This is a genomic window from Cellulomonas alba (assembly GCF_030362835.1).
Classification (GTDB): domain Bacteria; phylum Actinomycetota; class Actinomycetes; order Actinomycetales; family Cellulomonadaceae; genus Cellulomonas; species Cellulomonas alba.
This window is the reverse complement of sequence record NZ_JAUCGQ010000001.1, coordinates 858,836-916,506: the sequence shown is the minus strand read 5'-3', so window position 1 is coordinate 916,506 and position 57,671 is coordinate 858,836. Positions and strand designations below refer to the sequence as shown.

At 74.9% G+C, this 57,671-nt stretch carries 47 protein-coding genes (2 of these 47 running past the window's edge); 25 read left to right on the top strand and 22 right to left on the bottom strand.

Features of this window, described 5'->3' with window-relative positions:
• Nucleotides 1-886: the final stretch of a bifunctional nitrate reductase/sulfite reductase flavoprotein subunit alpha gene (locus QRT04_RS04040; RefSeq protein WP_289453691.1), read on the top strand. Its footprint begins 3,443 nt before the window's first position; the window shows 886 of its 4,329 coding nt (coding positions 3,444-4,329); its start codon lies beyond the left edge, outside the window; its stop codon occupies nt 884-886.
• Nucleotides 887-919: 33 nt separating this feature from the next.
• On the opposite strand, the gene QRT04_RS04035 is transcribed toward QRT04_RS04040, so the two are convergent.
• From QRT04_RS04035 to QRT04_RS04025, 3 genes are all read right to left on the bottom strand, one after another.
• Nucleotides 920-2,458: a molybdopterin-dependent oxidoreductase gene (locus tag QRT04_RS04035; protein WP_289455700.1), complete on the bottom strand. Its 1,539-nt coding sequence runs from the start codon at nt 2,456-2,458 to the stop codon at nt 920-922.
• Between the two features lie 129 nt (nt 2,459-2,587).
• The gene (locus QRT04_RS04030; RefSeq protein WP_289453690.1) at nt 2,588-3,034 is read right to left on the bottom strand and encodes an HIT family protein; all 447 of its coding nucleotides are present in this window, start codon (nt 3,032-3,034) and stop codon (nt 2,588-2,590) included.
• 87 nt (nt 3,035-3,121) lie between these two features.
• Nucleotides 3,122-3,670 (bottom strand): DUF1697 domain-containing protein, encoded by a 549-nt coding sequence (locus QRT04_RS04025; protein ID WP_289453689.1) that lies wholly within the window; start codon nt 3,668-3,670, stop codon nt 3,122-3,124.
• 497 nt (nt 3,671-4,167) lie between these two features.
• Between QRT04_RS04025 and nirB the strand changes: the two genes are divergently transcribed.
• The 6 genes from nirB to QRT04_RS03995 all read left to right on the top strand — a co-directional run bounded on the left by nirB (nt 4,168) and on the right by QRT04_RS03995 (nt 11,303).
• Nucleotides 4,168-6,756 (top strand): nitrite reductase large subunit NirB, encoded by a 2,589-nt coding sequence (nirB, locus tag QRT04_RS04020; RefSeq protein WP_289453688.1) that lies wholly within the window; start codon nt 4,168-4,170, stop codon nt 6,754-6,756.
• The gene (gene nirD / locus QRT04_RS04015; RefSeq protein ID WP_289453686.1) at nt 6,753-7,190 is read left to right on the top strand and encodes a nitrite reductase small subunit NirD; all 438 of its coding nucleotides are present in this window, start codon (nt 6,753-6,755) and stop codon (nt 7,188-7,190) included. The genes nirB and nirD overlap by 4 nt, the downstream gene beginning before the upstream one ends.
• Nucleotides 7,187-8,422 carry a uroporphyrinogen-III C-methyltransferase gene (gene cobA / locus QRT04_RS04010; protein WP_289453685.1) on the top strand — a complete coding sequence of 412 codons (1,236 nt, stop codon included), beginning with the start codon at nt 7,187-7,189 and terminating at the stop codon, nt 8,420-8,422. Before nirD ends, cobA begins: the two co-directional genes overlap by 4 nt.
• Before the next feature lie 80 nt (nt 8,423-8,502).
• Nucleotides 8,503-9,621 (top strand): uroporphyrinogen-III synthase, encoded by a 1,119-nt coding sequence (locus QRT04_RS04005; protein ID WP_289453684.1) that lies wholly within the window; start codon nt 8,503-8,505, stop codon nt 9,619-9,621.
• A 68-nt stretch (nt 9,622-9,689) separates the two neighbouring features.
• Nucleotides 9,690-10,469 (top strand): sirohydrochlorin chelatase, encoded by a 780-nt coding sequence (locus QRT04_RS04000; RefSeq protein WP_289455699.1) that lies wholly within the window; start codon nt 9,690-9,692, stop codon nt 10,467-10,469.
• 75 nt (nt 10,470-10,544) lie between these two features.
• Nucleotides 10,545-11,303 carry an alpha/beta fold hydrolase gene (locus tag QRT04_RS03995; protein WP_289453683.1) on the top strand — a complete coding sequence of 253 codons (759 nt, stop codon included), beginning with the start codon at nt 10,545-10,547 and terminating at the stop codon, nt 11,301-11,303.
• 252 nt (nt 11,304-11,555) lie between these two features.
• Here the strand turns inward: QRT04_RS03995 and QRT04_RS03990 are convergent, their stop codons facing one another.
• From QRT04_RS03990 to QRT04_RS03980, 3 genes are all read right to left on the bottom strand, one after another.
• The gene (locus QRT04_RS03990) at nt 11,556-12,140 is read right to left on the bottom strand and encodes an NYN domain-containing protein (RefSeq protein ID WP_289453682.1); all 585 of its coding nucleotides are present in this window, start codon (nt 12,138-12,140) and stop codon (nt 11,556-11,558) included.
• 140 nt (nt 12,141-12,280) lie between these two features.
• Nucleotides 12,281-13,798, bottom strand: a complete 1,518-nt coding sequence (locus QRT04_RS03985) for an endo-1,4-beta-xylanase (RefSeq protein WP_289453681.1) — start codon at nt 13,796-13,798, stop codon at nt 12,281-12,283.
• 156 nt (nt 13,799-13,954) lie between these two features.
• Nucleotides 13,955-15,100, bottom strand: a complete 1,146-nt coding sequence (locus QRT04_RS03980) for an endo-1,4-beta-xylanase (RefSeq protein WP_289453679.1) — start codon at nt 15,098-15,100, stop codon at nt 13,955-13,957.
• A 158-nt stretch (nt 15,101-15,258) separates the two neighbouring features.
• On the opposite strand from QRT04_RS03980, the gene QRT04_RS03975 reads away from it, so the two are divergent.
• Nucleotides 15,259-15,747 carry a MarR family winged helix-turn-helix transcriptional regulator gene (locus QRT04_RS03975; protein WP_289453678.1) on the top strand — a complete coding sequence of 163 codons (489 nt, stop codon included), beginning with the start codon at nt 15,259-15,261 and terminating at the stop codon, nt 15,745-15,747.
• A 167-nt stretch (nt 15,748-15,914) separates the two neighbouring features.
• Nucleotides 15,915-16,412 carry a flavodoxin domain-containing protein gene (locus QRT04_RS03970; RefSeq protein ID WP_289453676.1) on the top strand — a complete coding sequence of 166 codons (498 nt, stop codon included), beginning with the start codon at nt 15,915-15,917 and terminating at the stop codon, nt 16,410-16,412.
• A 47-nt stretch (nt 16,413-16,459) separates the two neighbouring features.
• Here the strand turns inward: QRT04_RS03970 and QRT04_RS03965 are convergent, their stop codons facing one another.
• A complete protein-coding gene (locus QRT04_RS03965; protein ID WP_289453674.1) occupies nt 16,460-17,332 on the bottom strand; it encodes a serine/threonine-protein kinase in 873 nt (290 codons plus the stop codon).
• 248 nt (nt 17,333-17,580) lie between these two features.
• Between QRT04_RS03965 and QRT04_RS03960 the strand changes: the two genes are divergently transcribed.
• The 8 genes from QRT04_RS03960 (at nt 17,581) to QRT04_RS03925 (ending at nt 27,033) form a co-directional block, all read left to right on the top strand.
• Nucleotides 17,581-18,606, top strand: coding sequence for a LacI family DNA-binding transcriptional regulator (locus tag QRT04_RS03960; RefSeq protein ID WP_289453672.1), 1,026 nt, complete (start codon nt 17,581-17,583; stop codon nt 18,604-18,606).
• 675 nt (nt 18,607-19,281) lie between these two features.
• Complete coding sequence (locus tag QRT04_RS03955; protein WP_289453669.1) at nt 19,282-20,922, top strand: glycoside hydrolase family 13 protein; 1,641 nt, start codon at nt 19,282-19,284, stop codon at nt 20,920-20,922.
• A gap of 166 nt (nt 20,923-21,088) precedes the next feature.
• Complete coding sequence (locus tag QRT04_RS03950) at nt 21,089-22,495, top strand: ABC transporter substrate-binding protein (protein ID WP_289453667.1); 1,407 nt, start codon at nt 21,089-21,091, stop codon at nt 22,493-22,495.
• An 83-nt stretch (nt 22,496-22,578) separates the two neighbouring features.
• Nucleotides 22,579-23,538 (top strand): carbohydrate ABC transporter permease, encoded by a 960-nt coding sequence (locus tag QRT04_RS03945; RefSeq protein WP_289453665.1) that lies wholly within the window; start codon nt 22,579-22,581, stop codon nt 23,536-23,538.
• Nucleotides 23,535-24,500: a carbohydrate ABC transporter permease gene (locus tag QRT04_RS03940; RefSeq protein ID WP_407653549.1), complete on the top strand. Its 966-nt coding sequence runs from the start codon at nt 23,535-23,537 to the stop codon at nt 24,498-24,500. Before QRT04_RS03945 ends, QRT04_RS03940 begins: the two co-directional genes overlap by 4 nt.
• A gap of 156 nt (nt 24,501-24,656) precedes the next feature.
• Nucleotides 24,657-25,841, top strand: coding sequence for a ferrochelatase (locus tag QRT04_RS03935; protein ID WP_407653548.1), 1,185 nt, complete (start codon nt 24,657-24,659; stop codon nt 25,839-25,841).
• A gap of 77 nt (nt 25,842-25,918) precedes the next feature.
• A complete protein-coding gene (gene hemQ, locus QRT04_RS03930) occupies nt 25,919-26,611 on the top strand; it encodes a hydrogen peroxide-dependent heme synthase (protein WP_326522450.1) in 693 nt (230 codons plus the stop codon).
• A 65-nt stretch (nt 26,612-26,676) separates the two neighbouring features.
• Nucleotides 26,677-27,033, top strand: a complete 357-nt coding sequence (locus QRT04_RS03925; protein ID WP_289453661.1) for an META domain-containing protein — start codon at nt 26,677-26,679, stop codon at nt 27,031-27,033.
• Nucleotides 27,034-27,057: 24 nt separating this feature from the next.
• Here the strand turns inward: QRT04_RS03925 and QRT04_RS03920 are convergent, their stop codons facing one another.
• Entirely contained in the window at nt 27,058-28,083 is a 1,026-nt protein-coding gene (locus tag QRT04_RS03920) for an LLM class flavin-dependent oxidoreductase (protein ID WP_289453659.1), read from the bottom strand.
• Between the two features lie 115 nt (nt 28,084-28,198).
• Nucleotides 28,199-29,482: a Glu/Leu/Phe/Val family dehydrogenase gene (locus tag QRT04_RS03915; RefSeq protein WP_289455696.1), complete on the bottom strand. Its 1,284-nt coding sequence runs from the start codon at nt 29,480-29,482 to the stop codon at nt 28,199-28,201.
• Nucleotides 29,483-29,830: 348 nt separating this feature from the next.
• Here QRT04_RS03915 and QRT04_RS03910 point away from each other — a divergent pair, with 348 nt between their 5' ends.
• Nucleotides 29,831-33,190: a proline dehydrogenase family protein gene (locus QRT04_RS03910; protein WP_289453655.1), complete on the top strand. Its 3,360-nt coding sequence runs from the start codon at nt 29,831-29,833 to the stop codon at nt 33,188-33,190.
• 48 nt (nt 33,191-33,238) lie between these two features.
• Here the strand turns inward: QRT04_RS03910 and QRT04_RS03905 are convergent, their stop codons facing one another.
• The 5 genes from QRT04_RS03905 to QRT04_RS03885 form a co-directional block, all read right to left on the bottom strand.
• Nucleotides 33,239-34,285: a LacI family DNA-binding transcriptional regulator gene (locus tag QRT04_RS03905; RefSeq protein WP_289453654.1), complete on the bottom strand. Its 1,047-nt coding sequence runs from the start codon at nt 34,283-34,285 to the stop codon at nt 33,239-33,241.
• A gap of 101 nt (nt 34,286-34,386) precedes the next feature.
• Nucleotides 34,387-35,295 carry a carbohydrate ABC transporter permease gene (locus tag QRT04_RS03900; protein WP_289453652.1) on the bottom strand — a complete coding sequence of 303 codons (909 nt, stop codon included), beginning with the start codon at nt 35,293-35,295 and terminating at the stop codon, nt 34,387-34,389.
• Nucleotides 35,292-36,299 (bottom strand): carbohydrate ABC transporter permease, encoded by a 1,008-nt coding sequence (locus QRT04_RS03895; protein ID WP_289453650.1) that lies wholly within the window; start codon nt 36,297-36,299, stop codon nt 35,292-35,294. The genes QRT04_RS03900 and QRT04_RS03895 overlap by 4 nt, the downstream gene beginning before the upstream one ends.
• 101 nt (nt 36,300-36,400) lie before the next feature.
• On the bottom strand, nt 36,401-37,720 hold the full coding sequence (locus tag QRT04_RS03890; protein ID WP_289453648.1) for an ABC transporter substrate-binding protein: 1,320 nt from the start codon (nt 37,718-37,720) through the stop codon (nt 36,401-36,403).
• Nucleotides 37,721-38,005: 285 nt separating this feature from the next.
• Nucleotides 38,006-38,506 (bottom strand): DUF2505 domain-containing protein, encoded by a 501-nt coding sequence (locus tag QRT04_RS03885; RefSeq protein WP_289453646.1) that lies wholly within the window; start codon nt 38,504-38,506, stop codon nt 38,006-38,008.
• 62 nt (nt 38,507-38,568) lie between these two features.
• Between QRT04_RS03885 and QRT04_RS03880 the strand changes: the two genes are divergently transcribed.
• Entirely contained in the window at nt 38,569-40,044 is a 1,476-nt protein-coding gene (locus tag QRT04_RS03880) for a sensor histidine kinase (protein WP_289453645.1), read from the top strand.
• A 186-nt stretch (nt 40,045-40,230) separates the two neighbouring features.
• Here the strand turns inward: QRT04_RS03880 and QRT04_RS03875 are convergent, their stop codons facing one another.
• On the bottom strand, nt 40,231-40,479 hold the full coding sequence (locus tag QRT04_RS03875) for a WhiB family transcriptional regulator (protein ID WP_289453643.1): 249 nt from the start codon (nt 40,477-40,479) through the stop codon (nt 40,231-40,233).
• 292 nt (nt 40,480-40,771) lie between these two features.
• Between QRT04_RS03875 and QRT04_RS03870 the strand changes: the two genes are divergently transcribed.
• Nucleotides 40,772-41,176: a hypothetical protein gene (locus QRT04_RS03870; protein WP_289453641.1), complete on the top strand. Its 405-nt coding sequence runs from the start codon at nt 40,772-40,774 to the stop codon at nt 41,174-41,176.
• Between the two features lie 87 nt (nt 41,177-41,263).
• Here the strand turns inward: QRT04_RS03870 and QRT04_RS03865 are convergent, their stop codons facing one another.
• The 5 genes from QRT04_RS03865 to QRT04_RS03845 all read right to left on the bottom strand — a co-directional run bounded on the left by QRT04_RS03865 (nt 41,264) and on the right by QRT04_RS03845 (nt 51,090).
• Nucleotides 41,264-45,433, bottom strand: coding sequence for an FtsK/SpoIIIE domain-containing protein (locus QRT04_RS03865; protein ID WP_289453639.1), 4,170 nt, complete (start codon nt 45,431-45,433; stop codon nt 41,264-41,266).
• Nucleotides 45,434-45,556: 123 nt separating this feature from the next.
• The gene (locus tag QRT04_RS03860; RefSeq protein WP_289453637.1) at nt 45,557-48,133 is read right to left on the bottom strand and encodes an ABC transporter permease; all 2,577 of its coding nucleotides are present in this window, start codon (nt 48,131-48,133) and stop codon (nt 45,557-45,559) included.
• Complete coding sequence (locus QRT04_RS03855; RefSeq protein ID WP_289453635.1) at nt 48,133-48,924, bottom strand: ABC transporter ATP-binding protein; 792 nt, start codon at nt 48,922-48,924, stop codon at nt 48,133-48,135. The genes QRT04_RS03860 and QRT04_RS03855 overlap by 1 nt, the downstream gene beginning before the upstream one ends.
• A 112-nt stretch (nt 48,925-49,036) precedes the next feature.
• A complete protein-coding gene (locus tag QRT04_RS03850) occupies nt 49,037-49,732 on the bottom strand; it encodes a response regulator (RefSeq protein WP_289453633.1) in 696 nt (231 codons plus the stop codon).
• Nucleotides 49,729-51,090: a sensor histidine kinase gene (locus QRT04_RS03845; RefSeq protein WP_289453631.1), complete on the bottom strand. Its 1,362-nt coding sequence runs from the start codon at nt 51,088-51,090 to the stop codon at nt 49,729-49,731. Before QRT04_RS03845 ends, QRT04_RS03850 begins: the two co-directional genes overlap by 4 nt.
• Nucleotides 51,091-51,294: 204 nt before the next feature.
• Between QRT04_RS03845 and QRT04_RS03840 the strand changes: the two genes are divergently transcribed.
• The 3 genes from QRT04_RS03840 (at nt 51,295) to manA (ending at nt 54,592) form a co-directional block, all read left to right on the top strand.
• Nucleotides 51,295-51,996: a response regulator transcription factor gene (locus QRT04_RS03840; RefSeq protein WP_289453629.1), complete on the top strand. Its 702-nt coding sequence runs from the start codon at nt 51,295-51,297 to the stop codon at nt 51,994-51,996.
• A 9-nt stretch (nt 51,997-52,005) separates the two neighbouring features.
• Complete coding sequence (locus QRT04_RS03835) at nt 52,006-53,331, top strand: ATP-binding protein (protein ID WP_289453627.1); 1,326 nt, start codon at nt 52,006-52,008, stop codon at nt 53,329-53,331.
• Nucleotides 53,332-53,395: 64 nt separating this feature from the next.
• Nucleotides 53,396-54,592: a mannose-6-phosphate isomerase, class I gene (gene manA / locus QRT04_RS03830; protein ID WP_289453625.1), complete on the top strand. Its 1,197-nt coding sequence runs from the start codon at nt 53,396-53,398 to the stop codon at nt 54,590-54,592.
• Between the two features lie 18 nt (nt 54,593-54,610).
• Here the strand turns inward: manA and QRT04_RS03825 are convergent, their stop codons facing one another.
• A complete protein-coding gene (locus QRT04_RS03825; RefSeq protein WP_289453623.1) occupies nt 54,611-55,135 on the bottom strand; it encodes a GtrA family protein in 525 nt (174 codons plus the stop codon).
• 204 nt (nt 55,136-55,339) lie between these two features.
• On the opposite strand from QRT04_RS03825, the gene QRT04_RS03820 reads away from it, so the two are divergent.
• The gene (locus tag QRT04_RS03820; protein WP_289453620.1) at nt 55,340-56,494 is read left to right on the top strand and encodes a 5-(carboxyamino)imidazole ribonucleotide synthase; all 1,155 of its coding nucleotides are present in this window, start codon (nt 55,340-55,342) and stop codon (nt 56,492-56,494) included.
• A 67-nt stretch (nt 56,495-56,561) separates the two neighbouring features.
• Complete coding sequence (purE, locus tag QRT04_RS03815) at nt 56,562-57,098, top strand: 5-(carboxyamino)imidazole ribonucleotide mutase (RefSeq protein ID WP_289453619.1); 537 nt, start codon at nt 56,562-56,564, stop codon at nt 57,096-57,098.
• Here purE and QRT04_RS03810 read toward each other — a convergent pair.
• Nucleotides 57,026-57,671, bottom strand: the 3' portion of a protein-coding gene (locus QRT04_RS03810) for an acyltransferase family protein (RefSeq protein WP_289453617.1). It continues 482 nt past the right edge of the window; 646 of the gene's 1,128 nt are visible here — the last part of the coding sequence; its start codon lies beyond the right edge, outside the window — the gene reads right to left on this strand; the stop codon is at nt 57,026-57,028. The two genes, purE and QRT04_RS03810, sit on opposite strands and share 73 nt — an antisense overlap.

Genomic DNA, 57,671 nt, shown 5'->3' with positions numbered 1-57,671 from the left:
GGCGGACCGCCGCCTGCGCGACGCCCTCACGTACGACCTCGACATCGCCCGCGTCGGCGCCGACGTGCTGGCGCTGCTCGCGGACCGCTCCGGCCACGCCGAGCTGCGCCGCCTGCTACGGCCCGACAACCGCGGCGACCTCGCCCGCTGGACGTGGTGCCGGCAGGCGCTCGACGTCGTCGCGGAGCTCGCACCCGACGTGCCGGCCGCCGACCTGGTCGGAGTGCTCCGCCGGCTGCAGCCGCGCCAGTACTCGATCTCCTCCAGCGCCCTCGTCGCCCCCGACCGCGTGTCGCTGACGATGTCGGTGGTCCGCTACGCGTCGCCCGCGGGCCGGGCGCGGGGCGGCGTGTGCTCGACGTTCCTCGCCGACGCGCCGCTGGGCGCGCAGGTCCCGGTGCACGTGCAGCCCACCGCGCACTTCCGCCCGCCGGCCGCCGACGCGCGCGCCGTGATGATCGGTCCGGGCACGGGCGTCGCGCCGTTCGTCGGGTTCCTCGCCGAGCGCCGCGCCGCAGGCCACACGGGCGCGAGCTGGCTCGTCTTCGGCGAGCAGCACGAGGCGACGGACTTCTACTACCGCGACGACCTCGAGGCGATGCTCGCCGACGGCACGCTGGAGCGCCTCGACACCGCGTTCTCGCGCGACCAGCGCTCCAAGGTCTACGTGCAGGACCGCCTGCGCGAGCAGGGCGCGCGCCTGTGGTCGTGGCTCGAGGACGGGGCGTCGGTGTACGTGTGCGGCGACGCGTCGCGCATGGCGAAGGACGTGGACGCCGCGCTGCGCGAGGTCGTGGCGACGCACGGACGGCTGAGCCGCGACGCGGCCGACGCGTACGTCAAGCGCCTCGCGGCCGACCATCGGTACGTCCGCGACGTGTACTGACCGCGGCCGGGACAGTCGGCGACCGCGTGGACGTCAGCGCACCGTGACGTGCTTGCTCGGGTACCCGGTGGCACCGTCCGGGACGACGTCCGCCTCGGCGCCCGTCTGCGGCCCGTCCGGGTCGAACGCCCGCGCGTAGAGCACGTGGTCGCCGGGCTCCGCGTCCCACTGCCACGACCACTGGCGCCACGAGTCGATCCCGCCCGAGTCGGCCAGGGTCGCGTCCTGCCACGGCCCGTCGTCGACCCGCACCTGCACGCGCGCGACCCCGCGGTGCTGCGCCCAGGCGGTGCCCGCGACCACGACGCGCCCCGCGTCGACCGTGCCGCTCGTCGGCACGTCGATGCGCGACTCCGTCTTGATCGGTCCCTTCGGCGACCACCCGCGATCCGTCCAGTACGCGCTCGCGTCCGCGTACCGCGTCACCTCGAGGTCGGTCACCCACTTGGTCGCCGACACGTACCCGTACAGCCCCGGGACGACCATGCGCACCGGGAACCCGTGCGCCAGCGGCAGCGGCTTGCCGTCCATGCCGACGGCGAGCAGCGCGTCGCGGTCGGGGTCGGTGAGCGCCTCGATCGGCGTCGACGCCGTGAAGCCGTCGTGGCTGGTCGACAGGACCATGTCGGCGTCGGCGTGCGGCCCGGCGCGTGCGAGCAGCTCACGGATCGGCCACCCGAGCCATCTCTGGTTCCCCACGAGGTCGCCGCCGACCGGGTTCGACACGCAGGTCAGCGTCACCCATGCCTCGATCAGCGGCTGCGCGAGCAGCTCGTCCCACGTGATCGTCACCTCACGGTCCACGAGGCCGTGCACGCGCAGCGACCACGCGGCAGGGTCGACCTCCGGCACCACGAGCGCGGTGTCGATCCGGTAGAAGTCCGCGGGCGGCGTCGCCCACGGCCCGAGGTCGGGGACGTCGGGGTGGACGCCCGCCGGGACGGCCGCCGCCGCACGGGCCGGCGCCGGCAGGTGCAGCGTCGCGCGGGCCGCCTCGACGGCGCGCGAGCCGGCGCCGGCGAACCGACCGGCGAGCAGCGCGACCGCGCCGATCGCGCCCGCGACCAGGCTGCCCTGGAGGAACGCGCGCCGGTCGGGCGCGGCGGCGACGGACGCGCCCGTCGGTCGCGCCCCGCGGGGGATCCGGTCGACCAGCGCGCGCAGCGTGATGAGCCCCGCGACCGTGCCCACGATGCTCGGCAGCGGCGCGAGCATCCCGGCGTCCGGCCGTCGCACGGCGGCCAGCGCGGCGAGCGCGCCGAGCAGCACCACGAGCGTCGCGCCCCACCACCAGCGCCTCGTCGCGAGCGCGCCCGCCACCGCGGCGAGACCCGCGAGCACGACGATCTCGCCGACGCGCAACGCCGCCTTGTCGTTCGTGCCGAACGTGCTGGTCGCGAACTCCTTGAGCCAGGCGGGCGTCGCATCGACGAAGGCCGCGCCCACGGCGACGAGCGGGTCGGACGACGAGCCCGTGAAGATCGAGACGAACGCGCCGACGCCCACGGCGACGAGCCCCGCGACGAGCCCGGCGATCGCGCCGAGCCACGCCGAGCGGGGACCGGTGCGCACGGGCGTCGGCAGCTGCTCGCGGGGCGGCGGAGGAGGCGGCGGGCCGACGAGGCCCGGGCCGCTCGTAGTGCTCACGACGGGTTCAACGCGCGGGCCGGGCGATCTGTTCGACGCACGCCGTGCGCGCGCTCACAGCGCGGGCGAGTCGACGCGTGCGGGCACCTGCGCAGCGTGGCCCGCGTCGCGCAGCGCCGCCCGCAGTCGCTCTGCGGCGGCATCCAGCTCGTCCGCGGGCGCGTCGCTCCGCGCGTTCGCGAACGTCAGGCTCGCCTCGTCCCAGGCGGGCAGCACGTGCAGGTGCAGGTGCGGGATCTCGAACCCCGCGACCAGCAGCGCGGCGCGCGGCGCGTCCCACGCCGCCTTCTGCGCCTGCCCGATCGTCTTGGCGACCGACGTCAGGTGCGCGAGCAGCTCGTCGGACGCGTCGGTCAGCTGGTCGACCTCGGCGCGGGGCACTACGAGCGCATGGCCGTCGGTGATGGGCGCAATCGTGGTGAACGCGACGGCCACGTCGTCCGCCCACACGAACCGGCCCGGGATCTCGCCGTCGATGATCTTGGTGAACAGCGTCGCCATGCGCTCACGGTAGCCGCGTCCGCCCGGCGCCCGCCGAGCCGGTCGTCGGGCGCGCTGGGCGTTCGGCTCGAGCTCGATCGACGTCCCTCAGGAGCGCTCGCGTGCCAGGTCGGCCAGCGCGAGCACCGTGCGCCAGTTGCGCGCCGTCCCCGCGCGGCCCGCCGCGCGCGACAGCCGGTCGAGCGTCAGCTTGGACCGGCCCTGGCCGTCGGGGTACCAGGCGTAGGCGTCCGACGCCGCCCAGACGACGAGCTCGTTGCCGTACGCCGACGCGTCGAAGTCCTTGACCGACGACGCCGTGACCTTGCCGTCGAAGCACACGAGCGCGAGGTGCACGGGATCGGACTCCGCCTCCTGGCGGAACGGCACCGCACCGACGAGCACGTCCCACTCGCGCGCCGAGCGCGCGATCACCGGGACGTCGAACCCGAGCTCGTCACCGAGGGCGGCCGACAGCCCCCCGGCGACCTGCGCCGGTGACTCACCCGCGCCGGGCACGAGCACGAGGTTCCCCGAGTTCACGTACGTGACGACCTCGGTGTGGCCGAGCGCGGTCGCGACCGCCTTGAGCTGGGCAGCCTTGACGGTCCGCCCCCCGACGTTCACGGCGCGCAGCAGCGCGATCACGGCCGACATGCCCGCCACCCTGCCAGCCCGCGCCGACGCCCGCGCGCCGCGGCCACGGCCGGCCCGCGCCTCCGGCCGCGCGCCTCCGGCCGCGCGCCTCCGGCCGCGCGCCTCCGGCCGCCGGAGCGCGTGCCCGCGCGGTACGGGCGAGATCGCGCACCAGGAGCGCGCGATCGCACGCCCGGCTTGCCCGATCCCGCCCGGCGCGCCTCCGGCCGCCGGAGCGCGTGCCCGCGCGGTACGGGCGAGATCGCGCACCAGGAGCGCGCGATCGCACGCCCGGCTTGCCCGATCCCGCCCGTGTGCCGAGACCCCGAGCTGAACGCGCCGCGCGGGACGCGGGCTCGCTCGCGCGGGACGCGGCGCACGCTCGCGCGGGACGCGGCGCTCACACCCCCGGCATCGGCGCTGTGCGCGAAAGGTTCCCGCGGGGTAACGGGCCCGCACCCGGCGCCGAAACACGCGCTGCCTAGCGTCGAGCCACCGCAAGGGAAGGAGCGCACCGGATGGGACCCCGTCACCTGGTGGTCGTCGGCGGCGGCATGGTCGCCCAACGGCTGGTGGAAGCGCTGCGCGACCGGGACGCCGCGGGCACGTGGCGCGTCACGGTGCTGGCCGAGGAGCCGCGTCGGCCGTACGACCGCGTCGCGCTGACCACGTACTTCTCGGGCCGCGACCCCGAGGACCTCGCGCTCGGCGACGCCGCGCTGTGGTCCGACCCGCTGGTCACGCTCCGCCGCGGCGAGGCCGTCACGGCCGTCGACCGCGTGGCCCGCACGGTCACGACGGCCACGGGCCGCACCGAGCGGTACGACCACCTCGTGCTCGCGACCGGCTCGTCGGCCTGGGTGCCGCCGATCGAGGGCGCGGACCTCGAGGGCGTCTTCGTCTACCGCACCATCGACGACGTCGCGGCGCTGCGCGGCTACGTCGAGCAGCTCGCGACGACCCGGCCCGTGGTGCGCGGCGCGGTGGTCGGCGGCGGGCTCCTGGGCCTGGAGGCGGCGGGCGCCCTGCAGGCGCTGGGCGCCCGCACCACGGTGCTCCAGGTCGGCACGCACCTGATGTCCGCGCAGGTCGACCTCGGTGGCGGCGAGGCGCTCCGGCGCCTCATCAACGGTCTGGGCGTGGGCGTGCGCGTCAACGCGGCGACCACCCGGATCCGCGCCCACCGGCGTGGCGGCGTCGGTCGCCTCGACCTGGCCGACGGCGGGCGGGTCGACGCCGACGTCGTGGTCGTCGCGGCGGGCGTCCGGCCGCGCGACGAGCTCGCCCGCGACGCGGGACTGGCCACCGGCGAGCGCGGCGGAGTCGTCGTCGACGACACGTGCCTGACGAGCGACCCCGACGTCTCGGCGGTCGGCGAGGTCGCGTGCATCCAGGGCGCGTGCATCGGCCTGGTGGCGCCTGGCTACGCGATGGCGGAGGTGACGGTCGACCGCCTGCTGGGCGGCGCGGCGGTGTTCCCCGGCGCGGACACCGCGACCAAGCTCAAGCTCGCGGGCGTGGACGTCGCGAGCTTCGGCGACGCGTTCGGCGCGACCCCGGGAGCGCTCGAGGTCGTGTGGGCCGACCCGGTCGGCGGCGTCTACAAGAAGCTCGTGCTCTCGGACGACGCGCGCACGCTGCTCGGCGGCGTGCTCGTCGGCGACGCGAGCGCGTACGCGAGCCTGCGGCCGATGCTCGGCCGCGAGCTGCCGGGCGACCCGTCCGCGTACCTCGTCCCCGCCGGTGCAGGCGGCGCGCCCGACCTCGAGCTGCCGGACGACGCGGGCGTGTGCTCGTGCAACAACGTCAGCGCGGGCGCCGTCCGAGCGGCGGTCACCGAGCACGGCTGCACCGACGTCGCGGGCGTCAAGGCGTGCACGCGGGCCGGGACGAGCTGCGGCTCGTGCCTGCCGCTCGTCACGAAGCTGACCGGCACCGAGCTCGCGAAGCTCGGCGTCACCGTGAGCAAGGCGCTGTGCGAGCACTTCGAGCTGTCCCGCGCCCAGCTGTACGACGCCGTCCGCGTCGCGGGTCTCACCACGTTCACCGAGGTCGTCGCGCGGTTCGGCAACGGCGGCCGTGGCTGCGACATCTGCAAGCCTGCGGTCGCCTCGATCCTCGCGACGACCGCGCCGGCGCACGTGCTCGAGGGGGAGCGGGCCGCCCTCCAGGACACGAACGACCACGTCATGGCGAACCTGCAGAAGGACGGCTCGTACTCGGTGGTGCCGCGTATCCCGGGCGGCGAGGTGACCCCCGAGGGGCTGATCGCGATCGGCGCGGTCGCGAAGGACTTCGGCCTGTACACGAAGATCACGGGCGGGCAGCGCATCGACCTGTTCGGCGCGCGCATCGACCAGCTCCCGCTCATCTGGCAGCGGCTCGTCGACGCGGGCTTCGAGTCGGGCCACGCGTACGGCAAGAGCCTGCGGACCGTGAAGTCGTGCGTCGGCTCGACGTGGTGCCGGTACGGCGTGCAGGACTCGGTCGCGCTCGCGGTCCTGCTGGAGCTGCGGTACCGGGGGCTGCGCAGCCCGCACAAGCTCAAGCTCGGCGTCAGCGGCTGCGCGCGCGAGTGCGCGGAGGCCCGTGGCAAGGACGTCGGCGTCATCGCGACGGACAAGGGCTGGAACCTCTACGTGGGCGGCAACGGGGGGTTCACGCCGCGGCACGCGCGCCTGCTGGCGGAGGACCTCGACACCGAGACGCTGATCCGCACGATCGACCGCTTCCTCCTGTACTACGTCCGCACGGCCGATCGGCTGCAGCGCACGGCCCCGTGGGTCGACGACGTCGAGGGCGGCCTCGACGGGCTGCGGGCCGTCGTGCTGGACGACAGCCTCGGCATCTGCGCCGACCTCGACGCCCAGATGGAGCGGCACGTCGAGGAGTACGAGGACGAGTGGCGCGCGACGCTCGAGGATCCCGAGAAGCTGCGCCGGTTCGCGTCGTTCGTCAACGCGCCCGACGTGCCGGACCCGTCGCTCGCGTACGTGCAGGAGCGAGGCCAGGTGCGCCCTGCGACGGCGGACGAGCGCGCCGCGGGAACGACCACCGACCGTGGCGGGCCGGTGCTCGTCGCGACGACGCTGGAGGTGCGCCGATGAGCGCGTGGACGCCCGTGTGCCGGCTCGAGGACCTCGCGCCCGAGCGCGGCGTCGCGGCGCTGCTCCACCCCGTCGCCGACGAGCAGGAGGGGGGACGGCCCGCGGAGCAGGTCGCGCTGTTCCGCCTCGTCGACGACCGCGTGCTCGCGGTCCAGCAGCACGACCCGTTCAGCGACGCGTTCGTGATGTCGCGCGGCATCGTCGGCACCCGCACCGTCGACGGCGAGGTCCGCACGACGGTCGCGTCGCCGATGTACAAGCAGGTGTTCGACCTCGTGACGGGCCGCTGCCTCGAGGCCGTCGGCAAGCACCCCGTGCGCGACCTGCCCGCCGACCTGCGCACCTACCCGGTGCGCCTCCGCGACGGCGTGGTGGAGGTCGGCGCCGCCCCGAGCGCGCTCGTCGGCGAGCCGGCCGGCCGGGAGGTGGCATGACGACGCTGCTCGGCCTGGACCTGACCGGTCGCCGCGTGCTCGTCGCAGGCGGGGGGCCGGTCGCCGCGCGCAAGGTCGCGGGCCTCGCCGCGGACGGCGCGCGCGTCGTCGTCGTCGCGCCACAGCTCTGCGAGCCGCTGGCGGAGCGCCACCGCTGGGGGCAGCTCGAGTGGCACGCGCGCGAGGTCGAGGAGCGCGACGTCGACGGCGCGTGGCTCGTGGTGACGGCGACGGGCGACCGCGCGACCGACACCACGGTCGCCGCCTGGGCCGACGAGCGGCGCGTCTTCTGCGTCGCGGGCGGACTGTCCGGCCGAGGCAGTGCGCGCACGCCCGCGACGTTCCGCGAGGCGGACCTGCTGGTCGGGGTCGTCTCGTCGGACACCGCCGACCCCGGCCGCACGACGGCGGTGCGTGACGCGCTCGCGCTGCTCGTCCGCTCCGGCAGCGTCGACCTTCGCGCGCGTCGCCGGCAGCCGGGCGACGGTCGGGTGCTGCTCGTCGGCGGCGGTCCGGGCGACCCCGGGCTGCTGACGGTCGCCGCACGCGTGGCGCTCGCGCGGGCCGACGTGGTCGTCACCGACCGGCTCGGACCGGTGGCGGCGCTCGAGGACCTGCCGTCGGACGTCGAGGTGATCGACGTCGGCAAGACACCCGGCAACCACCCGGTCCCGCAGCACGAGATCGGCCGCATCCTCGTCGAGCAGGCGCGCCGGGGGCGCACGGTCGTGCGCCTCAAGGGCGGGGACCCGTTCGTCTACGGCCGCGGCGGCGAGGAGGTGCTCGCGTGCCGCGAGGCGGGCGTCCCCGTCACCGTCGTCCCCGGGGTGAGCAGCGCGTTCGCCGTCCCCGCCGCCGCGGGCATCCCGTTGACGCACCGCGGCACCGTCGGCGCGATCCACGTGGTGCACGGCCACGACGGCTGGACGCCCGCGGCGCTCGCGGGCCTGCGCGACCGCACCCACACCGTCGTCGTCCTGATGGGCGTGGGCGCGCTGGGCGCGTTGGCGGCCGTCGCGCTCGCGGGCGGTGTCGACCCGGCGCTGCCCGTGGCGGTCGTCGAGAGCGGGACGCTCGACGCCCAGCGCGTCACGCGCGCCCGCCTCGACGAGGTCGCGGGCGTCGCGGCGCGGGTCGGGGTGCGGGCGCCCGCCGTGATCGTGCTCGGGGACGTCGCGGCCCCCGGCCTGCTCGAGCCCGGTGGGTCGGACGACGGGCGGGGTGACCGCTGAGCGCGCCCGCCGCCCGGGCCACGGGCGACGCGGCCGGACGGCGCCCCCTGCGCGCGCGGCCCGCACGTCACAATGACGCCGTGACCGACTCGATCGACCAGACGCTCGCGGGCTGCGTGGTGCTCGTGACCGCCGACCGGCGGTCCGCGGAGCTCGCCGCAGCCCTCGGCCGCCGCGGCGCGACGGTCCGTCACGCGCCGGCGCTCGGCATGGTGCCGCACACCGACGACGCGACGCTGCTCGCGGCGACCCGTGACCTCCTGGCCGACCCGCCCGACACGGTGGTCGTGACGACCGGCATCGGGTTCCGCGGCTGGATCGAGGCGGCCGACGCCGTGGGCCTCGCCGAGCAGCTCGTCGACATGCTCTGCGGCACCCGCATCGTGGCGCGGGGGCCCAAGGCGCGCGGCGCGATCCAGGCCGCCGGACTCGTCGCCGACTGGGTCGCCGAGTCCGAGACGAGCGCCGAGATCGCCGAGGTGCTGCTCGACGAGGGCGTCGAGGGCCACGACCTCGCGGTGCAGCACCACGGCGCGGGCGCCGACGGGCTCGACGAGGCGTTCGCCGCTGCCGGCGCGCGCGTCCGCAGCCTCGTCGTGTACCGCTGGGGGCCGCCGCCGGACCCCGCCGTCGTCGAGGCCTCCGTCCGCGCGACGGCGGCGGGGGAGATCGACGCCGTGGTGTTCACGTCCGCGCCCGGCGCGGCGGCCTGGCTCGAGGCGGCCGACTCCGCGGGAGTCGCCGACCGCATCGTCGCGCTCGCTCGTGCGGGCACGGTCGTGATGGCGGCGGTCGGCCCGGTGACGGCGCGCCCGCTGGTCGACCGTGGCGTCGAGCCCCTCGTGCCGGACCGCGGCCGGCTCGGCTCGCTCGTGCGGGCGATCGTGGGGCACTACGGCGGCCTGCAGGCGCTGCGCACGGTGGCCGGCCCGTTGCAGGTCCATCGCGGCGCCGCGGTGCTCGACGGTCGCGTGCTCCCGCTGTCCCCGACGGGGCTCGAGGTGCTGCGTCTGCTCGCCACGGCGGGCGGCTCCGTCGTGCCGCGCGACCGGTTGCTCGCGGCCCTGCCGGGGGACTCGCGCGACCCGCACGCCGCGGAGGTCGCCGTGGCGCGACTGCGCGAGGCGACCGGGTCGCGCGACCTGATCCGCACGGTGGTCAAGCGCGGCTACCGGCTCGAGCTCGAGGCAGCGCCGTGACGAACGCCTGGCACGCGGAGCGCCCGACGACGGGCCCGTGCCCGGGCCCGGGTCGACGCGCCCCGGTCCTGGTCGGTTGCTCGCACGGCACGGACGACCCGGCCGGCCGCGCCGCGGTGAGCGCGCTGCTGGCGGCGGTCGCCGCGGCCCGGCCCGAGCTGGACGTCCGCGAGGCGTTCGTCGACGTGCAGGAGCCGGAGGTGGCGGACGTCGTCGCGGCGGCGCTCGCCGAGCGCGCGGGCGACCCGGCGGGCGCCCCTGCCGCCGCCGCAACGACCCGCCCCACGACCGGCCGCACGACCGACCCCGCGGGTGGTCCCGCGCCGGCGGTGGTGGTCGTCCCGCTCCTGCTCTCGGTCGGCTACCACGTCAAGGTCGACATCGCGGCGGCCGTCGACCGCCCGGGCGCCGCGGCGGCCGCTCCGCTCGGCCCCGACCCGCGCCTCGTCGACCTGCTGACGGACCGCCTGCTCGAGGCCGGTCTCCGCGCGGACGACGCCGTGGTGCTCGCGGCCGCGGGCTCGTCGGACGCCGCTGCGGCGCTGTCGGTCGAGGCGACCGCCGCCGGGCTCGCGGACCGCCTCCCCGGGCCTGTGACGATCGGCTACGGCGCGGGTGCACGGCCACGCGTGCCCGAGGCCGTGGCGACCGCACGCGGCGGGCTGCGCGCAGGCGGACGCGTCGTCGTCGCGTCGTACCTGCTCGCGCCGGGCTACTTCCACGACCGGGTGCTCGAGGCGGGAGCGGACGTCGTCGCCGCGCCGCTCGCCGGCCCCGACGAGACCGACCCGCGCCTGGTCGCCGTGGTGCTGGACCGCTTCGACGCGGCGTGCGCCGCGGGCGGTTGACGGGATCCGCACCGAGGCCGACGAATCTGGCTGAAACGGTTGCCCCGGTCCGCCGTCAACCGGTAGTCACTTCCCATGTCACCTGCAAAGACGCTTCGTGCCACCGCGCTCTCCGCCTGCGGCCTCGCGCTCGCCCTCACCCTCGCCGGCTGCAGCTCGTCGAGCGGTGGGAGCGCTACCACTGCCTCGCCGACGCCCACCGGACCCAAGGCGATCGCCGCGCCCGAGTGCTTCCCCGACGGCTCGCGCGGCTTCGTCGAGGGCAACCCCGACGAAGGCTCCGCCGCCCCGGTCGCCGTCGGCGGGAAGGGAACCCACGGCATCGTGTTCGCGCCGCAGGACGGCGGCGACTGGTGCCAGTGGTCGTTCGCGTACCAGCACTTCCTCGACCAGGGCTACGCCATCGCGTCGTTCACCTACCCCCAGCAGACGTCGGAGGTCGTCGCGGGCGCGGTGGACGCGCTCAAGCGCTCGGGCGTGCAGGACGTCGCGCTCGTGGGCGCGTCGAAGGGCGGCTCGTTCGTCGGGGCGTACGCCGCGTCGGTCGGCGCGAAGGCCTTCGTCGCGTTCAGCCCGCCCGCGCTCGTCACAGGCGCCGACGCCGCCGAGGGCTCGCAGGACTTCACCGGTCCGCTGCTCGTCGTCGCGTCGAAGGACGACAACGCCGGCGTCGCGTCCACGTCGTCGCGCCAGGTCTCGCACGCGAGCACCGACCCGTCCACGTTCCTCGAGGTCCCGGGGACGGCGCACGGCATCGCGATCCTGCGCGGGGACGACAGCGAGCCCGTCTGGGCGGCGATGGACGCGACCATCGCCCAGGGGTTCAGCTCCTGATGCAGCCGTCCGGGCCGGCCGGCCCGACCTGTCGCCATTGACACGTCGCACCGGCCGACCCGGACGCACAGCGGCCTTGTCTACCACCGCTGACGCGGCGCAGGGTACGGGCAGAGCGGACAAGTCGGGCGCGCCGACGGATCGTTATGGGTCCGTGACCGCCGTCACAACGGTGGTATCGCTCCCACCCGGGACGGCGGCCGGAAAGGGCGTCCACACGTCCGCTCCACCCTCGTGCCGCCGGCCGCCGAGTCAGAGGTAGCGCAGCGGGTCGAACTCGGCGAGCGGGATGATGCGCAGCCGCGGCAGCTGCACGTTGAACGCGTGCACGTCGCCCTCGAGGTCGAACGTCTCGAGCCCGCGCGCGGTGAGCCCGGCGAGCGCCGTGCTCGTGAACTCGCGGAACGCCAGGAGCCCGACGCGGCGGTCGGGGTCGTCCACGAGGGTCTCGACCTCGGGCGCGAAATCCCCGTCATGGCTCGCGAGCAGCACGTCGCCGTCGCGGCCCGCGATGGCCGCGAGCGTGCGCTTGATGCCGACGTCGACGACCTTCTCGCCGCGGTCGGACGGGTCGCCCGCCAGCGGGATCACCTGGAACCCGATCGCGAGCAGCGCCTGCACGAACGACATGGGCAGCGAGCCGTTCGTCGCGTTGAGGAAGAACAGGCCGCGGACCGGCTGGCCCCAGACCTGCTCGCCGAACTGCAGCACCCGCTCCCAGCGCGGTCGCTGGTCGGGCGCGGGCCGCGCGTTGAGGATCGAGCCGCCCAGGGTGGCGTCGATGTTCTCGCCGTCCACGAGCAGGTACGTGGGGCGCGGCGCGGCGTCGGTCGACATGCTCCGCAGCGTAGCGACGCGGACGGGCCGCACACCCGAGAGGTGTGCGGCCCGTCCGGTCGTGCCCGGCTGCCTCGTGCGTGACGGCCCGGCGGGTCCGGCGCCCCGTGCGTGACGCGGGGACCCGTGCGGCTCAGAGCTCAGCCCAGGGAGCAGGCCGTGCCGTTGAGCGTGAACGACGAGGGGTTCGTGTTCGTGCCGCTGTACGCGCCGTTGAACCCGATCACGGTGTTGCCGCCGGCCGGCAACGAGCCGTTCCACGACTCGTTCGTCAGGGTCACGTTCGACCCGGACTGCGACGCCTTCGAGCTCCACGCCTGCGTGATGGTCTGGCCCGACGGGAACGTGAACTTGAGCGTCCAGCCGTTGATCGCCGACGACGAGGTGTTGGTGATCGTGACGTTGGCGGTGAAGCCGGTGTTCCACGAGTTGACCTGGTACTGGACCTTGCACGCGGTCGACGGCGGCGGCGTCGTGGGGGGCGGCGTCGTGACGACCGGGGTGGTCGGCGGCGGCGTCGTGACGACGGGCGTGGTGGGCGGGGGAGTCGTCACGACGGTCCCGCCGAGCGCCTGCGCGAGCGCGTCGTACGCCGGCTTCTTCGCGTAGTTGTCGTCCCACACGAGCGCGGCGCCCTGGCCCGAGAACGTGCCCGGGACCCATGAGTACTTGTCGGTGATGCCCCAGATGGTCAGGCCCTGGCAGCGCGTCACCGCGAGGCACGCCTGCGCGACCTTCTTGTAGTCGGCGGCCTGCTGCGTGAGGCCCGACTGCGTGGCCGGTGTCGACATGCGGATGTCGAGCTCGGTGATGCGCACGTCGACGCCGAGGTCGGCGAAGCGCTGGAGGTTCTGCTGCAGGTCGGACGGGATCTGCCCGACGATGAAGTGCGACTGGAAGCCGACGCAGTCGATCGGGACGCCGCGCGACTTGAAGTCCTTCACCATCGCGTAGACGCCGTTGGACTTCGCGCCGATGTTCTCGATGTTGTAGTCGTTGTAGCAGAGCTTGGCGTTCGGGTCGGCGGCGTGGGCGGTGCGGAACGCGTCCTCGATGTAGCCGTCGCCGAGCTTCTGCTGGAACGGCGACCCGTCGCGGCGTGTGCCGTCCTCGTCGAACGCCTCGTTGACGACGTCCCAGGCGAAGACCTTGCCCTTGAAGTGGGTCGCCTCGGCGGTGATGTGGTTCTCCATCGCCGTCTTCATCGCACTCGCGCTGAGGTTCTGGACCCAGCCCGGCAGCTGCTGGTGCCAGACGAAGTTGTGGCCGTAGACCTTCTTCCCGGTCTGCTGCGCGTACGCGACGACCTGGTCGCCGGGGCCGAAGTTGAAGCTGCCCTGCGACGACTCGACGGTGTCCCACTTCATCGCGTTCTCGGGGACGACGAGGTTGAACTCGCTGTCGGCGATCGACTTGTACGCCGACTCCGACAGCCGGTTGGGGTCGAGCGCGAAGCCGATGTCCTTGCCGTTCGCGCCGGCCAGGTCCTTCAGCGTGCTGGCGGCCTGCGCGGGGAGCGCGAACGCGCCTGCCGTCACGAGGCAGGCCGCGACGGCGACGACGCCGATGCGGGCGGCGCGGTGGGACGTGCGCGCGGGGCGCGCGGGTGCAGTACGGGTCGCTCGGTGGCGGGCGCCCTCGGTCGGGGTCTGGGGCATGGGTGTGACCTCCTTGTCGGTCCGGTGCCGCCGAGCAGCCTGACGACGCGCGAGGCGGGCGGCGAGGTTCCGAAACGGTTCAGCAGAGCGGCGCAGGTTTCGAAACCGTCGGACCGTGGCGGGGCGCGACCGAGCGCCCGACGGAGAGGGGGCCGGTCAGCCCTCCGGAGTCGCGGGCGGGGCGTCCCGCAGTGCGCCGGCGATGGCCTCGAAGGCGGGCTTCGGCTGGACGTCGTCGTCCCACACGAGTGCGGCACCCTGGCCGGGGAACGTCGTCGGCACCCACGAGTACTTGTCGGTGACGCCCCAGATCGTCACTCCCTGGCAGGCGGCCACCGCCAGGCAGTCGGCGAACACGGTGCGGTAGTCGTCCGCCTGGCGCGCGAGGTCGCCGTCGCTGGCGGGCGTCGCCATGCGGATGTCGAGCTCGGTGATGCGCACGTCGACGCCGAGAGCGGCGAAGCGCTCGAGGTTCTCGACGAAGTCCTGCGGCACCCCGCCGAGCACGAGGTGGCTCTGGAAGCCGACGCAGTCGATCGGCACGCCGCGGGACCGGAAGTCCTTGACCATCGCGTAGACCGCGTCGGACTTCGCGCCGATGTTCTCGATGTTGTAGTCGTTGTAGCAGAGCTTGGCGTTCGGGTCGGCGGCGTGGGCGGTGCGGAACGCGTCCTCGATGTAGCCGTCGCCGAGCTTCTGCTGGAACGGGGAGTCGTCGCGGCGCGTGCCGTCCTCGTCGAACGCCTCGTTGACGACGTCCCAGGCGACGACCTTGCCCTTGAAGTGCTCGGCCTGCTGGCGGACGTGGTTCTCCATCGCGGGCCGGAGCGCCGCCGCGTCGAGGCCCGCGACCCAGGGTGCGAGCTGCGAGTGCCACACGAGGTTGTGGCCGTAGACCTTCTTGCCTGCCGCCTGCGCGTACGCGACCAGCGCGTCGCCCTGCGAGAAGTCGAAGTGGCCCTGCGACGGCTCCGTGTACTGCCACTTCATCACGTTCTCGGGCGTGACGAGCGTCGCCTGCGCGTCGACCACCGCCTTCAACGGCGCGATCGCGAGAAGGTCGGGGCCCGTCGCGAACCCGACGTCCTTGCCCGCGCGCGCGGCGAGCGCCCCGAGACTCGCGGGCGCCGTCTCGTGCGCGGCCGGCGCGGACGACGGGGCCGGGCCGGTCGAGCCGTCGCACGCGGTGAGCGCCGTCAGCAGGAGAGCCGCGCACGCGGCGGTCGCGCCGACGAGGGGAGCCCGGCGGCGGACGGCGCGGCGCGGGGCGGAGCCGTCGGCAGGCCCGGCTGTCGTGACCATGGGTGACCTCGTCCTCGAGTTCGTTTCGGCGCATGCGACGCAAGTTGCGGGGTCCAGGCTACTGGTGGGCGCGTGCCCCGCGGCCGGCAACGGGCGGCGATACCGGGTGAACGCGGCGCCTGCGCGATCCATGCAGATGCATGGAGCATGCTGGACGGATGACGAGCGGACGCGGGCGCGACCACGGGCGCGAGCCGACGACGCGCGAGACCGCCGAGGCGTGGGAGTCGCTGTTCCGCGCGCAGGTCACGCTCCTGCGCCGCCTGCAGCGCGACGACGTCTGGGGTGACCTGACGTTGCGCGAGTACGACGTGCTGTTCGCCCTCTCGCGCGCGCCGGGGCAGACCCTGCGGCTGCGCGACCTCGGCGAGGGCAGCCTGCTGACGCAGCCGTCGCTGTCGCGGCTCGTCGAGCGGCTCGAGGACGACGGGCTCGTCGCGCGTGGTCCGGTCGCGGGCGACGCGCGCGGCGTCGCCGTCACGCTCACCGATGCGGGCGCTCGCGCGCAGCGCGAGATCGGGCGGCGGCACGTCCGGTCCATCCACCGGTTCGTCGCGCCGGCCCTGGACGCCGACGAGCTCGCCCGGCTGCGCGAGCTCACCGACCGGCTGCGGGCCGCGCAACGGGACATCCCGGGCCCGCGCTGACGGGCGCTGCCGGCCTCGGAGCGGCCAGCGCCGCACCGCCGGCGCCTCCTCAGGACCTCGGGCCCATTCGTCCGGATCGCTCACCCGCGACCATGGATGGAACGAGCGCGCGCCGGCCGACCGCGGTCAGGTCCCGGGCGCGCGTGCTCGGTCGAGAGGAGCAATCGATGGACGTCCTGGTCAGTGTCGCGTCGCGGCACGGTGCCACCTGGGAGATCGGCGAGGCCGTCGCAGCCGTGCTGCGCGAGAACGGCCACCGCGTCACCGTGCGCGAGCCGCAGGACGTCGCGGACGTCGCGGGCTTCGACGCCATCGTGCTCGGCTCGGCGGTGTACCTCGGCCACTGGCTCCCCGCGGCGCGTGACCTCGGCGACCGCCTCGTCGGCCGCACGCACGGCAAGGCGGTGTGGCTGTTCTCGTCGGGCCTGGCGACCCAGCCCGCCGCGGCCGCCAACTCGCCGCACGAGATCGCGGCGCTCGTCGAGGCGCTCGACGCGCGCGGCCACCGCAGCTTCCGCGGCCGCCTCGACCTGGCGCAGCTGAGCTTCGCCGAGCGCGCGCACATCGCCGCCGGCCGGGCGCGAGCCGGCGACCACCGCGACTTCGAGGCCGTCACGGCGTGGGCGGACGGCATCGCGACCGAGGTCACGCCGCTGCTGGTCTGACGCTCCGGGCGGTTCCGACGTCCGACCGGTCCGCCCGGACCGACGGTTCAGCGTGTCGACGCGCGCCGCAGCGCGCGCAGCTCCGCGATCACGGCGGGCATCGGTGGGCGCCCGTCGGACTCCGTGGTGGTCATCGCCGTGAGCAGTCGCACCCAGTCGGCGCCGAAGCGCTCGGGCACCGACACGGGGGAGAGCAGGCGCGCGAGCGAGCTCGCCAGCGGGTCCCCCGGGTAGGCGCGCTCGCCCGTGAGGCACTCGAGCAGCACGAGCCCGAGCGAGTACACGTCCGCCGACGGCCCGACCTGCTCGCCGAGCGCTTGCTCGGGGCTGATGTATCCCGCGGTGCCCGAGGTCAGCTGCTCGGACCCCGCGCCGGGCGTCGCGGCGCGCGCGATCCCGAAGTCGGCGAGCACCACGGGCAGCCACGGCGCCTCGCTCCCGCCGCCGCTCGCCCGGTCCGGCGCGACGAGCACGTTCGACGGCTTGACGTCGCGGTGGACGACGCCCGCGCCGTGGGCGTGGTCGAGCGCGCGGGCCAGCTGCAGCCCGACGTCGGCGACGAGGCCGGGTTCGAGCGGACCGTCGGCGAGCGTGTCGCGCAGGGTGCGCCCGTCGACGAGCTCCGTCACGAGGAACGCCACCGGGCCCGCCTCGCGCAACGTGTCCGCGCCGACGTCGAGCAGCGCGACGAGCCCGGGGTGCGACAGGCCCGCGAGCACGCGCGCCTCGGCGGCGTACTGGCGGATCTCCGACTGGGACGCCGTGCCGAGCGCGAAGACCTTGATGGCGACCTCGCGCCCGAGCCGCGAGTCCGTCGCGCGGTACACCTCGCCCGACCCGCCCTGGCCGAGCGGCGACGCCAACCGGTACCGGCGGACGAGCTCGACGCCGGCCAGGTCGCTCGACGGACGCAGGGGCACGGCTTCCTTCCGTCTGTCGGCGCCGCGGAGCGGCGGTTTCTCGATGTCCGCATCGACGGTAGGAGCCGAGGGCGAGGCCCGCACGCCGGAACGCGGGTGGTATCCGCCACGTGACGGCGCTCGGGTCGGCGTCGCGCCTTCCCCGCGCCGCACACGACCGCAAGCGCCCGCGCCGGTTCGCCGAAACACGTCGACCTCTTGCAGCCCAATGCAAACGACTTGCGCTGTTCCCTACTAGCATGGCGGTCATGTCACGGCGTCTCGCAGAGGTTGCACGCAAGGTCGGGGTGTCCGAGGCGACGGTGAGCCGCGTGCTCAACGGCAAGCCCGGCGTGTCGGAGGCGACGCGCGAGTCGGTGCTCACCGCGCTCGACGTGCTCGGCTACGAGCGCCCGACCAAGCTGCGCGGCGAGCGCGCGCGCCTCGTCGGCCTCGTGCTGCCGGAGCTGCAGAACCCGATCTTCCCCGCGTTCGCCGAGGTCGTCGGCGGGGCGCTCGCGCAGCAGGGCTTCACTCCCGTGCTGTGCACGCAGACCGCGGGCGGCGTCTCCGAGGCCGACTACGTCGAGCTGCTCCTCGGCCAGCAGGTGTCGGGCATCGTGTTCGCGGGCGGCCACTACGCGCAGCGCGACGCGTCGCACGGGCACTACGAGCGGCTGTCCGACCGCAACCTGCCGGTCGTCCTGATCAACGCGTCGATCGAGTCGCTGCCGTTCCCGCGCGTGTCGTGCGACGACGAGGTCGCGGTCGAGCAGGCGATCGGCCACCTCGCCGCGCTCGGCCACACCCGGCTCGGCCTCGTGCTCGGCCCCGTCGACCACATGCCGTCGGAGCGCAAGCTCGGCGCGGCCCGCGCGATCGCCGCGCGCCTCGGGCTCGAGCTGTCGGACGACCAGGTCGTGCGCTCGGCCTACTCGCTCGAGAGCGGCCAGGCGGCCGCGACGCGCCTGATCCGCGCCGGAGTGACCGGCATCGTGTGCGCGAGCGACCCCCTCGCCCTCGGCGCGATCCGCGCCGCGCGCCGCGCCGGCCTGCGCGTTCCTGAGGACATCTCGGTGGTCGGCTACGACGACTCCGCGTTCATGAACTGCACCGAGCCGCCGCTGACGACGGTCCGGCAGCCGATCGAGTCGATGGGCCGGGCCGCGATCGACCTGCTCGTGGGGCAGATCGGCGGCGCGTCGGTGCCGCAGGAGGAGCTGCTGTTCGAGCCCGAGCTGGTGGTCCGCGGCTCGACGGCCCCGGTCTCCGCCGCAGCGCCCGCGCGCGCCTGACCTGCTCGGGTCGCGGACAGCGACCGACCCGGACCACACCGCTCGGCTCGATCCACCACGCCCGGCTCGAGCCGCAGCGCTCGTTTCGAGCAGCTCGGCGGGCCGCCCGCCGGTCGGCGCCGGGAGGCGCGAACCGCGGGCCGGTCGCCGCGCACCGCATCGGCCCAGGGTGGCCGTCGCGCCGTCGCAACGCGCCGTGTGGTCCCACGCGAGACCTGTGGCTTCAACCACGGGCCTCGCACGCAACCACAGGTCTCGCGCGCAGGCCGGGGTCGCGCGGGCCAACGTCAGGTCGGATGCCATGACACGGCTGGCACGCGGCGGCGGGTCGCGAGAGCGCACCACCGGGCGCGCGGTGGCCCGCAGGATCCGGGCGGACGCGGGGTGTGGCGGCCGTCACGTCGTGCGTTCGTCCGCCGACGATGGCGATCTCCCGGCCATTGGTCACACTTTGATAACTCGGTTGTCGAGTTCTTGCGTGCGTCTCGTCGGAACCTTTAGTGTCTGGACCGCAGCCGGGACGACGCGGTGTCGCCGACGAGGACGACACGGCCGGACCGGAGGCGAGCACCAGGCGGAGCGGCACGGACGCCGCGGCCCCCGGGACTCGTCAGGCACGCACCTTCGATCCACCCGACCGGCGCCGACGCCGGTCCGCGAGAGACGAGAAGCTCAGTGGCCCAGGCTCAGCCCGAGACCGACCCCCTGTGGTGGCGCGGCGCGGTGATCTACCAGGTCTACCCGCGCAGCTTCGCCGACGGGAACGGGGACGGCACCGGCGACCTCGCCGGTCTCCGGTCGCGCCTGCCCTACCTGCGCGACCTCGGCGTCGACGCGATCTGGGTGACCCCGTGGTACGTCTCGCCGCTCGCCGACGGGGGATACGACGTCGCCGACTACCGGGCGATCGACCCGGCGTTCGGGACGCTCGAGGAGGCCGAGGTCCTCATCGCGGAGGCGCTCGAGCTGGGCATCCGCACGATCATCGACGTCGTCCCCAACCACGTCTCCGACCAGCACCCGTGGTTCCAGGCGGCGCTCGCCGCCGGCCCGGGCAGCCCGGAGCGCGCGCGGTTCTGGTTCCACCCGGGCAAGGGCGAGCACGGCGAGCTCATCCCGACGCACTGGGTCTCGGACTTCGCAGGCAACACGTGGACGCGGACCACGAACCCCGACGGCACGCCGGGCGAGTGGTACCTCCACCTGTTCGCGCCGCAGCAGCCCGACGTCAACTGGTCGCACCCCGACGTCCGCGCGGAGTTCGAGGACGTGCTGCGGTTCTGGTTCGACCGCGGCGTCGCGGGCATCCGCATCGACTCCGCCGCGCTGCTCGTCAAGGACGCGGACCTGCCGGAGTACGTCGAGAACGCCGGCCCGGGGGAGCACCCGCACGTCGACCGCGACGAGATCCACGACGTCTACCGGTCGTGGCGCGCGGTCGCCGACTCCTACCCGGGCACGCGCGTGCTCGTCGGCGAGGTGTGGCTGCCGGACAAGGCGCGGTTCGCGCAGTACCTGCGGCCCGACGAGATGCACACCGCGTTCAACTTCGACTTCATGGCCCGCCCGTGGGACCCGAAGCAGCTGCGCGAGTCGATCGAGCTGACGCTCGCGATGCACGCGGACGTCGGCGCCCCGGCGACGTGGGTGCTGTCCAACCACGACGTCACGCGCCCTGTGACGCGGTACGGCCGCGAGGACACGTCGTTCGCGTTCACCGCCAAGCGGTTCGGGACGCCGACGGACCTCGAGCTCGGCGGGCACCGGGCGCGTGCCGCGGCGCTGCTCGTCGCGGCACTTCCCGGCGCGCTGTACGTCTACCAGGGCGACGAGCTCGGGCTGCCCGAGGTCGAGGACCTGCCGCTCGAGCTGCTGCAGGACCCCATGCACTTCCGGTCGGGGGGCGTCGACCCCGGCCGGGACGGCTGCCGCGTCCCGCTGCCCTGGTCCGGCGACCGGCCGCCGTTCGGGTTCAGCCCCGACGGCGCGGCGGCGGAGCCGTGGCTCCCGCAGCCCGCGTCCTGGGCCGACCTCACGGTCGAGCAGCAGGCGTCGCGCGGCGACTCGATGCTCCACCTCTACCGCGACCTGCTCGCCCTGCGCCGCCGCGAGGCGTGCCTCGGTGACGGTCCCCTCAGCTGGCTGGACGCGGGCGACGACGTGCTCGCGTTCAGCCGTGGCGACGTCGCGTGCGTCGTCAACCTGGGTCAGCAGCCGGCACCGCTGCCGCCCCACACGGACGTCCTGCTGACGAGCGCTCCGCTCGCGGCCGGGCTCCTCCCGTCGGACACGGCTGCGTGGTTGCGCACCGCCTGACCCCGACACCCGCCCCGCAGGAGCACGATCGCTCGACCCGCCTGACAGCTCCACCGTTCAGCCCGATCCCGCACCACCTCCCGAAGCAGTCCGCAGTGATCCACCACCACCCGCACCTGACCAGGACGGGCGCCCGGCCCGGACGCCCCGACACCGAGGAGTGACGATGAAGTCCCCACGTAGGTACACCGTGCTCGCAGCGACCGCGGTCGCCGCTGCCCTGGCCCTGACGGCCTGCAGCAGCAACGGCAAGGGCAGCGGCGACGCGACCAGCAGCGCGCCCGCAGGCGACCAGAAGGTGACCATCACCGTCGCCGGCCTGCTCCCGACCGCCGACGACGCCGCCAAGAAGCAGCTCGCCGACCGGGTCGCGTCGTTCCAGGCGAAGTACCCGAACATCACGGTCAAGCCCGAGGACTACAACTGGCTCGCGTCGACGTTCACGGCGCAGCTCGCGGGCGGCACGCTGCCCAACGTCTTCGAGATCCCGCTCACCGACGGCAAGACGCTGATCGAGAACCACCAGCTGGCGGACATCGACAAGTACGTCAAGGCGCTGCCGTACGGCGACCAGTTCAACGAGAAGCTGATCGCCAACGGCACGGGCGACGACGGCCACATCTACGCCGTCCCCGCCAAGTCGATCTACGCCGTGGCGCTGCACTACAACCGGAACCTGTTCAAGGACGCCGGGCTCGACCCCGACAAGCCGCCGACGACCTGGGACGAGGTCCGCGCCGACGCCAAGCAGATCCACGACAAGACCGGCAAGGCCGGCTACGCGACGATGGCGCTCGACAACTCGGGCGGCTGGCAGCTCGCCGCGGGCGCCAACTCGCGCGGCGGCGTCATCGAGAAGTTCGACGGCACCAAGTACACGGCGACGCTCGACGACCCGGCGGTCAAGGAGCACCTGCAGTGGCTCCACGACCTCAAGTGGGAGGACAAGTCGCTGCTCGACCGGACCGACCTCGGCTGGGGCGAGATCAACACCGAGTTCGCGGCCGGCAACCTGGCGATGTACACGTCGGGCTCCGACGTCTACAACGCCCTCGTCCAGGCCAACGGCGTGACGAAGGACTGGGGCTACGGGCTCACCGCGATCCCGACGTCCAACGGCGGCGGCGCGCTGACCGGCGGCACGATGGCAGCGGTCACCAAGGACTCGACGGACGCCCAGAAGGACGCGGCCGTCAAGTGGATCGACTGGTGGTACCTCGCGAAGCTGCAGGACAAGGACCAGGCCATCGCCGACGCCAAGGGTCTGGCCGAGCAGAACCCGCCGCAGGCGGTCGGCACGCCCGTCCTGCCGATCTTCTCGAAGGAGAACTACCAGCAGTCGCAGGAGTGGATCAAGGACTACATCAACGTCCCGCTCGACGACATGAAGGGCTACACGGACGTGATGTTCACGCAGAACCTCGTGCCCGAGGCGTCCGCGTCGGTCCAGGACCTCTACGCGCAGCTGTTCCCGGTCGTGCAGGCGGTCATCTCCGACAAGAACGCCGACATCGACAAGCTGCTCAAGGACGCGAACGCGGCGGGTCAGTCCGCGATCGACTCCGCCAAGTGAGCCGTTGAGGTGGCGCCGGCCGACATGCGACACGTCGGCCGGCGCCACCGGCGCACCTCGCCGATCCTGATAGGAAGCCAGACATGACCACGGACGACGTCGTCCTGACCAAGTTCCCGACGGGGACCGGCAAAGACCGGCCCAAGCCGCGCCGGACGCCCGCGACCTGGGTGCGCCGCGGCGGCCTCACGGCCCTGCTGTTCGGGCTGCCCGCCCTGCTGATCTTCGGCATCTTCTCGTGGTGGCCGATCGTCTCGGCCGTGGTGATGAGCTTCCAGAAGACGAACCTGACGGACCCGGCGGTGTGGGTCGGTCTGGACAACTTCAAGGAGATCTTCTCCGACCCGCTGCTGCCGACCGTCATCCGCAACACGGCCTGGTTCGCGCTGCTCGCGCTGATCTTCGGCTACCCGGTCCCGTTGATCGGCGCGGTGCTGATGAGCGAGCTGCGGCGGCGCAAGGGCTTCTACTCGGCGCTCGCGTACCTGCCGGTCGTCGTGCCGCCGGTGGTCGCGGTCCTGCTGTGGAAGTTCTTCTACGACCCGCGCCCGGAGGGCGTGTTCAACACGGTGCTCGGCTGGGTGGGCCTCGGCCCCTACAGCTGGCTCAACGACCCGCACATGGCGATGCCCTCGCTCGTGCTCGAGGCGACGTGGGCCGCGGCCGGCGGCACCGTCATCATCTACCTCGCCGCCCTGACCGCCGTCCCCGCGGAGCTCTACGACGCGGCCGAGGTCGACGGCGCCTCGGTGCTCCGCAAGGTCTGGCACGTCACCATGCCTGCGCTGCGCAGCATCCTGCTCATCACGCTGATCCTGCAGATCATCGGCACGGCCCAGGTGTTCCTCGAACCGTTCCTGTTCACCAACGGCGGCCCGAACCACGCGACGCTGACCGTGATGCTGTGGGTCTACCAGCTCGCCTTCACGTCGATCGGCAACCGGTACGGCGAGGCGACGGCGCTCAGCCTGCTGCTCGCGGTGTTCCTCGCCGTGCTGTCGCTCGTCTACTTCCGCCTCACCCGCAGCTGGAGCACCTCGTGACCACGACCGACACCCGCACCCCGCTGGCCGCCCCGGCGGCGGTCGTCGCCGGCGCCGCGACGGGCCGCCGTCGACGGGCCTCGTACGTCGAGCCCGACCGCGGCGCGCTCTCGACCGCCGACTGGCGCCGGCCGGCCGTCCGGCACACGTGGCGGACGATGCACGTGCTGCTGCTCGTCCTGCTGCTCGTCTGGTGCCTCGGGCCGCTGCTGCTGCTCGCCAAGTTCGCGTTCACGCCGACCGCCGACATCCAGTCGACACCGCTCGAGTTCTTCCCGAACGGCGCGACGACGCAGAACATCGAGATGGCGTGGACCAGGTACCACATCGGCCAGTTCTTCATGAACACCGTGTGGGTCGCGCTGGGCTCGTGGGCCTGCCAGGTGCTCGTCGCGACGACCGGCGGGTACGTGCTCTCGGTGCTGCGGCCGCGGTGGGCGAAGCTGCTCAACGCGGCGATCCTGACGACGCTGTTCGTGCCCGCCGTCGTGCTGCTCGTGCCGCTCTACCGGATCATCGTGCACCCGCCCGTCGGCGGTTCCCTGATCAACAACTTCTTCGCGGTGTGGCTGCCGGCCGGTGCGAGCGCGTTCAACGTCGTGCTCGTCGCACGGTTCTTCTCGTCGCTGCCGCACGAGATCTTCGAGGCGGCGCGGATGGACGGCGCGGGCCCGTTCCGGCTCTTCTGGAGCATCGTGCTGCCGATGAGCCGGCCGATCCTCGGGGTGGTCTCGGTGTTCGCGGTCATCGCGTCGTGGAAGGACTTCCTCTGGCCCTTCCTGGTGCTCAAGGACCAGTCCGTGATGCCGCTGTCGGTCTACCTGCAGCAGATGGCGAACGTCGACAAGGGCACGCTCATGGCGGCGCTCGCGATCTCGACGCTCATCCCGATCGCGATGTTCCTGATCTTCCAGCGCATGTTCCTGCGCGGTGCAGGCCTCGGCGGCGCCGTCAAGGGCTGACGCCCGCACGAGAACGGCGTCCGATCGTGCCCACGCCCCCGATCGCGGGGTTGCCGGGCGCGGTCGGGCGCCGTCCGTCTTTTCTGACACGCCGTCGGGATCGATCTCACGCCCGCGGGCCGGCTCCCGTGGCCGGTCGGCGGGAGCCGCGATGACATGATCGAACCCGTGGCCCCCACCTCGTCGACGAGCTCGACCGTGCCCTCGCAGACGCCTGTCGCGGCGCCCTACGACGCGCTGCTGCTGTACTCGTTCGGCGGCCCCGACGGTCCGGACGACGTCCTGCCGTTCCTGCGCAACGTGACCGCCGGCAAGGGGATCCCGGACGAGCGGCTCGCCGAGGTCGCGGAGCACTACCACCACTTCGGCGGGCGCAGCCCCATCAACGGGCAGAACCTCGCGCTGCAGCGCGCGCTCGCCGACGAGCTCGCGCGCCGCGGCGTCGACCTGCCGGTGCTGTGGGGCAACCGCAACTGGGCGCCCTACACCCGCGACGCGCTGCGGGCCGCGCTCGCCGACGGCTCGCGCCGCGTGGTCGCGCTCGTCACCAGCGCCTACGCGTCGTACTCGGGCTGCCGGCAGTACCGGGAGGACCTGTGGGGGGCGCTCGAGGACGTCCGCGAGGACCTCGGCCTGCCCGCGGGCGAGCAGCCGATCGCGGTCGACAAGGTCCGGGCGTACTACAACCACCCGGGCTTCGTGGAGGCCAACACCGACGCGCTCGTCGAGGCGTTCGAGAAGGTCCCGGCCGACGCGCGGGTCGTGTTCGTGACGCACTCGATCCCCGACACCATGGAGGCGGCGTCCGGGTTCGCCGGGCCGTCGTACCGGGCGCAGCACCTCGACGTCGCCGCCCAGGTCGCGTCCGCCGCCGCCGCGCGGCTCGGCCACGACGTCGCGTGGGACCTCGCCTTCTGCTCGCGCTCCGGGCCGCCGAGCCAGCCGTGGCTCGAGCCCGACGTCAACGACCACGTGCGCGAGCTCGCGGCCGGCGGCACGACCGCCGTGGTGATCGCACCGATCGGCTTCGTGTCCGACCACATGGAGGTCGCGTTCGACCTCGACACCGAGGCGCTCGAGACCGCCGCCGGGCTCGGCCTCACGGCAGTCCGCGCCGACTCGGTCGGCACGCGTGAGCCGTTCGTCCGCGGCCTCGTCGACCTCGTGCTCGAGCGCGCCGCCACGGCGCGGGCGCTGGACGCGGGCGAGCAGCCGCCCGTCGGCGTCACGGTCGGGGCGCACCCTCCGCGGCGCGACGTCTGCCCCGTCGGCTGCTGCCGTCAGCGCGACGGCGTGGACTCCGGCATCCCCGCCGCCTGCTCGGTCGACCCGCTCGGCTGAGCGAGCCCGACCCCCGCACCCGCTCTCGTTCCGCACGCCGCTTCCGTCCGCACCTGCCCGCCCCCGAGGAGCTCCCCGTGACCGTCGACGCCGAGGCCCTGAACGCCACGATCCGCTACACGATGTGGTCGGTGTTCTCGCTCGAGGACGCGCTGCCCGAGGCCGCGCAGGAGCGCGCGGCGATCGTCGCGGACGCGCTCGCCGCGGTCGAGGCCACGGGCGTCGTCGTGCGCGGCTGGTACGACGTCGCGGGCCTGCGCGCCGATGCGGAGCTGATGGTGTGGTGGCACGCCGAGACGGTCGAGGAGGTGCAGGCGGCGTACGAGCGACTGCGCGCCAGCGAGCTCGGCCGGCACATCGCGCCCGTGTGGTCCGTCGTCGGGCTGCACCGCCCGGCCGAGTTCAACCGCTCGCACCTGCCCGCGTTCCTCGCGGGCGAGCCCGCGGGCGACTACCTGTGCGTGTACCCGTTCGTCCGCTCGTACGACTGGTACGTGCTGCCCGAGGCCGACCGGCGCCGCATGCTCGCCGAGCACGGCCGCGCCGCCGCGGGCTACGCCGACGTCCGCGCCAACACGGTGTCGGCCTTCGCGCTCGGCGACTACGAGTGGATCCTCGCGTTCGAGGCGTCGGAGCTGCACCGGATCGTCGACCTGATGCGCGAGCTGCGCGCCGTCGATGCGCGGCTGCACGTGCGCGAGGAGGTGCCGTTCTACACCGGACCGCGCGTGACGCTCGCGGAGTGGGCGGAGCGCCAGCCGCGCGGCTGACGCCTGCAGCGCGCGACGCCTGCAGGCCCGGGCGTGTCGTCGGCGGTGGTGCCATCATCGGCAGCATGGTCGACCTCACGGGAACCTGGCGCGTCGCCGAGGTGTCGGGTGCCGACGCCGGCACCGACCCCGAGCGTGCGCCGTGGCTGACGTTCGACGGGGACGGCCAGGTCTACGGGTTCGCCGGCGTCAACCGCGTGCGCGGCACGTGGGCGCGCGAGGGCGACACCGTGACGTTCGGCCCGCTCGTCAGCACGCTGATGGCCGGGCCGGAGCCCGCCATGGAGCTGGAGTCTGCACTGACGCGCCTGCTCGACGGGCCGCTCACCGTCGCGGAGGCGGACGGCTCGCTGGTGCTGCGCGCGCCGGACGGCCGGGCGGCGACGCTCACGGACGACCCGCCCGCCGCTGCGCTCGCGTAGCGGTTCCCGCGCCGCCCCGGCGGCTCAGCTCTGCCAGCGCGCGGCGACCGCCTCCAGCGTCGCGATGCGCGTGCCGACGTCGTGGCTCGTGCCCGTGATCATCAGCTCGTCGGCTCCCGCCCGGTCGACGAGCTCGCGCAGCGCGGCGACCGCGGCGTCGGCGGTCGTCGCGATCTGCGTGCCGGGCACGCGCGCGAAGAACTCGGCCGCCGCAGCGGGGTCGAGCTCGCCGAGGATCGCCGCCGCGTCGTCCGGCGTGACGATCGGCTCGAGCGGTCGTCCCGTGCGCAGCGCGAGGGCCATCACGCGGCTCGGACCGGCCAGGTGCTGCGCCTCGGCCTCGGTGTCCGCGACCAGCACCGACGACGAGACCATGAGCCGCGGCTCGGCGAGCACCGCCGACGGCCGGAAGACCCGGCGGTAGGCCGCGGCGGCGTCGAGCGTCAGCCCCGTGTTGAAGTGGTGCGCGTAGCTGAACGGCAGCCCCAGCTCGCCGGCGAGCTGCGCCGAGAACAGGCTCGAGCCCAGCAGCCACACCTGCGGCGTCGAGGACGCGGCGGGCGTCGCACGCAGCCGGAGCGCACGCGCCGACGGCTCCGCGCCGCGCGGCGTCTGGCCGAGCAGCGTCAGCACGTCGAGCAGCTCCGCGGGGAAGTCCTCCGCGCCGAGCCCCTCGACCGTGCGCCGCAGCGCCGCCGCGGTGAGCGGGTCGGCGCCGGGCGCGCGGCCGATGCCCAGGTCGACGCGTCCCGGGTGCAGCGCCTCCAGCATGGCGAACTGCTCGGCCACGACGAGGGACGGGTGGTTCGGCAGCATCACGCCGCCCGACCCGACGCGGATCCGGTCGGTCGCCGCCGCCAGGTGCGCGAGCAGCACACCCGGCGACGTCGACGCGACCGAGGGCATCGCGTGGTGCTCGGCGACCCAGAACCGCGCGTAGCCGTGCGCGTCGGCCGCGCGCGCGAGCCGGGTCGTGGCGGCGAGCGCGTCGGCGGTCGTCATGCCGGCGCTGACGGGGGAGGTGTCCAGGACGGAGAGCGGTGTCGTCACGACGTGCGCAACGCGCGGGGGCGCCCGCGTACTCCACGACGTCGCCGCCCGGGCGCGGGTCTCGCTCGCCCCCCCCGCGCCCGCTACGTGCGTCCGGCGGGCGGTCGGCCGCGCGTCACGGGTACAGCCCGCGGATCAGGTGCGCCTCGGCCACGCGCCGCACGCCGATGACGAGCGCCGCGTCGCGCAGCGACACCGACTCCGCGCGCGCGAGCGCCGCGACCTCGCCGTAGGCGGTCGTCATCCGCTGCTCGAGCCGTTCCTCGATCTCCCGCGCGGTCCACCAGTACGCCTGGTTGGCCTGCACCCACTCGAAGTAGGAGACGACGACGCCGCCGGCGTTGGCGAGGATGTCCGGCACGACGACGACCCCGCGCTCCGCGAGCACACGGTCGCCCTCGGGCGTCGTGGGGCCGTTGGCGCCCTCGACGACCCAGCGCGCCTTGACCCGCCCTGCGGCCTCCGCGTCGAGCACCCCCTCGACCGCCGCGGGGATCAGCACGTCGACGTCGAGCGCGAGCAGCCCGGCGTTGTCGATCGGCTCGCCGCCCGGGAAGCCCGCGACCGTGCCCTGCTCCTGCACGTGCCGCTGGAGGGCGGCGACGTCGAGCCCGTCGGGCGCGTGCACGCCACCGTGCTCGTCGCTCACGGCCACCACGCGCGCGCCGGCCTCGGCGAGGAACCGGACGGCGTGCGAGCCGACCTTCCCGAAGCCCTGCACGGCGGCCGTGACCTCCGCCAGGGAGGTGCCGGCGTCGGCGAGTGCCGCGGCGGCGGTGTGCACGACACCCCGGGACGTCGCGGTCGCGCGACCGAGCGAGCCGCCCACCGCGAGCGGCTTGCCCGTGGTGACGGCGGGGATCGTGTAGCCGATGTTGACCGAGTACGTGTCCATGACCCAGGCCATGACGCGCTCGTCCGTGCCGATGTCGGGCGCCATGATGTCCCGCTCGGGGCCGATCATCGGCATGATCTCGCTCGTGTACCGGCGGGTGACGCGCTCGAGCTCGGCCGCCGAGTAGGTGCGCGGGTCGATCGTCACGCCGCCCTTCGCGCCGCCGTACGGCACGTCGACGATGGCGCACTTCCACGTCATCCACATGGCGAGAGCGCGCACCTCGTCGAGGTCGACGCCCGCCGAGTAGCGCAGGCCGCCCTTGCCGGGGCCGCGCGAGATGTTGTGCTGCACGCGGTAGCCGCTCAGCACCTGGATCGAGCCGTCGTCGCGGCGCAGCGGGATCGCGACATTCATCTCGCGGCGGGGCGTCGCGAGCACGGCGTGCATGCCGGCGTCGTAGCCGAGGATCTCGATCGCCGACGCCAGCTGGGCCTGGGCGGTCGCGAGCGCCGAGCTCGTCGTGGCGGGGGTGGGGGCCGGCGGAAGGGTGGGAGCCGGCAGGAGTGACGGTGACGACGCAGGGGTGGGCGTCGGGGTGTCGGGCACAGGAGCCTCCGGTCGTGGCGGGCGGCCGGCGCCGATGCCGGTCGCCAGGGGAGCGCCGTGCCTCCACCCTGCCACCGGGCGCCCGCACATGCCGTCAGGTGCGGTCCGGCACACACTGGGTGCCGGACGAGGAGGACGACGACGAACGACGACGAGCACCCGGCACCGACCCGGCCGGCCGCCGCGGGCCACGACGACAGGGATCGCGGAGCGCCGGAGGGGACCTCACCGGACGGCGTCGGCCGGGATCCCGCCGTGCGCCCGGACGACCGGCGCGGACGGCCGGGCCGCGAGCCACGTGACGTGGCCGCACTGGTGGACGACGCCGTCGCGCTCGCGCACCGATGGCTCGGCGCACCCGACGACGACGTCCCCCGCCGCGAGCGGGTCGCGGCCGAGCGGCTCGCCGCGCTCGTGGGCGACCCGGCTGGCCTCGACCTCGCGGTGCGGTTCGTGGACCGCGTCGCCCGGCCGAGGGACGTGCGGGTCGCGGCGCGCGAGCTGGCAGCCCTGCGCACGGCGGTCGGCCACGCGAGCTTCCTCGGCGCCGCGGACCGCGCGCTCCTGACGGGCGGGTCGTTCGCCGCCCGGGTCGCGCCGGGTGTCGTGGTCCCCGCCGCCCGCGCCCGGCTGCACGCGCTCGTCGGCCACCTCGTGGTCGACGACGGACCCGCGCTCGGGCGGCACCTCGCCGCGGCCCGCGCCGAGGGGTTCGTCGTCAACCTCAACCTGCTGGGCGAGGCGGTGCTCGGCGAGGCGGAGGCCGGGCGGCGGCTCGACCGGATCCGCGGCCTCGTGGCGCGTCCCGACGTCGAGCACGTGTCCGTCAAGGTCTCGGCCGTCGCGAGCAACCTGACGCCGTGGGACGTCGACGGCGGTGCGGACCGCGTCGCGCAGCGCCTGCTGCCGCTGCTCGACGAGGCCGCCGGCACGGGCACCGCCGTGACGCTCGACATGGAGGAGCACCGCGACGTCGACCTGACGCTCGGCGTCCTGGAACGGCTCGCCGACGAGCCCGCCGGGCGCCAGGCCGAGCTCGGCGTCGCGCTCCAGGCGTACCTGCCGCGCACACCGTCGGACCTGGAGCGCGTCGTCGCCGCCGCTCGTCGCCGGGCCGACGCCGGGGGAGCGCGGCTCGCGGTGCGGCTCGTCAAGGGCGCGAACCTCGCCATGGAGCACGTCGACGCGGAGCTGCACAGCCGCCGACCGCCGACGTTCGCCACCAAGCCCGACGTCGACGTCGCGTACGTGCGACTGCTCGCCACGGCCCTCGACCCCGCCGTGGCCGACGCGCTCGTCGTCGGCGTGGCGAGCCACAACCTGTTCCACGTGGCGCTCGCGGTGCTGCTGGCCCGTGCGCGAGGCGTCGAGCGCGCGGTCCGCGTCGAGATGCTCCAGGGCATGGCGCCGGCGGCCGCGCGCGCCCTGCGGGACGACGTCGGCCGCGTGCTGCTCTACACGCCCGTCGCGGCGCGGCAGGACCTGGACGCCGCGGTCGCGTACCTCGTGCGCCGGCTCGAGGAGGCCGCGGCGCCGCAGAACTTCCTCCACGCGCTCGCGGCGCCCGACGCGCTCGCCGGCCAGGAGGCCGCGTTCCGGGCGGCGGTCAGCGCGGCGGCGGACGACGAGCGGGCGACCGACGAGCGGAGGGCCGAGGAGCGGGCGACCGACGAGCGGGGGGACGACGACGCGACCCCAGGTTCGGTGGCCGGCGCAGTCGGGTTCCCCCACGCCCCCGACACCGACCTGGCGGTCGCCGCCGACCGCCACCTGCTCCGCTCGGCGGTCCGCGCATGGACCGTGCCCGACGGCTCGTCGGGAGCCGGCGGCGCCTCGGGCCGTCCGGCCGCTCCTCCGCGCCCGGACCCGGACCACGCGGTCGTCGTGGTCGACACCCGCGGCGTCGATGCGGCGGTCGCGCGGGTCGCCGCCGCGGGCCGCACCTGGGGCGCGCTGGACGCCGCGACCCGTGCCGGCATCCTGCGGCGTGCGGCCGAGGAGCTCGCGCACCGGCGGGCCGAGCTCGTGGGCGTCATGGTCGCCGAGGCCGGCAAGACGGTCGCCGAGGCCGACCCCGAGGTCAGCGAGGCCGTCGACTTCGCGCGTTACTACGCGGACCGCGCGCTCGAGCTCGACTCCGTGCGTGGTGCGACGCACGCGCCGGGCCCGGGCATCACCCTCGTGACGCCGCCGTGGAACTTCCCGATCTCGATCCCCGTGGGCGCGGCGCTCGCGGCCCTCGCCGCCGGCACGGGTGTGCTGGTCAAGCCCGCGCCGCAGACGCCCCGGTGCGCGCGGGTCGCCTTCGCGGCCGTGCACGCCGCGCTGGACGCGGCCGGTGCACCGCTCGACGCGCTGCTCGTCGCCGAGTGCCCCGAGGGCGACGTCGGCCGCCACCTCGCGACGCACGACGGAGTGGCGCGCGTGCTGCTCACCGGCTCGATCGACACCGCCCGGCTGTTCGCGACCTGGCGCCCGGACCGCGACGTGCTGGCGGAGACGTCGGGCAAGAACGCGATCGTCGTGACGCCGTCCGCCGACGTCGACCTCGCGGTCGCCGACGTCGTGCGCTCGGCGTTCGGCCACGCGGGCCAGAAGTGCTCGGCGGCGTCGCTGCTCGTCCTCGTCGGCTCGGCCGGGTTCGACGACCGGCTCCGTCGGCAGCTCGCCGACGCCGTGACCTCGCTGCCCGTCGGCCCGGCGGAGGACCCGCGCACCGTCGTCGGCCCGCTGATCGACGCCCCGCATGGCGATCTCCTGCGCGCGCTGACCACCCTCGACCCGGGGGAGGAGTGGCTCGTCCAGCCGCGTCGCCTCGCGGACCGCCTCTGGACGCCCGGCGTGCGGCACGGCGTCGTCGCCGGCTCGTGGTTCCACCGGACCGAGTGCTTCGGGCCCGTGCTCGGCGTGGTGCGGGTCGCGACGCTCGACGAGGCGATCGCGGTGCAGAACGCGGTCCCGTTCGGCCTCACCGGCGGCCTGCACAGCCTGGACGAGCACGAGATCGAGCGCTGGCTCGGCGCCGTCGAGGTCGGCAACGCGTACGTCAACCGCACGATCACGGGCGCGGTCGTCGCACGACAGCCGTTCGGCGGGTGGAAGCAGTCGGTCGTCGGGCCGGGCGCCAAGGCAGGCGGCCCCCACTACGTCGCGCAGATCGGCAGCTGGTCCGACGCGCCCGGCGTGCCCCAGGACGACGAGGCGTGGCTCGCGTGGGCGCGCGACGACGACGCGCGGACCTGGGCGTCGATGTCGCAGCCGCTGTCCCTCGGCCTGGCGGTCGAGTCCGACGAGCTGCGCCTGCGTCCGCTGCCGCACCTCACGCTCCGGGTGGGCGACGACGCGCCACCGCGCGCGGTCGCACGCGTGCGCCACGCAGCACGGACCGTGGGCGTCCCGGTGACGGTGACCACCGTCGACGACGAGAGCCACGAGGGGTTCGCGGCACGGGTGCGCGCCGGTGCCGTCGCGGGCCGCGTCCGCGTGGTCGGCGCGGCGCCGGGCCTGCGCGAGGCCGCCGCACCGCGGGCGGGGACCGTCACCGTGCTCGACGGACCGGTTCTCGCCTCCGCCGGGCGCGAGCTGCTGACGATGGTCCGTGAGCAGGCCGTCAGCCGCACGCTGCACCGGTGGGGACACGTCCCCGCCGCACGCGCTGACTAGCGGCAGGGCAGCCCGGTCACGCGTTGCGCGGTCAGGCCGGGCGCGCCGTCAGGCGGATGCCCGGATGACCAGCTCGGGCGCGAAGATCAGCGGCTCGCCGGGGAGCGAGTCCCCGTCGGCGAGCAGGTCGAGCAGCCGCGCTCCGGCCGCGCGCGCCATGGCGACGACGGGCTGCACGACGGTCGTCAGCGGCGGGGTCGTCGACGCGGCGACGCCGAGGTTGTCGTAGCCGACGACCGCGATGTCGCCGGGGATGTCCCGTCCGAGCTCGGTGAGCACGTTGATCGCGCCGGCGGCCATGAGGTCCGAGGCGATGAAGACACCGTCGACGTCCGGGAACTCCGTGATCAGCTGCCGCGCGGCCTCGGCGCCCGACGCGATGGTGAAGTCGCCGTGCACCACGGCGTCCGCCGCGAGGCCCGCGGCGGTGACGGCGGTCCGCCAGCCGGTGAGCCGGTCGATACCCGCGGACATGTCGAGCGGGCCGGCGATGGTCGCGACGCGCCGGCACCCGCGGTCGAGCAGGTGCTGCGTGGCGAGGCGGCCGCCCTCGACGTTGTCGGTGTCGACGTACTGCACGTCGTCCGCTCCGGAGAGCGGGCGGCCGACGAAGACGGTGGGGACGCGCGCCTGGAGCATCGCGCGCTCGAGCGCGTCGTCGCGGTGGTGGGACACGAGGATCGCGCCGTCGACGTGGCCGTTGCGCAGGTAGCGCACCGACCGCTCGTTCTCTCCGGGGCGCGCGATCACGAGGACGACCTGGATGTCCGTGTCGGCGAGCGCGGAGCTCAGGCCGTTGAGCGTGCCGGCGAAGAACGGGTCCGACAGGACGCGCTCGTCGGGCTCGGGGACGACGAGGGCGATCGAGTCGGTCCGCTTCGTGACGAGCGAGCGAGCGGCACGGTTCGGCGAGTAGCCGAGGTCGGCCACGGCGGCCTCGACCGACGCGAGCGCCTCGGGGGAGACGCGCAGCCCACCGTTGATCGCTCGCGACGCCGTCGAGCGCGACACCCCGGCACGGGCCGCCACCTCCTCGAGGGTCGGCGCGGGCGGGCGTGCCACGCCCTGACCGGCGCGGCCGCTGTCCACCACCATGTGGAACGTTCCTTCCTGATGCGCCGGCGGCTGCCGGCGGCCCGGGCGGAGCGGGCGACGGTCCGTGGGATCCGCCGCCCGCTCGCGTCGTGCGCGCGCGGTCAGCCCATGACCGCGCCCCCCATGATTCCGGCGACGAGCTGACGGCCCGCGATGATGAACAGGACGAGCAGCGGGATGATCGAGAGCACGACGCCCGCCATGATCAGCGACAGGTCCTTGAAGTACGTCGCCTGCAGGAGCGAGAGCGCCACTGGCAGGGTCGCGTGCGAGGACCTCAGCACGATCGACGGCCAGAAGAAGTTCGTCCACGACTGGACGAACGTGAACAGCCCGAGCATGGTCGCCGCGGGCCGGGCCGCCGGGAGCGCGATGTTCCAGAACGTGCGGAACATCGACGCGCCGTCGACGCGGGCCGCCTCGATGAGCTCGTACGGCAGGGCCGACTCGAGGTACTGCGTCATCCAGAACACGCCGAACGCTGTCACCAGGCCCGGGACGATGACCGCCTGCAGGGTGTCGATCCAGTGCAGGTTCTTCATCACGAGGAACAGGGGGATGACGCCGAGCTGCGTCGGCACCGCCGTCGTCGCGATGACGAAGATCAGCAGCGGCCCGCGACCGCGGAACCGCAGCTTCGCGAACGCGAAGCCGGCGAGCGTCGAGAACAGCACGACGGACACCGACGTGATCGTCGCGACCACCACCGAGTTCCAGGTCGCACCCCAGAAGTCGACCGAGTCGAAGACGCGCTTGATGTTGTCGAAGAAGTGCCCCTCGGGGATGAGCGAGGGGATCGGGTGCCGCGCGATGTTCTGCGACGTCGAGGACGACAGCAGGAACGTGTAGTACAGCGGGTAGAACGAGACGACGAGAACGGCCGCGAGCAGGACGTAGGTGATCCACCCGGGCCGGCGCGAGCCACCCTCGATGTGACGCTTGCGGGCCGCCGCGCGCGCGGCACCCTTACCGGCCATCTGCTCGATGGCGGGAACGGAGGGCGCGCTCATGCCCGGACCTTCTTCCGCTTGGGGGCCTTCGTTCGCTCGGACGAGATGCGTCTCGTGAACGCGAAGTTGATGAGCCCGATGATCAGGATGACGATGAACAGCAGCCACGCGACCGCTGCCGCGCGCCCGAAGTTCTGGTTCCGCCAGCCGAGCTCCTGGATGTACATCGTGACGGTCATCCACTGGCGGTCCGCGCCGCCGTCGCCGGTCTGGCTGTACAGGCGCGGCTCGTCGAAGATCTGCAGACCGCCGATGGTCGACGTGATGATCACGAAGATCATCGTCGGGCGGACCATCGGGATGGTGACCGAGAAGAACTGCCGCACGCGCGACGCGCCGTCGATGATCGCGGCCTCGTAGAGGTCGCGCGGGATCGCCTGCATCGCGGCGAGGAAGATGAGGGTGTTGTAGCCGGTCCAGCGGAAGTTCACCATCGTCGCGATCGCGATGTGGCTGGGCAGGACGGCCGACCCCCAGCGGACGGGGCCGAGGTTGACCCACGAGAGGACCTCGTTCACCCAGCCGGTCGGGTCGCCGAACAGCTGGCGGAAGATCAGCGCGACGGCGACGGGGGCGACGACGTAGGGCACGAGCACGCCCATGCGCCAGAACGTCCGGGCGCGGAGGTTCGCGTCGAGGATCGCGGCGATGATCAGGGCGATGATGATCTGCGGCACGCTCGACAGCAGGAAGATGCTGATGGTGTTGCGCAGACCCGTCCAGAAGTACTGCTGGGTCAGGACGTGCTTGAAGTTCTCCAGGCCGACCCAGCCGCCCTCGCCGTCGAGGAGCGACCACTGGTGCAGCGCGACCCACGCCGTGTAGAGCAGCGGGAACAGTCCGACGATCGCGAACAGGATGAAGAAGGGGGAGATGTACAGGTAGGGGGAGAGCTTGACGTCGAGACGTCCGAGCTTCTGGGAGAAGCCGACGCGCCGGCGCTGACGCCCTCCCTGGTCGTCGGTGACCGTGTCCGGGACCGACGGGGAGCTGGTGGTTGCCATGGGGGTCCTTCGGACGCTCTGAGGTTTCGACAGACGCTAGTGGTACAGCACGGGGGCCGGGGCGGAAGCCGCCCCGACCCCCGTGCTTGTTGCGAGAGTCGTCAGCTCAGGTTCTTGACGTCGGTCTCGAACTTCTGCCACGAGTTGGCGGCGTTGTCCGTCTTGTCCACGTCCACGCGGGTGTAGGCCTTGCCCAGCGCGTCGTTGATCGGGAAGTAGTGCGCACCGCGGAACGGCTGGTGAGCAACGGCCGCGAACCGGTCGGAGAAGATCTTGCCGGTCGGGGCACCACCGAAGTAGGTGTCGGTCTTCGCCGTGACGGTGGCGTCCGTCGTCGCCGCGACGGCGCTCGGGAAGTTGCCGTACTGGACGAACACCTTGGCCTGCTGCGCCGGGTCGGTCAGCCAGTTCGCGAGGTCCGTGGCCGCCTGGACGTGCTTGCCGTCCTTGGGGACGAGCAGGAACGAGCCACCCCAGTTGGAGGCGCCGCCGGGCAGGACCGGCGCGACGTCCCAGTTCTTCTGGTCAGGCGCGTTGCCGGCGATGATCTGCGTCATCCACGGCGGGCAGAGCTGCGTGGCCCACGCACCCTTGGTGTCGTTCGTGAACGCCTTGGTCCACGGGTCGGTCCACTGGCCGAGGTGCGCCGACTGCTTGAGGACCTTGTCGCTCGTGAGCTGGTCGTAGACGGCCTTCGCCGGGCTGTTGGCGTCGAGCACCGTGATCTTGCCCGAGCTCGGGTCCTCGAACGGGGCCTCGAGCTGGTTGATCATGCCCTGCGACAGCGCGCCGATCGAGTCGAACCACGCCGCACCGGCCTTGCCGGCGGGCGAGTTCATGAACTGCTCGCCCGTGGCGAAGTACTCGTCCCACGAGCCGAGGAGCGCCGCGACCTTGTCACGGTCGGTCGGCAGGCCGGCCTTCTGGAACAGGTCCTTGCGGTAGCAGATGGCCTCGGGGCCCGAGTCCGTGCCGGCGCCGATGAGCTTGCCGCTCGAGTCGGTGGCCTGCTTGGCCTTCCAGTCCGGCCAGCGCGAGGCGCCGATCGAGCCGAGGTCCGCGAAGAAGTCGGAGTGGTCGATGAGCTCGGGCATCCAGTCGACGTCCGCCGCGACGATGTCCTCGGTGACCGTGCCGGTCGAGATCGCCGTCTCGACGTTGGCGCGAGCCGTGTCGGACTTGTCAGCCTTGTCGTCGACGATCGTGACGTTCGGGTGGAGCTTCATGTACTCCGTGTACAGGTCCTTGTAGCCGAACTCGTTGAAGGTCTGGATCTTGAGCGTGACCTTCTCGTCCGGGTTCGCGGTCTTGGTCTCGGAGGACGAGCCGCCGCCGTTGCCCGAGGAGCAGGCCGTGGCGAGGAGGGCGATGCCCGCGACCCCTGCCGCGACCGCCCACGACTTGCGTGTGGTCTTGCGCACTATGACTCCCTTGTCAGTCGGACGGCTGCGTCGCCGTACCTTCCGGGCCTGGTGGACGTCGCGACAACCGGTGCGTCGTCCTGTCCTGGCTGGGTCTTCGGACCCCGCGTGGTAGCGCTCCCGTCCGCAGTGATGCGGGAGCGTTCCCACGCGCTGCGGAGAACTGTCGTCCGGCGCCCAGGACGTGTCAAGGATCTGGGTGTCCGAGATGTCGGTGGTAGCGATCCCACACGGGCATCACTGCAGGTCAGAGCGATATCCGGCCGCCGCCGCGTTATCGAATTGTTACGGCTGCGTGGCGCGTTCGTGAAGCTCTGCGCCGTGCGCCTCGAGCGCTCGGCGGAGCGCTCCGGCGGCCGCCTGCTCGACGGTCGCGCCGAACAACGGCACCGACGCCCGGACGTCGCCGTCGCGCTCGAGCGTGCAGCCCGCCGGACCCGTCGCGCGGAGCGCCGTCCTTCCCGTCACCCGGACGGGTGCACCCGGGAACTCGATGGCGACCGTGCCCTCGCGCGAGCCGTCCGGCGAGGGCGCCTGCCACGACTCGACCTGACGGACCTCGATGCGCGGGCCGACCATGGCCCGCAGGTGCGAGGGGACCGAGTCGCTCGGCAGGGTCAGCCGGGACGTCACCGCGAAGGAGCCGTCGGGCGAGCCGGTGACCTCCGTGGTGTGGGCGACCGCGCCGAGCCGGTCGGCGACGGCCTGCGCGAGGCCGGGGTCGGCGAGCAGGCGGGCGACGCGCTGCGCGTCGGTGGGCAGGTCGAGCGTCTCGTGGACGTGCACGGTGGCCTCCTCGGTGGCGTCGTCGCAGGCTACCCGCGCGGGGCGCCACCTACGCTTGTCGCGTGTCCACGCTCAGCACCCTCGCCGCCCGCCACGCCGAGCTCGACGCGGCCGACCTCGAGTGGCTGCACCTCCTCGTGGGCGACTGGCAGGTGGTCTCCGACCTCGCGTTCGCCGACCTCGTCCTGTGGCTGCCGACGTCCGACGGCGACTTCGTGGCGATCGGTCAGTGCCGGCCCTCGACCGGCGCGACCGTGCACTACGACGACGTCGTCGGCTCGCGGGCGCCGGAGGGGCAGCGGCCGCAGCTGCAGCGCGCGCTCGACGAGCGCCGTCCGCAGCGCTCGCGCGAGCCTCGATGGTTCGGCTCGTACGCGGTACGCGAGGAGGCCGTGCCCGTGGTGCGCAAGGGGCGGCCGATCGCCGTGATCGCGCGGCAGACGAACCTCGGCGGCACGCGCACCCCGAGCCGGCTCGAGCTCAACTACGTCGAGGCCGCCGACGACCTGTTCGTGATGATCGCGAACGGCGAGTTCCCGGCGCCCGACGCACCGACCGGACCGCGCCGCGGCGCCCCCCGCGTCGGCGACGGCCTCGTCCGCCTCAACACCGAGGGCGAGGTGCTGTACGCGAGCCCCAACGCGCTCTCCGGCTTCCACCGGCTCGGTGCGCTCGGCGACCTCGTGGGCCGCTCGCTCGTCGAGGTGACCGCCGACCTGCTCGAGGACACGGTCGACGAGTCGCTGCCGCTCGTGCTCATGGGACGCGCGCCGTGGCGGGCCGACGTCGAGGTGCGCGGCGTCGCGCTCTCGCTGCGCGCGGTGCCGCTGACGGAGGGGGGCCAGCGCATCGGCGCCGTCGTGCTGTGCCGCGACGTCTCCGAGCTCCGGCGGCGCGAGCGCGAGCTCATCACGAAGGACGCGACGATCCGCGAGATCCACCACCGTGTGAAGAACAACCTGCAGACGGTGGCCGCGCTGCTGCGCCTCCAGTCGCGCCGGATGAGCTCGCCGGAGGCGAAGGAAGCGCTCGCCGAGGCGATGCGGCGCGTCGCGACGATCGCCCTCGTGCACGAGACGCTCTCCCAGACGCTCGACGAGGCCGTGCCGTTCGACGACCTGGTCGGGCGCAGCCTGCGGCTCGCGGCGGACGTGGCGACCGCCGGCGCGCACGTGCGGACTGTGGTGCGCGGGACGTTCGGCTCCGTTCCCGCCGAGGACGCGACGGCGCTCGCGCTCGTGCTGACCGAGCTCGTGACGAACGCCGTGGAGCACGGCTTCGACGGCCGCGAGTCCGGGACGGTGGAGATCGTCGTCGAGCGCGAGGGCGACGAGCTGCGCGTCGAGGTCGCCGACGACGGCGCGGGCCTGCCCCCGGACCGGGGGGCCGGCACGGGACTCGGGACGCAGATCGTCTCCACGCTCGTCGCGAACGAGCTGCGCGGCACGATCGACTGGCGGCCGCGCGAGGGGGGCGGGACGTCCGTCGTCATCGAGGCGCGGTTGCGGCCGGCGCGCGACGGCGGCGGCGGGTTCTGACGCGGCCGTCGCGCCGGACGCAGGGCCGCGCTCGGTCGGCGTCCCTGCGTCCGGCGCGGCTCCCGGTTCGGCTGCGGGGCGCCGGCGGTCGCGCACGGGACTCCGGTCGGTGGACGTGCGCCCGGACGCGCCGACGCCCGCCGACCGGGTGGTCGACGGGCGTCGGGACGTCAGTGCAGGTGCGGGTCAGCCGGCGCGGCGCTGGCGGGCGGTGCGGCGCTTGAGCGCCCGGCGCTCGTCCTCGGACAGGGCGCCCCAGACTCCGGCGTCCTGGCCGGTCTCGATGGCCCACTTGAGGCACGTGTCGACGACCTCGCAGCGGCGGCAGACGGCCTTGGCGGCGTCGATCTGCAGCAGGGCCGGGCCGGTGTTGCCGATCGGGAAGAACAGCTCCGGGTCCTCGTCGAGACACGCAGCGCGGTGGCGCCAATCCATGGGAATCTCCTCAGGCGCGCGTCGTGGGGCCGCCCGGGGTCGGGGCGCGCTGGAACGACGCGGATTTGGTGGGGGACGAACTGCTGGTATAAGCCTCACATCACGTGGGTGAGTGCACAAGGGGTTACCGGATCGTTTCGTCCACGTGTCGCCTGAGGTCTTGATCACACCTGTGCCCCGTCTGTGACGGGACGAACGCGCTGGTGGTGCGGACTCTCGGACGAATGTCCAGTTCAGCCGCCTCGAGCGCCCCGGTCCACGGACCGGCCGGGCCGGGCCGTAAGGTCGGCGCGTGCTCTCCCGTCGTCCGGCGCTCGTGGTCGCCGTCTGCGTGCTCGTGCTGCTCGAGGCGGCGCTCTTCGCCGGGCTCGGCGTCGCGTACCTGGTCGACGCGCTGCGTGGCGCCACCGACCTCGTCGGTGCGACCGTCTTCCTCGCGCTGTTCTTCCTGGCGATCGCCGCGCTCCTCGTGCTGTGCGTCCGCGGGCTGTGGCAGGGGCGGCGGTGGGCTCGCTCGCCGGTCGTGACGTGGCAGGTGCTGCTCGTCGTGCTCGCGCTCGCGGCGATGTCGTCCGGGGTGTCGACGGCCGTGAGCGTCGGGATCCTCGTGCTCGCCGGCGCGATCCTGGTCGGCCTGTTCCTGCCCTCCGTGCACGCCGCGACGAGCGGGCGGTCCGCCCCGGCCGGAGAGTCCTGACCTTCGGCGGACGGTCGCCCGCACGCCGCCGGCCCCCACGCGCGTCAGCCCCGGTGGCTCCGGGCTCCCCGCGGACGGGCGCGCACGTCAGCCGTAGACCTGCACGGGGACGACCGCCCGGCCGTCGACCAGTGCCGCTCGGCCGGGCGGGCAGCCGCGCGGGTCGGCGAGCCAGGCGGCGCGTGGGCCGATGAGCTCGGCCGAGGCGCCGTCGTGGGGCGCGAGCACCAGGAGCCGTCGGGCGCGCAGCAGCGACGCGAGGGGTTCCCGGTGCGCGCCGACCACCGCGGCGTGGGCGGTCGTGGCGACGATCAGGCGGCGCCGGCGGGACGCCACGAGCGCGGCGACGGACTCGTGGGTGCGCTCGAGCTCGTCCAGGTCGTCGACCACCAGCAGGGCGTCCGGTCGGGCGGCCAGGAGCGCCGCTGCGCGGTCGGCCGAGGACGTCCGCAGCTCGACCGACGGGCACTGCCGCGTGTCCGCGGCAGCGGGGTGCGGGCGATCACCGGGCGCGAGTCGCACGACCACCACGCCCGCTCGCGCGGCGCCCGCCGCGATCACGTCGAGGGCCGTCGACCGGCCCGAGCCCGGTGGTCCGGCGACGAGTCTCGGCTCGCGGAGGTCGAGCGCGACCTCGGTGGCCGTGTCGCCACCCACACCGACCGCGACCCGGCCGACGGGCTGCGCGGGACCCCGCCCGCTCCGGGCGCGCGGCCGCCGTGCCCGCGCGGGCAGCGGGCGCACGCGGGGCACACCGTCGGACTGGGCCGGCCGTGCCGGCGCGTCGCGCGGGAGCGGATCGGGGAGCGCGAGCTGGCAGAGCGCGGGCGGGCCGCCGTGGAGGTGGACCGCACGACCGGGTCCCCGCAGGCCGGAGGCGAGGTCGCGGGGGACGCCCGCGAGGGCGGCGGCGTCGTCGGGCAGCGCGAGGACGAGCCGCGACCGGAACGCTGCGGCGTGGCGGAGCCCGGAGGGCGTGGCGGCCGTCGCCGCGGCGACTCCGAGCTCGCCGTCGTTCCGGCGCAGGAGGGCGATGAGCCGCGCCGCCGCTGCTCCGCGCGCGAGGTCGGCGAGCTCGTCGAGCAGCACGTCGAGCCCGTCGACCAGCAGAACCGTCGACGCGGTCGTGGCGGCCAGGAGGTCGAGCAGGCGCGCCACGGCGACCGGCTCGTCGGCCGGGAGCACCGAACCGAGCCGCGCCGTCGGGACGACGTCGTGCAGTCTGGCGGCGTCGCGCGGCGCGAGACCGATGGCGTGGACGTCGCTCCCCGCGCGGCCGGCCTGTCCGGCGATCGCGACGAGGGCCGTCGTCCGGCCAGACCCGGGCCCACCGACGACCAGCAGGTGCCCCATCGACGGGTCCCAGCGGACCGCCGCGCGGCGCTGCTCGTCGGGCAGGTCGGCGAGCGCGACGGGCAACCCCGTGCCGGCGGGCACGTCGCCCGGCAGCACGCGTCGCGGAAGCTCCGGCAGCCACGGGGTGGACCTCGTCGGTCGACCGGTCGCGGCGGTGCGAGCCGCCTCGATCCATGGCTGAGCGCCCGGCTCCGGCTCCGGGCGCGGTGGCGTCCACGCGTGGGGAGCGGCCCAGGGTGGCGCGCGCCGGACGCGTGCCTGTGCGTCGGTCGCCGCACGGGCGGTCTGGAACGGCACGAGCGGGCCACCGGCGACGCGCAACAGCGCGCGGCCGGGAAGCGCGGGGTCGATGCGCGCCGCGACCGGGTCGTCGAGGACGTCCGTCGAGTCGGCGGCGTCGGCCACGCGCAGGCAGATGCGCAGGCCGAGGTTGGCGCGGAGGTCCGCAGGCACGGCACCCGCAGGGCGCTGCGTGGCGAGGACGAGGTGGACGCCGAGCGCGCGGCCCTGCGCGGCCAGGCGGGCGAGCGTCGGCATGGCGTCCGGCACGTCGTCCGCGAGCGCGCGCAGCTCGTCGACGACCACGAGCAGGCGCGGAGGTGTGTCCGGGCGGTCGGCGTCGAGGCCCGCGAGGTCCGTCACGCCGCCGCGCGCCAGCAGCGACTCGCGACGGCGGAGCTCGGCCGCGAGCCCGACGAGCACGCGCCGGGCCCGCGCGGCGTCGAGGTCGGTGACGTGGTCGAGCACGTGAGGGAGGCCCGCGACGGGTCCCAGGCCCGCGCCGCCCTTGAAGTCGACGAGGAGAACCGCGAGTCGCTCCGGCGGCTCGGCGAGTGCGTGCGCCAGCACGAGGCTCGCGAGCAACGCGGACTTCCCGGCGCCCGTCGTGCCGGCGACGAGGGCGTGCGGACCGTCGCGGCGCAGGTCGACGGTGACGACGCGGCCGCCCGTGCCGACGCCGAGGGGCACCGGGCGCACGCCCGCCGACCACGAGCGTGCGACGGCCGAGGCGACAGCGGACGGGACGTCCGGCAGGTCGCCGAGCGCCACGCCGGACGGCAGCGAGTCCGCGGCAGCTGTCGCGCGCCGACTCGCGTGGTGCCGCACGGCCGCGAGCCGGCGCGCCTGCGCGTCCGCCCAGGCCCGTGACACGCCCGTGGCCGGCGCGCGTCCGTGGGGTCGACCGGCGCTCGCGGCGGGCGGCGCCTCGGCGTGCACCGCCGAGGTGCACCACGACGGGACGAGGTCGCCCCGAGGAGCGAGCAGCACCAGGAGCTGCTCAGGCGGTGCGGTGGCGCGCCAGGCGGCGACCGTGGGGTCGAGGGGGTCGAGGGGGTCGAGGGGCATGTCGACCACGACGACCGCGGGGCCGTGGGACGGCCCGGGCAGCGCGGCGTCGGGCGGCGTGAGCCACGCGGCCCACGACCACGCGCACGGGTCGTCGGTGCGGATGGCGAGCGTGCTCGCACCGTCGCTGCCGAGCGCGCCGAGGGCGATCGCCCGGGCCGCGGCCCGCGCGTGCTCCCGCGGCCCGACGACCGCGAGGGAGCCCGCGGGGTCCCACGGCGCCGCCACGCGGACGAGCGGTGGCCGTGCACCCCCGGCGTCCCACGGCGCAGGGACGCGAACCCGCGAGGGTCGTGCACCGGTTCGGACCATGGCCGGGTCGGCGGGTGTCGGCGGCGGCGGGAGGGCGGCCGTCCCACGCGGCACGCCGACGGAGGCGTCCGTCGCGGGTGCCCCGGGGGCGCTGTCGCTCGCGCCGGTCGCGGCGGGGGCCGGCGCGCCGTCGGCCGTGCCGCGTGGCAGGCGCGGCAGGGCAGCGGCGTCGTGGACGCCTGTGGGACCCGCCACCCGTCCGCCAGCGCAGTCGAGCTCGAACGCCGCCTGCCCCGCGGCCGCGAGCGCCGTCGCGACGGCGAGCGCCGGCAGGTCCGGCGCGCCCGGCACGTCGCGCGGCCGCCGCCGACGGTGCCCGCGGTCGGCGGGGTCGCGCGGCGACGTCAGCACGCTCGAGAGCGGCATCAGCAGGCCGGTGAGCGCGAGCCACAGCTCGTGCGTCGCGAGCCCGAGCGCGACGGAGCCGGCGAGCGGCACCAGCCAGACGGTCAGGGCGCGGCGCCGCGGTCGCGGTGCGGGCGCTAGCCGCTCGGGCGGCTGTGCAGGAACGCCCTGCGAGGCGCGATGCCACGCCCCGGCATGCGAACCCGCCGTCCCGGCCCGCCCCTGAGCACGCACCCGGCGCCGCGGCCGCCGTCCGTCGGGCCGCCGCAGCACGAATGTGGTGTTCCCCGCGCGCATCGGCCGGTCCGCGCGCCACGGCCGCGACAGCCCGCCGTCGATCCGCACGACGACCACGCGCCCCCGCCGCGCGACCTCGACGACCGGCAGCGCGGGGTCGTCCAGGACCAGCCACGACGGCCCGACCGCTGCTCCCCGGGCGCCGCGCCGCGCCCTGGTGGCCGGCGCTCCCGCCACGCTCGCCGGCCCTCCGGCCGCGGACGGACCGGCGGCGCCACGCGCCGCGCCGGCGCCCCGACGACTGGCGACGACCGCCGCCCCGCGAGGCAGGGGCGCAACGTGCCCCGCGTCCGGCCCGGCGACCACCGCGACGTGTGCCTCGTGCGCCGCGACGAGCAGCGGGTCCGGGCCGCCGTGGCTCGACGTCGGCCGGAGCACCGCCCCGGGCAGCAACGGCGCGACGCCCGCCGGATGGTCGCCTGTCAGCACGCGGTCCCCGACCGCGAGCCGACCGTCTCCGGCCGCCCAGCCGGCCCACCCCGTGAGCCGCGCGAGCAGCGGTCGGAGCACCCCGACGGCGACACCGGCGTCCACGTCCACGTCCGTCGCGTGCAGGCCGGGCCCGCGAGCCGGGTCGGGGTGCAGGGCGCGCATCCGCATGCCCCCACCCTCGGGCTCCGCCGACGGCCCGACGTCGCGACGGCCAGGACCTGGGGACGCGCCCCTGCTCCACAGGGACGCCGGTCGGCTCGGCGGTCCCTCCACCGCCGAGCCGACCGGAGCTCACTCGACGGCGAGCGCCGCCACGGGAGGCGTCCGCACGGCGGACCGCGCGGGGAGCACGGAGGCCAGCAGGCCCGCGACCACGGCGACGAGCACCGCGCTGCCGAGCCGCTGCCACGGCACCGCGAGCGTCAGGTCGCCCGTGTTGCCGAGCACGACCGCGGCGCCCGCCCACCCGTACACCAGACCCAGGGCCACCCCCAGCACGGCCCCGACCCCGGCGATGAGCATCCCTTCGATGCCGAGCGTCCAGCGCAGCCGCCCCCGGGTCAGCCCGATGGCGCGCAGCGTGGCGGACTCACGGCGCCGCTCGAGGACCGACAGCGACAGCGTGTTCGCGACACCGACGAGCGCGATGAGCACCGCGACGGCGAGCAGCCCGACGACGATCGCGAGCAACGTGTCGATGACGTTCGCGTACCGGATCCGGTCGGCCGCGCCGCTGCGGACGTCGAGCGTCACCGAGGGCAGCGCGGACTCGAGCGCATCCTGCACGTCGCTCGGGTCGGCGCCTGCGGCGAGGCGGATCCACAACGCCGTCGTCGCGGCGTCCGGCGCGACCTGCGCGAGCGTGGCGCGGGTCGTGAGGCCGTCGAAGCCACCGAGGCCGGACGGGTGGACCGCGAGCGTGCGGGCCGGCGCGCCGGCAGCGGGCTCGCCGGTGTCGGGGTCCAGCAGGACGACCGGCTGGTCGCCCTCGGTCCCGCCGGCCTGCCGCGGCAGCACGATCGAGCCGTCGGCGAGCTGCCGGGCGATGCTCGCGTCGCGCACGACGTCGCCGACGTCCGCGCCGGCGTCCGCGGGCGCGTACACCCGGACGGTGTTGCCGCCGATGCCGACGTTCGCGCCACGCATCGCGACGACGTCGCGTACCCCGCCCAGCGCGCCGACCACCTGCGCGGCGTCCGCGGGCAGCGGGGTGTCGGACGACGCCGCCACGTCGACCGGGTACTGCTCGTCGAGCTGCTTGTCGGTCGACGCGCGGGCGCTCGCCGCACCCGTCGCCATCATCGCGACGAGCGTCACGCCGATCAGCAGCGCCGTGCTCGTCGCCGCGGTCCGCCGCGGGTTCCGGGCCGTGTTGGCCACCGCGAGGCGGGCGGCCACACCGCTGCGCTGCACCGCGAGGCCGACGAGGGCGACGCACCTCGGCACCCAGTACACGGCGCCGAGCAGCACGCCGACGAACGACGCCGCGCCGGACACCACCCCGAGCGCGAGCGCGAGCAGCGTCGAGCCCGCGAGCGCGTGACCCATCGCGACCGCGCCGAGCAGACCGAGCGCGCCGCCGATCGCGAGCACGGCCGCGAGCCACAGGCGGGTACCGCCCGACCGCAGGGGAGCGACCGGCGCCTCGGCCGGCCGGAGCGCGGCGATCGGCGAGACGCGGGTCGCCGCCTGCGCGGGCACGAGCGACGCGAGCAGCGTCACGACCGTGCCCACGAGCAGCGGGACGAGCACCACCGCGGGCGTCACGTGGACGGTCGTCGGGAGCGGGACGTCGAGCTGCGCGTGCCGCAGCCCGACGAGCGCGCCCTGCGCGAGCGCGACGCCCGTCACGATGCCGACCGCCGACGCTCCGGCGCCCAGCAGGCCGGCCTCGAGCAGCACCGAGGTGCGCAGCTGCGTCCTGCCCGCGCCGACGCACCGCAGGAGCGCGAGCGTCCGGGTCCGCTGCGCGACGAGCACCTGGAACGTGTTCGCGATGACGAGCGCCGCGACGAGCAGCGCGATCGCCGCGAAGCCGAGCACGATCGCGACCAGCACGTGGCCGTCGCCCGTGTTGTTCTCGATCGACTCCGTGGCGGCCGCGTCGCGCGTGAGGACGCGGGTGTCCGCCGACGTCGCGGCGTGGACCGCGGCGCGGATGTCGTCGTCCGACGCGCCGTGCGCACGCATGACGAGGTACGTGCGCGTCTGCTGCGTCAGGCTCGACACCCCACCCCAGCGCACCGCGTCGCCGGGCGTGGCGAGCGCCGCGCCCCCGATCTGGGACCACGCGCCGGCGGGGTCGGACACGATGCCGACCACGCGCGCGCTCGCCTGGTGGGCGGCGTCGGGGTCGGCGCCGGTGCCCCCGGACGGCGCCGGCTTCGCGCCGGACCCGTCCGTCGCGTCGGGCGCCGGCGGCACCTCGACCTTCACGGTGTCGCCGACGCCGACGCGCAGCGCGTTCGCCACCCGGGTGGGCAGCGCGAGCTCGCCTGCGGCCTGCGGCGCGCGGCCCTGCGTGACCTCGAGCGACCCCAGGGCGGCGTCGCTCGGCGTCGCGAGCACGTTGACCCACCGGGTCTCCTGGCCCGCGGTCATGCCGACGCCGACGACGGCGAGCGGGTCGATCGCCTTGATCTCGGCCGTGCCCCGCAGCCGCGCGAGCGCGCCGGCGTCGAGGTCGCCCTTGACGACCAGGTCGGCGTGCCCGTACGACGCGGTGACGGCGTCGTACCCGGTCCGCGTCATGACGCCGCCGGCGAGCAGCGTCGCCGCGAGGAACGCCGTGCCGATCGTGATGGCGATCGCGGCGGCCGTGAGCCGGGTGAGGCTCCGGCGCATCTGGGCGAGCGTGAGGCGCAGCATCAGCCCTCGCCCTCGAGGTCCTCGAACGAGCGCAGCGCGTCGAGCCCGGCGAGCACCGCGTCGGGCGTCGGGTCGACGATCTCGCCCGCGATGCGCCCGTCGGCCAGCAGCACGACGCGGTCCGCGTAGGCCGCGGCGGCCGGGTCGTGCGTCACCATGATGACGGTGCGGCCGAGCTCGCGGACCGAGCGGCGCAGGAAGCTGAGCACCTCGATGCCCGAGCGGCTGTCGAGGTTGCCGGTCGGCTCGTCGGCGAACACCACGTCGGGCTTCGCGATGAGCGCACGCGCGATCGCCACGCGCTGCTGCTGGCCGCCCGACAGCTCCGCGGGGCGGTGCGTCAGCCGGTGGCCGAGGCCGAGGGTCGCGACGAGCGAGTCGAACCACTCGCGGTCGGGTGCGGCACCTGAGAGCTCGAGCGGCAGCAGGATGTTCTGCTCGGCGGTGAACATCGGCAGCAGGTTGAACGACTGGAAGACGAAGCCGACCCGCTCGCGGCGCAGGCGCGTCAGGCCGCGGTCGTCGAGGTGCGTGATGTCCGTGCCGCCGAGGCGGACCAGGCCCGTCGTCGCCTGGTCGAGGCCCGCGAGCAGGTGCATCAGCGTCGACTTGCCCGAGCCCGACGGCCCCATGATCGCGGTGAACGCGCCGGCGGCGAAGTCCACGTCGACGCCGTCGAGGGCGCGCACGGCCGAGCCGCCGCTGCCGTAGACCTTCGTCAGCCCGCGTGCGCTCGACGCGGGGGTGGTCGTCGTGGCCGCGTTGGGTGCGGCCAGGGTCGTGGTGTCCACGTGGGGCTCCTCGGGTTCGTGTCGGACGCCCCGACGCTACGGAGCCGGCCGGGGCGGCCGCGTCGGACCGGGGGCTGGTCCTGGGGGACGACGCGTCATCCCGCAGGACCAGTCAGGCGCCCGGACGGACCAGACCGGTCTCGTACGCGACGACGACGGCCTGCACGCGGTCGCGCGCGCCGAGCTTGGCCAGGATGCGGCCGACGTGCGTCTTGACCGTCGCCTCGGCCACGAACAGGTCCTGGCCGATCTCGGTGTTCGAGCGCCCGCGCGCCATGAGCACGAGCACCTCGCGCTCGCGATCAGTGAGCTCGGCGACCGCCGCGCGGGCCGGGTCGGTGGGCGCGCCCGGCTCGTCCGGGGGCAGCACCTGCACCAGGTGCTCGAGCAGGCGCCGCGTGCTCGACGGCGCGATGACGGCGTCCCCGCGGTGCACGGTCCGGATCGCGGCCAGCATGTCCTCCGGCTCGGCGTCCTTGAGCAGGAACCCGCTCGCGCCGGCGCGGATCGCGGCGAGCACGTACTCGTCGAGGTCGAACGTGGTGAGCACGACGACGCGCGGCGCGTCCGGCCGGGCCGTGACGAGCGCGGTGGCCTCGAGGCCGTCCATGGCGGGCATGCGCACGTCCATGAGCACGACGTCGACGCGGTGGCCCGCGCCGGGGTCGAGGGCCCGCACCGCCTGGGCGCCGTCGCCCGCCTCGAGCACGACCTCGAGGTCCGGCTGCGAGTCGATCACCATGCGGAAGCCCGCGCGCACCAGCTGCTGGTCGTCCACGAGCGCCACGCGGATCGATCGGTCGGTCATGCGTCGTCCTTCGCTGTCGGGGCGAGCGTGCCTGCGATGCTGGTGGGGATGCGTGCGCGCACCCGGAAGCCGCCACCGGGCCGTGGGCCGGCCGCGACGGTGCCGCCGAACATCGCGGCACGCTCGCGCATGCCCAGCAGACCTTGCCCCAGCCCGTCGCTGTCGGCCGCCGCGCCGCGCCCGTCGTCGTCGACGTCGAGCGCGATGGCGTCCGGGCGCCACGCGAGCAGCACGGTGACGCGGGGGGAGGGCCCGGCGTGCTTGAGCACGTTGGTCAGGGCCTCCTGCGCGATGCGGTACACCGTCAGCCCGGTGCCCGGCGGCAGGTGCCGTGGCTCGCCGACCTGCACGAACGAGACGTGCAGCCCGCTCGCGCGGACCTGCTCGACGAGCGCCGCGACGTCGCCCGCGGCGGGCTGCGGCGCGCGCTCGGCGCTCGCACCCTCCGCCGCGACGAGCGGGACGCCGCCGGTCTGCGGCGCGCCCGGCGGCCCGGTGCGCGGCTCGCCCTGCCCGGCGGGTCCGGTCGCGCTCGCGATGGGCCCCAGACGCGTCCCGGGCGAGCCGGGGCCGGCGGCGGGCTCGGTGCGCAGGACCCCGAGCAGGCGGCGCATGTCGGAGAGGGCCGCGCGCCCGGTCTCGGCGATCGTGCCGAGCGCCCGGGTCGCGGCGCCGGGGTCCGCCTCGGCCGCGTACCGGCCGCCGTCGGCCTGCGCGACCATCACGGTCAGCGAGTGCGCCACGATGTCGTGCATCTCGCGGGCGATGCGCGCGCGCTCGGCCGCGGTCGCGATCCGGTGCTGCTGGTCGCGCTCGACCTCCGCGCGCTCGGCGCGGTCGACGAGAGCCTCGATCGTCTCGCGCCGCGCGCGCCGCGCCAGGCCGAACGACCAGACGCCGAGGCACAGCACGCCGAGGAAGACCGCCGTCGCGAGCGCGTCGGTCGCGCGGTACAGCGCGAAGCCGGCCACGCGCAGCGCGAGCAGGCCCGAGCCGGCGAGCGCGCCGAGGATCGCCACCCGGTACGCCCACCGCGGGCCGTGCACCGTGACGGAGTACAGCGCGACGAGCACGGCGAGGTCCGCGAGGGTCGGGACCAGGGTGCCGGCGAGCACCTGCAGCAGCCCGACCGCGTAGACCGCCGCGGCGGACCACACCGGTGCGACGCGCCGCCAGGCGAGCGGCGCGACGAGGGCCGTCGAGAGCAACCAGCCGTGCCCCACGCCCGCCGTGAAGCCGAGCCCGAGCGTGAGCGCGCTCGCGGGCACCAGCACGAGCAGGGCGACGGCCGTGGCCGCGGCGTCGACCGCGAACCGGTGGTCGTCGGCCCACTCCAGCAGGCGCTCCCAGGCGGTCATGCCCCGAGGGTAGGTGCGTGTCGCGCCTCCCGGCGTGCCCCCGGAGACGGACCGCCGCCCCCGTCCCGTCCGCCCCGAGGGCGACCGGGGGCGTCCGGCGGGGCGACCTGCGGGGCGACCGTGACGAACACCCCGGCGTCCGTCGTGCGACGCACCCGGGCAGGGGCTGGCGGACGAGACCGACTCGTGACCTAGCATGGGCGAATGACCCAGGTGCTTCTGGCCGAGGACGATCCCGCGATTGCCGAGCCTTTGGCCCGGGCGCTGGGGCGTGAAGGTTATGACGTGCGCGTGCAAGGAACGGGTAAAGGCGCGATCGACGGCGCCTCCGCCGCGGACCTCGTGGTGCTCGACCTGGGCCTGCCGGACATGGACGGCCTCGACGTCGCGCGCGCGATCCGCAACCAGGGGCTGACGACGCCCGTGCTCGTGCTCACGGCGCGGGCGGACGAGGTCGACCTCGTGGTGGGGCTCGACGCGGGCGCCGACGACTACGTGACCAAGCCGTTCCGCCTCGCGGAGCTGCTCGCCCGGGTCCGGGCGCTCCTGCGGCGCAGCAGCGGCGACACGGGCGACGAGGACGAGCTCCACGCGCAGAACGTGCGCGTCGACGTCGCCGCCCACCGCGCGTTCCAGGGTGAGCGCGAGCTCCACCTCACGGCCAAGGAGTTCGAGCTGCTGCGTGTGCTCGTGGCCGCGGCCGGCACCGTGGTGGCCCGCGAGACGCTGATGCGCGAGGTCTGGGGGAGCGACCCCACCGGCTCGACCAAGACCCTCGACATGCACGTGTCGTGGCTGCGTCGCAAGCTCGGTGACGACGCCGGGGCGCCGCGCTACGTGACCACGGTGCGCGGCATGGGCTTCCGGTTCGAGACGGGCGGCGCGGGCGCGGCCGTCCACGCCTAGGCGGGCGCGTTGCGTCGTCGGGTCCTCCAGGCGACGATCGCGGCGGTCACCGTCGCGGTCGTGCTCCTCGGCTTCCCCCTCGCGTTCCTCGGCGCGCAGCTCGTGCGCGAGAACGCGGTGCAGCAGCTGCAGGCGCGCGTGGACTCCGCGGCGCGGGCGGTCGACTTCCGCGTCGACCAGAACATCAAGCTGTCCGACCGGATGCTCGAGCCGTACGTGGGCGGCCAGGACGGCGACCTGCCCGGCTCGATCGTCGTGCAGACACCCGACGGCCAGGTGTTCCACGCGGGCCAGCACGTCGACGGGCGCACGTTGTCCGTCAGCAGCACGTCGGACACCGGTGCGACGGTCCGGCTGTACGTCAGCTGGTGGGCGGTCTTCTGGCTGAGCGCGCGCGTGATCCTGCTCGTCGTCGTCGCGGCGGTCGTCGCGTTCGCGGCCGGCATCGCGATGGCGATCTGGCAGGCCAACCGGCTCGCGGCGCCGCTCGTCTACCTCGCGGCCTCGGCCGAGCAGCTCGGGTCGGGGCAGGTGCGCCCGCGGCTCGAGCCGTCCGGCGTCGAGGAGATCGACCTGGTGGCCGCCGAGCTCGCGCGCAGCGCCGACCGGATGGCGGGGCGCCTCGCGGCCGAGCGCCAGTTCGCGTCCGACGCCTCGCACCAGCTGCGGACCCCGCTGACCGCGCTGTCGATGCGGCTCGAGGAGATCATGCTCGCGACGCGCGACGACGAGGTCCGCGAGGAGGCCCGCATCTCGCTCGAGCAGGTGGAGCGGCTCGTGCGCGTCGTCGACGACCTGCTCGCGAGCTCGCGCCGCGTGCAGGGCGGCACGACGGAGGCCGTCAGCCTGCTCGACGTCGTCCACCAGCAGGAGGAGGAGTGGGCGCCGACCTACGAGGCCGTCGGGCGCCGGCTCGTGGTCGAGGTCGACCGGTCCACGCAGGTGCTCGCGACGCCCGGCGCGCTCGCGCAGGTGCTCGCGACCCTCATCGAGAACTCGCTCAAGCACGGGGCGGGTACCACGACCGTGCGCTCGCGGGCGGGCGGCCCGTCGTCCGCCGTGGTCGTCGAGGTCGCCGACGAGGGTCCGGGCGTCCCGGACGACCTCGCGCCGCGCATCTTCGAGCGCGAGGTGACCTCGGGCAAGGGCACGGGCCTGGGCCTCGCCCTCGCGCGCGACCTCGCCTCCGCCGACGGCGGGCGCCTCGAGCTCGCCCAGCGGCGGCCGGCGGTGTTCGCGCTGTTCCTCTCCGGCGTGCCCGCCTCGCTCCGCCCCGACGTCGTCCTCCCGCTCGGCGCCGTCGTCTCGGCCCGGCCCGACCGGCGCCGTCGCTGACTCGGTAGCCTGTCGGCAGCCTGGGCGCTCGACGCCGTGGCACGACCCCAGACGAAGGACTGCCGTGTACCGCATCCACCCCGCGCTCCAGCACTACGACTGGGGCTCGACCACGGCGATCCCGGACGCGCTGGGGCTCGTCCCGGACGGCCGGCCGGTGGCCGAGGCGTGGTTCGGCGCGCACACGTCGGCGCCGTCGCGCGTCGAGCTGCCGAGCGGTGCGTGCGGTCTCGACCAGCTCGTCGCGGACGACCCGGGGCACGTGCTCGGCTCGGACGTCGCCACGCGCTTCGGCAAGCAGCTGCCGTACCTGCTCAAGCTGATCGCGGCCCACCGGCCGGTGTCGCTGCAGGTGCACCCGTCCGTGGCGAGCGCCGAGCGGGGCTTCGCGGCCGAGGACGCGGGCGGCGTGCCGCGCGACGCCGCGCACCGGAGCTACCGCGATCGCAACCACAAGCCCGAGCTCGTCTACGCGCTGACGCGGTTCGACGCGATGGTCGGCTTCCGTGCGCCGCGCCGCGCCGCGGAGCTGCTCGACGGCCTCGACGCGCCGCTCGCCGAGTCGCTGCGCGCGCTGCTCGTCGCGGACCCCGGCTCGACCGGCGTCCGCACGGCGTTCGCGTGGCTGCTGTCGCCGCAGACGCGGCCCGACGCCGACCAGGTCGCGCGGCTCGTCGAGGCGTGCGCGGCGCGGCTCGAGGCCGGCTCGCCGTCGCCGCGGACGGACCGCACGGTCATCCGGCTCGCGCAGACGAACCCCGGCGACGTCGGCGCGGTGACGTCGATCCTGCTCAACCCGGTGACGCTGCGGCCGGGCGAGGCGCTGTTCGTGCCCGCCGGGTGCGTGCACACGTACCTCTCGGGGTTCGGCGTCGAGATCATGGCGAACTCCGACAACGTGCTGCGCGCGGGCCTGACGAGCAAGCACGTCGACGTCGCCGGCCTGCTCGAGAACGTCGACACCGTCGCGGCGCCGCCCATCCGCATCGCGCCGGAGCGCGGCTTCTCCGCGACCGAGACGTTCTACGCGCCGGTCGACGACTTCGAGCTGTCGATCACGCGCCTCTCCGACGAGGGCGAGACGCGCATCCCGGGCCGGGGGCCGCGCATCGTGCTGTGCCTCGAGGGCGACGTGACGGTGCGGACGCAGAACGACGGCGACGTGCGCCTGGTGCGCGGCGAGTCCGCGTTCGTGCCGGCGGCCGACGGCGCCGTGACGGCGCGCGGCGACGGGGTGCTCGCGCAGGCCGACGTCCCCTGACCCGCACGTCCCGGCCGGTCAGCGGCCGGTGAACACCCACTTCTTGTAGCCGACGTACCGGATGACGGTCGCGAGCCCGATGCCGAGCACCGTCGAGACGTTGTCCGCGAGCTGCGAGTGCAGCCCGAGGGCGTAGCGCGACAGCGCCAGGGTCGCGACCGGGACGAGTGCACCCACGACGTTGATCGCGGAGAAGACGAGCAGCTCGTGGCCGCGGCGCGCGGTGCGGTGCTGGGAGAACGTCCAGTGGCGGTTGCCGACCCACGACACGAGCGTGGCGGCGACGAGCGAGATGACCTTGGCGGTCAGCGGCTTGTGCTCGAGCACGTGCCCGGGCCCGTACAGCAGCAGGTTGAACAGCCCGAGGTCCACGACGAACGAGACGCCGCCGACCGACAGGAAGCGGATCAGCTCCGCCGCGCGCTCCCGGAGCGTCGGGGCGATCGCCACCGGCGTGGGCGGTGCGGCGAGCGCCTCCGCGGCGAGCACGAGGTTCTCCTCGGGTGCGACGGCGACGTGCGCGCTCTCGTCGGCTGGGTCCACGCCTGCTCCTGCCCCCGCGGCCCGCGGGGCCGGTTGCTGCTCGCTCGGCCCCGTGCTGGCGCCGTGCCGCGAGGGTACCGCGCGTGTCGCAGAGAAGTCTGAGAGCGCCCGCCCGGAACGATTCGGCCGGGCCGCTGCCGGGGCCCGGTCCGCACGGCGAACGCCGCGGCCGGGTGCCCGACGGCCCGGCTAGGCTCGCGAGACGTGACAGCACCCGTGGTGGCAGTGGTCGGTGGCGGGCAGCTCGCGCGCATGATGACGCCGGCGGCGACCGCGCTCGGCCTGCACCTGCGGGTGCTCGTGGAGTCGGCGACGTCGTCGGCGGCGCAGGTCGTGGTCGACGCCCCCGTGGGGGCGGCGTCCGACGCCGACGCGATCCGCGCGCTCGTCGCGGGCGCCGCGGCCCTGACCTTCGAGCACGAGCACGTGCCGAACGCGCTGCTGGACGAGCTCGTCGCCGCGGGGACGCCCGTGCGCCCGGCCGCGCACGCGCTGCGCCACGCGCAGGACAAGATCGTGATGCGCGAGCGCCTCACCGAGCTCGGCGTGCCGTGCCCACGCTGGTCGCGGGTGACGAGCGCGGCCGACCTGGACGCGTTCCTGGCGGGAGGCGAGGGCGTCGTGAAGACGGCGCGCGGCGGCTACGACGGCAAGGGCGTGCGCGTCGTCCGGTCGTCGGACGAGGTGACCGACTGGCTCGCCGCGGCCGCCGACGGCACGGGCGCGCCGCTCCTGGTCGAGGAGAAGGTGCCGTTCGTGCGCGAGCTCGCCGCGCTCGTGGCGCGCCGCCCGTCCGGCGAGGTCGCCACGTGGCCCGTCGTCGAGTCCGTGCAGGTCGGCGGCGTCTGCTCCGAGGTCGTCGCGCCGGCGCCCGGCCTCGACCCCGCGACGCAGGCCGCCGCACGCGACGCCGCGGTGGCGATCGCCGAGGGCCTCGACGTCACGGGCGTGCTCGCGGTCGAGCTGTTCGAGGTGCCCGGGCCGGACGGCACCCGCGTGCTCGTCAACGAGCTCGCGATGCGGCCGCACAACTCGGGCCACTGGACGATCGACGGCGCGGTGACGAGCCAGTTCGAGCAGCACCTGCGTGCCGTGCTCGACCTGCCGCTCGGCGCGACGGAGCCCACCGCGCGCTGGACCGTGATGGCCAACGTGCTCGGCAGCGCGCTCGACGACCCGACGGACGCGCTCGCCGCGGTCGGCGCGCTCGACCCGGGCGCGAAGGTGCAGCTGTACGGCAAGGAGGTCCGCGCGGGACGCAAGCTCGGCCACGTCAACGTGTCCGACGACGACCTCGACCGCGCACGGAGCCGGGCGCGCGCCGCCGCGGCGCTGCTGCGCGGCGAGCCCGCCCCGTGACGAGCCTTCGCACGAACCCCTCCGGGTGCGCGACGTACCCGGCCATGACGCACGGACGGAGACACTGATGGCACAGCCGCTCGTCGGGATCGTGATGGGCTCGGACTCCGACTGGCCCGTCATGGAGGGTGCCGCGAAGGCGCTCGCCGAGTTCGACGTGCCGGTCGAGGTCGACGTGGTGTCCGCCCACCGGCAGGCCGCGAAGATGCTCGACTACGGCCGCACCGCGGCCGACCGCGGACTGCGCGTGATCGTGGCGGGGGCGGGCGGCGCGGCCCACCTGCCGGGCATGCTCGCGTCGGTGACGCCGCTCCCCGTGATCGGCGTGCCCGTGCCGCTCGCGTACCTCGACGGCATGGACTCGCTGCTGTCCATCGTGCAGATGCCCGCGGGCGTGCCGGTCGCGACGGTCTCGATCGCGGGTGCGCGGAACGCGGGACTGCTCGCGGCGCGCATCCTGGCGTCCGGCACCGACGAGACGGCGACGCGGCTCCGCGAGGCGATGCTCGCGTTCCAGGCCGACCTGACCGCTCAGGCCGACGCGAAGGGCGAGCGGCTGCGCGGGCTGACCTCGGAGCGCCCGCGGACCGGGTTCACCGCCTGAGGGTCCGCCGCGTGCCCGGTGCCCGCCGCGCCGCCCCGCAGCACGTACCGCTCGATCGGAGGCTCGACCGCCCAGCGCGTCGCGGCGCGCACGAGGCGCGTGGCGAGCACGGCCGCGAGCCCGGCCGCCGCGAGGGCCACCAGAGCTGTCTGCCACCACGACGTGACGCCGTCGAGCAGGCTCGTGCGACGCAGGACGTCGAGCACGGGCGCGTGCAGCAGGTAGACGAAGAGGCTCGCGAGGCCGAGCCCGGTGAGCCAGGACCGCCCGCGCGGCACGAGCGTGAGCACCGCGGCCACGAGCGCCGCACCCGCGAGCAGCAGGCCGAAGCGCACGACAGAGCCGCGCAGGTCGCTCGTGCCCCAGTCGGCGTTCCCGCCGTCGAGCTGGAAGGTCCCGGTGCCGAGCCGGCCGCGCGTCAGCCAGGTCGCCGCGGCCGCCAGCGCGACGGTGGTCAGTGCTGCGACGCGCGCGCCGCGGGCGTCGAGCCACGCACGGACCGGCGCCTCGCGGAGCACCAGCCCGGCGACGAAGAACGGCAGGTACGTCAGCACGTCGTCGAGCGCCAGCGTG

Coding starts and splice junctions, on each gene's coding strand:
- QRT04_RS04030 (WP_289453690.1), bottom strand. CDS start 3,034: ATGGCGACGCTGTTCACCAAGATCATCGACGGCGAGATCCCGGGCCGG.
- QRT04_RS04025 (WP_289453689.1), bottom strand. CDS start 3,670: ATGTCGGCCGTGATCGCGCTGCTGCGCGCCGTGAACGTCGGGGGGCGG.
- nirB (WP_289453688.1), top strand. CDS start 4,168: ATGGGACCCCGTCACCTGGTGGTCGTCGGCGGCGGCATGGTCGCCCAA.
- nirD (WP_289453686.1), top strand. CDS start 6,753: ATGAGCGCGTGGACGCCCGTGTGCCGGCTCGAGGACCTCGCGCCCGAG.
- cobA (WP_289453685.1), top strand. CDS start 7,187: ATGACGACGCTGCTCGGCCTGGACCTGACCGGTCGCCGCGTGCTCGTC.
- QRT04_RS03995 (WP_289453683.1), top strand. CDS start 10,545: ATGTCACCTGCAAAGACGCTTCGTGCCACCGCGCTCTCCGCCTGCGGC.
- QRT04_RS03990 (WP_289453682.1), bottom strand. CDS start 12,140: ATGTCGACCGACGCCGCGCCGCGCCCCACGTACCTGCTCGTGGACGGC.
- QRT04_RS03985 (WP_289453681.1), bottom strand. CDS start 13,798: ATGCCCCAGACCCCGACCGAGGGCGCCCGCCACCGAGCGACCCGTACT.
- QRT04_RS03980 (WP_289453679.1), bottom strand. CDS start 15,100: ATGGTCACGACAGCCGGGCCTGCCGACGGCTCCGCCCCGCGCCGCGCC.
- QRT04_RS03975 (WP_289453678.1), top strand. CDS start 15,259: ATGACGAGCGGACGCGGGCGCGACCACGGGCGCGAGCCGACGACGCGC.
- QRT04_RS03970 (WP_289453676.1), top strand. CDS start 15,915: ATGGACGTCCTGGTCAGTGTCGCGTCGCGGCACGGTGCCACCTGGGAG.
- QRT04_RS03960 (WP_289453672.1), top strand. CDS start 17,581: ATGTCACGGCGTCTCGCAGAGGTTGCACGCAAGGTCGGGGTGTCCGAG.
- QRT04_RS03950 (WP_289453667.1), top strand. CDS start 21,089: ATGAAGTCCCCACGTAGGTACACCGTGCTCGCAGCGACCGCGGTCGCC.
- QRT04_RS03945 (WP_289453665.1), top strand. CDS start 22,579: ATGACCACGGACGACGTCGTCCTGACCAAGTTCCCGACGGGGACCGGC.
- QRT04_RS03935 (WP_407653548.1), top strand. CDS start 24,657: ATGATCGAACCCGTGGCCCCCACCTCGTCGACGAGCTCGACCGTGCCC.
- QRT04_RS03925 (WP_289453661.1), top strand. CDS start 26,677: ATGGTCGACCTCACGGGAACCTGGCGCGTCGCCGAGGTGTCGGGTGCC.
- QRT04_RS03905 (WP_289453654.1), bottom strand. CDS start 34,285: ATGGTGGTGGACAGCGGCCGCGCCGGTCAGGGCGTGGCACGCCCGCCC.
- QRT04_RS03900 (WP_289453652.1), bottom strand. CDS start 35,295: ATGAGCGCGCCCTCCGTTCCCGCCATCGAGCAGATGGCCGGTAAGGGT.
- QRT04_RS03895 (WP_289453650.1), bottom strand. CDS start 36,299: ATGGCAACCACCAGCTCCCCGTCGGTCCCGGACACGGTCACCGACGAC.
- QRT04_RS03875 (WP_289453643.1), bottom strand. CDS start 40,479: ATGGATTGGCGCCACCGCGCTGCGTGTCTCGACGAGGACCCGGAGCTG.
- QRT04_RS03865 (WP_289453639.1), bottom strand. CDS start 45,433: ATGCGGATGCGCGCCCTGCACCCCGACCCGGCTCGCGGGCCCGGCCTG.
- QRT04_RS03860 (WP_289453637.1), bottom strand. CDS start 48,133: ATGCTGCGCCTCACGCTCGCCCAGATGCGCCGGAGCCTCACCCGGCTC.
- QRT04_RS03850 (WP_289453633.1), bottom strand. CDS start 49,732: ATGACCGACCGATCGATCCGCGTGGCGCTCGTGGACGACCAGCAGCTG.
- QRT04_RS03845 (WP_289453631.1), bottom strand. CDS start 51,090: ATGACCGCCTGGGAGCGCCTGCTGGAGTGGGCCGACGACCACCGGTTC.
- QRT04_RS03840 (WP_289453629.1), top strand. CDS start 51,295: ATGACCCAGGTGCTTCTGGCCGAGGACGATCCCGCGATTGCCGAGCCT.
- purE (WP_289453619.1), top strand. CDS start 56,562: ATGGCACAGCCGCTCGTCGGGATCGTGATGGGCTCGGACTCCGACTGG.